General features: G+C 40.3%; 52 protein-coding genes, 3 rRNA genes and 1 riboswitch (1 of these 56 running past the window's edge). Of the genes, 7 read left to right on the top strand and 48 right to left on the bottom strand.

The genetic code is table 11. The features are described 5' to 3' along the window. From F7732_RS13465 to F7732_RS13430, 8 genes are all read right to left on the bottom strand, one after another. Positions 1-369: the start of an ABC transporter permease gene (locus F7732_RS13465; protein WP_151574565.1), read on the bottom strand. The gene continues 648 nt to the left of window position 1, outside the view; 369 of the gene's 1,017 nt are visible here — the first part of the coding sequence; its start codon is at positions 367-369; its stop codon lies beyond the left edge, outside the window. A 19-nt stretch (positions 370-388) separates the two neighbouring features. Next, positions 389-1,414 (bottom strand): siderophore ABC transporter substrate-binding protein, encoded by a 1,026-nt coding sequence (locus F7732_RS13460; RefSeq protein WP_151574564.1) that lies wholly within the window; start codon positions 1,412-1,414, stop codon positions 389-391. Between the two features lie 397 nt (positions 1,415-1,811). Then, positions 1,812-3,182 carry a 23S rRNA (uracil(1939)-C(5))-methyltransferase RlmD gene (gene rlmD / locus F7732_RS13455; protein WP_151574563.1) on the bottom strand — a complete coding sequence of 457 codons (1,371 nt, stop codon included), beginning with the start codon at positions 3,180-3,182 and terminating at the stop codon, positions 1,812-1,814. Between the two features lie 262 nt (positions 3,183-3,444). Next, positions 3,445-4,380 (bottom strand): diacylglycerol kinase, encoded by a 936-nt coding sequence (locus F7732_RS13450; protein WP_066450258.1) that lies wholly within the window; start codon positions 4,378-4,380, stop codon positions 3,445-3,447. A 307-nt stretch (positions 4,381-4,687) separates the two neighbouring features. Next, positions 4,688-5,602: a LiaF transmembrane domain-containing protein gene (locus tag F7732_RS13445; RefSeq protein ID WP_151574562.1), complete on the bottom strand. Its 915-nt coding sequence runs from the start codon at positions 5,600-5,602 to the stop codon at positions 4,688-4,690. Between the two features lie 15 nt (positions 5,603-5,617). Continuing rightward, a complete protein-coding gene (locus tag F7732_RS13440; RefSeq protein ID WP_151574561.1) occupies positions 5,618-6,694 on the bottom strand; it encodes a hypothetical protein in 1,077 nt (358 codons plus the stop codon). Further along, on the bottom strand, positions 6,694-7,176 hold the full coding sequence (locus F7732_RS13435) for an anti-sigma factor (protein ID WP_066450270.1): 483 nt from the start codon (positions 7,174-7,176) through the stop codon (positions 6,694-6,696). Before F7732_RS13435 ends, F7732_RS13440 begins: the two co-directional genes overlap by 1 nt. Then, positions 7,173-7,748 (bottom strand): RNA polymerase sigma factor, encoded by a 576-nt coding sequence (locus F7732_RS13430; protein ID WP_066450271.1) that lies wholly within the window; start codon positions 7,746-7,748, stop codon positions 7,173-7,175. Before F7732_RS13430 ends, F7732_RS13435 begins: the two co-directional genes overlap by 4 nt. 114 nt (positions 7,749-7,862) lie before the next feature. Here F7732_RS13430 and F7732_RS13425 point away from each other — a divergent pair, with 114 nt between their 5' ends. The 3 genes from F7732_RS13425 to F7732_RS13415 are packed head-to-tail and all read left to right on the top strand — an operon-like array spanning position 7,863 to position 10,278. After that, the gene (locus tag F7732_RS13425; RefSeq protein WP_151574560.1) at positions 7,863-8,699 is read left to right on the top strand and encodes a hypothetical protein; all 837 of its coding nucleotides are present in this window, start codon (positions 7,863-7,865) and stop codon (positions 8,697-8,699) included. A gap of 59 nt (positions 8,700-8,758) precedes the next feature. After that, on the top strand, positions 8,759-9,373 hold the full coding sequence (plsY, locus tag F7732_RS13420; RefSeq protein ID WP_151574559.1) for a glycerol-3-phosphate 1-O-acyltransferase PlsY: 615 nt from the start codon (positions 8,759-8,761) through the stop codon (positions 9,371-9,373). 35 nt (positions 9,374-9,408) lie between these two features. Further along, a complete protein-coding gene (locus F7732_RS13415) occupies positions 9,409-10,278 on the top strand; it encodes a GNAT family N-acetyltransferase (RefSeq protein WP_151574558.1) in 870 nt (289 codons plus the stop codon). Positions 10,279-10,316: 38 nt separating this feature from the next. On the opposite strand, the gene F7732_RS13410 is transcribed toward F7732_RS13415, so the two are convergent. The 3 genes from F7732_RS13410 to F7732_RS13400 form a co-directional block, all read right to left on the bottom strand. Further along, a complete protein-coding gene (locus F7732_RS13410) occupies positions 10,317-10,715 on the bottom strand; it encodes a DUF2500 domain-containing protein (protein WP_151574557.1) in 399 nt (132 codons plus the stop codon). A 455-nt stretch (positions 10,716-11,170) separates the two neighbouring features. Continuing rightward, positions 11,171-11,905, bottom strand: a complete 735-nt coding sequence (locus F7732_RS13405; RefSeq protein WP_151574556.1) for a class I SAM-dependent methyltransferase — start codon at positions 11,903-11,905, stop codon at positions 11,171-11,173. 12 nt (positions 11,906-11,917) lie between these two features. Further along, positions 11,918-12,670 (bottom strand): metallophosphoesterase family protein, encoded by a 753-nt coding sequence (locus tag F7732_RS13400; protein WP_151574555.1) that lies wholly within the window; start codon positions 12,668-12,670, stop codon positions 11,918-11,920. 148 nt (positions 12,671-12,818) lie between these two features. Here F7732_RS13400 and F7732_RS13395 point away from each other — a divergent pair, with 148 nt between their 5' ends. Beyond that, positions 12,819-13,751 carry a manganese-dependent inorganic pyrophosphatase gene (locus F7732_RS13395; RefSeq protein ID WP_151574554.1) on the top strand — a complete coding sequence of 311 codons (933 nt, stop codon included), beginning with the start codon at positions 12,819-12,821 and terminating at the stop codon, positions 13,749-13,751. A gap of 129 nt (positions 13,752-13,880) precedes the next feature. Here the strand turns inward: F7732_RS13395 and F7732_RS13390 are convergent, their stop codons facing one another. The 12 genes from F7732_RS13390 to F7732_RS13335 form a co-directional block, all read right to left on the bottom strand. Then, positions 13,881-14,942 carry a saccharopine dehydrogenase NADP-binding domain-containing protein gene (locus F7732_RS13390; protein ID WP_151574553.1) on the bottom strand — a complete coding sequence of 354 codons (1,062 nt, stop codon included), beginning with the start codon at positions 14,940-14,942 and terminating at the stop codon, positions 13,881-13,883. Between the two features lie 181 nt (positions 14,943-15,123). Then, positions 15,124-16,185 carry an NAD(P)H-dependent flavin oxidoreductase gene (locus F7732_RS13385; RefSeq protein ID WP_151574552.1) on the bottom strand — a complete coding sequence of 354 codons (1,062 nt, stop codon included), beginning with the start codon at positions 16,183-16,185 and terminating at the stop codon, positions 15,124-15,126. A 92-nt stretch (positions 16,186-16,277) separates the two neighbouring features. Next, complete coding sequence (locus F7732_RS13380) at positions 16,278-16,829, bottom strand: thioredoxin family protein (protein ID WP_151574551.1); 552 nt, start codon at positions 16,827-16,829, stop codon at positions 16,278-16,280. 78 nt (positions 16,830-16,907) lie between these two features. Further along, the gene (locus tag F7732_RS13375) at positions 16,908-17,615 is read right to left on the bottom strand and encodes an ABC transporter permease (protein WP_151574550.1); all 708 of its coding nucleotides are present in this window, start codon (positions 17,613-17,615) and stop codon (positions 16,908-16,910) included. Then, entirely contained in the window at positions 17,612-18,460 is an 849-nt protein-coding gene (locus F7732_RS13370; protein WP_151574549.1) for an ABC transporter ATP-binding protein, read from the bottom strand. The genes F7732_RS13375 and F7732_RS13370 overlap by 4 nt, the downstream gene beginning before the upstream one ends. Positions 18,461-18,584: 124 nt before the next feature. Beyond that, positions 18,585-19,613: a LytTR family transcriptional regulator DNA-binding domain-containing protein gene (locus F7732_RS13365; protein WP_240056623.1), complete on the bottom strand. Its 1,029-nt coding sequence runs from the start codon at positions 19,611-19,613 to the stop codon at positions 18,585-18,587. 464 nt (positions 19,614-20,077) lie between these two features. After that, entirely contained in the window at positions 20,078-21,505 is a 1,428-nt protein-coding gene (gatB, locus tag F7732_RS13360) for an Asp-tRNA(Asn)/Glu-tRNA(Gln) amidotransferase subunit GatB (RefSeq protein ID WP_151574547.1), read from the bottom strand. Between the two features lie 12 nt (positions 21,506-21,517). After that, a complete protein-coding gene (gatA, locus tag F7732_RS13355; protein ID WP_151574546.1) occupies positions 21,518-22,978 on the bottom strand; it encodes an Asp-tRNA(Asn)/Glu-tRNA(Gln) amidotransferase subunit GatA in 1,461 nt (486 codons plus the stop codon). Between the two features lie 50 nt (positions 22,979-23,028). After that, the gene (gene gatC / locus F7732_RS13350; RefSeq protein ID WP_151574545.1) at positions 23,029-23,325 is read right to left on the bottom strand and encodes an Asp-tRNA(Asn)/Glu-tRNA(Gln) amidotransferase subunit GatC; all 297 of its coding nucleotides are present in this window, start codon (positions 23,323-23,325) and stop codon (positions 23,029-23,031) included. 247 nt (positions 23,326-23,572) lie between these two features. Beyond that, positions 23,573-25,204 (bottom strand): pyridoxal phosphate-dependent decarboxylase family protein, encoded by a 1,632-nt coding sequence (locus F7732_RS13345; protein ID WP_151574888.1) that lies wholly within the window; start codon positions 25,202-25,204, stop codon positions 23,573-23,575. A gap of 70 nt (positions 25,205-25,274) precedes the next feature. Then, on the bottom strand, positions 25,275-26,630 hold the full coding sequence (locus F7732_RS13340; protein WP_151574544.1) for a sodium-dependent transporter: 1,356 nt from the start codon (positions 26,628-26,630) through the stop codon (positions 25,275-25,277). Between the two features lie 452 nt (positions 26,631-27,082). Continuing rightward, the gene (locus tag F7732_RS13335) at positions 27,083-27,520 is read right to left on the bottom strand and encodes a YueI family protein (RefSeq protein ID WP_151574543.1); all 438 of its coding nucleotides are present in this window, start codon (positions 27,518-27,520) and stop codon (positions 27,083-27,085) included. 624 nt (positions 27,521-28,144) lie between these two features. Between F7732_RS13335 and putP the strand changes: the two genes are divergently transcribed. Continuing rightward, complete coding sequence (gene putP / locus F7732_RS13330; RefSeq protein WP_151574542.1) at positions 28,145-29,608, top strand: sodium/proline symporter PutP; 1,464 nt, start codon at positions 28,145-28,147, stop codon at positions 29,606-29,608. 98 nt (positions 29,609-29,706) lie between these two features. Here putP and pruA read toward each other — a convergent pair whose 3' ends face one another. From pruA to F7732_RS13290, 8 genes are all read right to left on the bottom strand, one after another. Further along, the gene (pruA, locus tag F7732_RS13325; RefSeq protein WP_066450322.1) at positions 29,707-31,254 is read right to left on the bottom strand and encodes an L-glutamate gamma-semialdehyde dehydrogenase; all 1,548 of its coding nucleotides are present in this window, start codon (positions 31,252-31,254) and stop codon (positions 29,707-29,709) included. A gap of 155 nt (positions 31,255-31,409) precedes the next feature. Continuing rightward, positions 31,410-32,579: a CamS family sex pheromone protein gene (locus F7732_RS13320; protein WP_151574541.1), complete on the bottom strand. Its 1,170-nt coding sequence runs from the start codon at positions 32,577-32,579 to the stop codon at positions 31,410-31,412. A 13-nt stretch (positions 32,580-32,592) separates the two neighbouring features. Next, positions 32,593-34,599 (bottom strand): NAD-dependent DNA ligase LigA, encoded by a 2,007-nt coding sequence (gene ligA, locus F7732_RS13315; protein WP_151574540.1) that lies wholly within the window; start codon positions 34,597-34,599, stop codon positions 32,593-32,595. Positions 34,600-34,799: 200 nt separating this feature from the next. Beyond that, the gene (gene pcrA / locus F7732_RS13310; RefSeq protein ID WP_151574539.1) at positions 34,800-37,019 is read right to left on the bottom strand and encodes a DNA helicase PcrA; all 2,220 of its coding nucleotides are present in this window, start codon (positions 37,017-37,019) and stop codon (positions 34,800-34,802) included. A 71-nt stretch (positions 37,020-37,090) separates the two neighbouring features. After that, positions 37,091-37,774, bottom strand: a complete 684-nt coding sequence (pcrB, locus tag F7732_RS13305; RefSeq protein ID WP_151574538.1) for a heptaprenylglyceryl phosphate synthase — start codon at positions 37,772-37,774, stop codon at positions 37,091-37,093. Between the two features lie 202 nt (positions 37,775-37,976). Then, a complete protein-coding gene (locus tag F7732_RS13300; protein ID WP_151574537.1) occupies positions 37,977-38,288 on the bottom strand; it encodes a YerC/YecD family TrpR-related protein in 312 nt (103 codons plus the stop codon). Positions 38,289-38,318: 30 nt separating this feature from the next. Beyond that, positions 38,319-39,368, bottom strand: coding sequence for a DUF3048 domain-containing protein (locus F7732_RS13295; RefSeq protein WP_151574536.1), 1,050 nt, complete (start codon positions 39,366-39,368; stop codon positions 38,319-38,321). A 164-nt stretch (positions 39,369-39,532) separates the two neighbouring features. After that, positions 39,533-41,275, bottom strand: coding sequence for an adenine deaminase C-terminal domain-containing protein (locus F7732_RS13290; protein WP_151574535.1), 1,743 nt, complete (start codon positions 41,273-41,275; stop codon positions 39,533-39,535). 186 nt (positions 41,276-41,461) lie between these two features. On the opposite strand from F7732_RS13290, the gene F7732_RS13285 reads away from it, so the two are divergent. Both F7732_RS13285 and F7732_RS23355 read left to right on the top strand, forming a co-directional pair. After that, positions 41,462-41,746, top strand: coding sequence for a YgaP family membrane protein (locus tag F7732_RS13285; protein WP_151574534.1), 285 nt, complete (start codon positions 41,462-41,464; stop codon positions 41,744-41,746). 44 nt (positions 41,747-41,790) lie between these two features. Then, a complete protein-coding gene (locus F7732_RS23355) occupies positions 41,791-41,901 on the top strand; it encodes an EYxxD motif small membrane protein (protein WP_338024103.1) in 111 nt (36 codons plus the stop codon). Here the strand turns inward: F7732_RS23355 and purD are convergent. The 17 genes from purD to F7732_RS13200 all read right to left on the bottom strand — a co-directional run. Further along, positions 41,882-43,153 (bottom strand): phosphoribosylamine--glycine ligase, encoded by a 1,272-nt coding sequence (gene purD, locus F7732_RS13280; protein WP_151574533.1) that lies wholly within the window; start codon positions 43,151-43,153, stop codon positions 41,882-41,884. The genes F7732_RS23355 and purD overlap by 20 nt on opposite strands. A gap of 25 nt (positions 43,154-43,178) precedes the next feature. After that, positions 43,179-44,711 carry a bifunctional phosphoribosylaminoimidazolecarboxamide formyltransferase/IMP cyclohydrolase gene (gene purH / locus F7732_RS13275; protein ID WP_151574532.1) on the bottom strand — a complete coding sequence of 511 codons (1,533 nt, stop codon included), beginning with the start codon at positions 44,709-44,711 and terminating at the stop codon, positions 43,179-43,181. 49 nt (positions 44,712-44,760) lie between these two features. After that, positions 44,761-45,342 carry a phosphoribosylglycinamide formyltransferase gene (gene purN, locus F7732_RS13270; RefSeq protein ID WP_151574531.1) on the bottom strand — a complete coding sequence of 194 codons (582 nt, stop codon included), beginning with the start codon at positions 45,340-45,342 and terminating at the stop codon, positions 44,761-44,763. Between the two features lie 23 nt (positions 45,343-45,365). Next, positions 45,366-46,391: a phosphoribosylformylglycinamidine cyclo-ligase gene (gene purM / locus F7732_RS13265; RefSeq protein ID WP_151574530.1), complete on the bottom strand. Its 1,026-nt coding sequence runs from the start codon at positions 46,389-46,391 to the stop codon at positions 45,366-45,368. A gap of 108 nt (positions 46,392-46,499) precedes the next feature. Beyond that, entirely contained in the window at positions 46,500-47,897 is a 1,398-nt protein-coding gene (purF, locus tag F7732_RS13260; RefSeq protein ID WP_151574529.1) for an amidophosphoribosyltransferase, read from the bottom strand. After that, entirely contained in the window at positions 47,882-50,098 is a 2,217-nt protein-coding gene (gene purL / locus F7732_RS13255; protein WP_151574528.1) for a phosphoribosylformylglycinamidine synthase subunit PurL, read from the bottom strand. The genes purF and purL overlap by 16 nt, the downstream gene beginning before the upstream one ends. Next, positions 50,082-50,768 (bottom strand): phosphoribosylformylglycinamidine synthase subunit PurQ, encoded by a 687-nt coding sequence (purQ, locus tag F7732_RS13250; protein WP_151574527.1) that lies wholly within the window; start codon positions 50,766-50,768, stop codon positions 50,082-50,084. Before purQ ends, purL begins: the two co-directional genes overlap by 17 nt. Then, complete coding sequence (gene purS / locus F7732_RS13245) at positions 50,765-51,019, bottom strand: phosphoribosylformylglycinamidine synthase subunit PurS (RefSeq protein ID WP_066450378.1); 255 nt, start codon at positions 51,017-51,019, stop codon at positions 50,765-50,767. Before purS ends, purQ begins: the two co-directional genes overlap by 4 nt. Next, entirely contained in the window at positions 51,007-51,732 is a 726-nt protein-coding gene (purC, locus tag F7732_RS13240) for a phosphoribosylaminoimidazolesuccinocarboxamide synthase (RefSeq protein ID WP_151574526.1), read from the bottom strand. Before purC ends, purS begins: the two co-directional genes overlap by 13 nt. 139 nt (positions 51,733-51,871) lie before the next feature. Continuing rightward, positions 51,872-53,164: an adenylosuccinate lyase gene (purB, locus tag F7732_RS13235; protein ID WP_151574525.1), complete on the bottom strand. Its 1,293-nt coding sequence runs from the start codon at positions 53,162-53,164 to the stop codon at positions 51,872-51,874. Between the two features lie 4 nt (positions 53,165-53,168). Then, positions 53,169-54,323: a 5-(carboxyamino)imidazole ribonucleotide synthase gene (gene purK / locus F7732_RS13230; protein ID WP_192913030.1), complete on the bottom strand. Its 1,155-nt coding sequence runs from the start codon at positions 54,321-54,323 to the stop codon at positions 53,169-53,171. After that, positions 54,310-54,798 (bottom strand): 5-(carboxyamino)imidazole ribonucleotide mutase, encoded by a 489-nt coding sequence (purE, locus tag F7732_RS13225; RefSeq protein WP_151574523.1) that lies wholly within the window; start codon positions 54,796-54,798, stop codon positions 54,310-54,312. The genes purK and purE overlap by 14 nt, the downstream gene beginning before the upstream one ends. Before the next feature lie 199 nt (positions 54,799-54,997). Continuing rightward, a riboswitch (purine riboswitch) is annotated at positions 54,998-55,099 on the bottom strand. Between the two features lie 126 nt (positions 55,100-55,225). Further along, a complete protein-coding gene (locus F7732_RS13220; protein ID WP_151574522.1) occupies positions 55,226-55,423 on the bottom strand; it encodes an NETI motif-containing protein in 198 nt (65 codons plus the stop codon). Then, positions 55,420-55,944 (bottom strand): DUF2179 domain-containing protein, encoded by a 525-nt coding sequence (locus F7732_RS13215; RefSeq protein ID WP_192913035.1) that lies wholly within the window; start codon positions 55,942-55,944, stop codon positions 55,420-55,422. The genes F7732_RS13220 and F7732_RS13215 overlap by 4 nt, the downstream gene beginning before the upstream one ends. A gap of 865 nt (positions 55,945-56,809) precedes the next feature. After that, positions 56,810-56,924, bottom strand: a 5S ribosomal RNA gene (gene rrf / locus F7732_RS13210). Between the two features lie 312 nt (positions 56,925-57,236). Further along, positions 57,237-57,353, bottom strand: a 5S ribosomal RNA gene (gene rrf, locus F7732_RS13205). Positions 57,354-57,551: 198 nt separating this feature from the next. Then, a 23S ribosomal RNA gene (locus F7732_RS13200) occupies positions 57,552-57,671 on the bottom strand; the annotation flags it as partial.

Genomic DNA, 57,671 nt, shown 5'->3' with positions numbered 1-57,671 from the left:
AAGAACCAAAGATGGACCTGGAACAAATAAATAAACAACTAGAAGCCCCAAGCCTGCCCACTCAATCGTACCTGTTGTGGTAGGTTCAACTAAACGGTTCTGTGTAATAAGCTGCATAACAAGCCCTGCCATTGCCATCGCAGCTCCGGTAAGCATGAGTGCAACTGTTCTTGGCACACGAGTGATAAAAAACATTTCCATCCCGTCTTCTTGTCCGCTTATATCATAGACTCCAGTAAACAGCGAAATGACCCCTAAGCCAAATACAACAATAATGGCTAGTATAAAAGGTTTTGTCCATATTTTATTTTGGTTATACAACCGGGATTGAGAATTTTTCTCAATCCCGGTTATGATATTATTTTGCACTATGTTAAACTCCTTTACACTACTCTGCTAGAGCAGCAGCAATGCTTTCAAACAACTCTATGAAAGTTTGCACTGATTCATTTAAGTAAGTATCCATTGGTGCATAAACAATCTGTCCTTCAGAAACAGCTGTTGTATTTTGAAGAGCAGGTGAATTATCAATTACATCTTGTGCTGGTACTTTATCTGCTTCACCAGAGATTGGCGCATCACGGTCTAGTACGAACAGCCAATCCGGATTGCTTTGTGCAATCGCCTCAACTGAGATTTCATCGCCTTGGTGATCTGTAGTCGTTTCATCAACCTCTAAAGCTGGAGTCCATTCAAAGATATCATATAACGGCCCCCAAACACGTCCAGTATGTGGAGCTGAGAAATTGATAGCACCACCAGAAACGATCACACTCATCACTTTATCACTGCCATTATAAGCAGACTTCGCTTTTTCAATTGCTGTATCAAGATCTGCTGCCAATTGCTCAGCTTCTTCATTTTTATCAAAAATCTTCCCTAATGTAAGAGTTGTTTCTTTAAAACCATTTACTAAATTCTCACCAGGTGCTTCAGCTTCCTCAGAAACGTCAACATTTAAATCAATAACCGCTGCATTAGGCACTAATTTTTTGATATCTTCATAGAATCCTGAAAATCTTTGACCCACAATAACAAGCTCAGGATCTGCAGCTGCTAATATTTCAAGGTTTGGTTCACGGTGATTTCCAATATCCTGTACATTCTCATCCGCTACATATGGGGAATCTTCTAACATTACTGCTTTGGGTACAGCAGCTAACTCAATATCCCAAGCTTCTAATGTTTCAAATGTTCTGTTATCCAAAGCAACTACATTCTTAGGATTGACAGGAACTGTAACCGTTCCATGAGCATCAGTGATTTCAACTGTTTCAGGTTCAGCAGACTCAGCGTCCTCAGTTGTTTCAGGTTCACTTGCCTCAGGCTCACTATTTGCAGTATCTGAACTTGAACAAGCCGCCAGCATCAAGACAAAAATCGCCATAATGATCGTTAATTTAATTTTCCCCATTTCTCATACCTTCTTCCCTATGTATTATAAATTTTATAAAACTAACAAATTATTGAAATGATAAATGGACTATCTATGTTTTATTTTTTGCTGAATGAAATAAGATGTTTAACATAGTGCTCAGCTATATCATAAAACGTTGATAATGATTATCATTTGCAATGTTCTATCAAAGTATATAACAAGATTATTAGATAAATCAACCCTAAATTCGGCTTATTTTCTCAATTACTGTGCTTATTTTTTCAATTAGGGGTTGATGAAGGTTTTTTTGTCCTGGGAGTTATAAGGAATTGAGTGGGATTTGAAAGGAAAAAGAGGGAGGAAAAGGTGGACTGATAATGCAAAAAATCCCGGATTTCTGTTGAGGAAATCTGGGATTTTTTTGCATTGTTACTTATCTTAATTCTATTAACGCTACGCATTCAACATGCGTCGTCTGCGGAAACATATCCACTGGCTGCACTTCCAGCGTTTTGTAACCACCATCCTCAAGAATTCTGAGATCTCTTGCGAGGGTGGCTGGATTGCAGCTGACGTAGACGACTTTGTGGGGTTTCATTTCAATGATGGTTTGAAGCAAGGCTTCATCGCAGCCTTTACGTGGCGGGTCGACGACTAGAACATCCGCTTTAATTCCTTGCTCGTACCATTTCGGGATGACTTCTTCAGCCTTTCCAACAGCAAAATCCGCATTGGTAATGTCATTTAGCTCAGCATTTCGCTTTGCATCTTCAATGGCTTCTTGGACAATTTCGACTCCATAGACCTTCTTCGCTTTTTGTGCCAAGAATAACGAAATCGTTCCGATGCCGCAATATGCATCAATGACCGTTTCATTTCCAGCAAGACCAGCATATTCTAAGGTTTTATCATAGAGTACCTTGGTCTGGTCAGGATTAACTTGATAAAAGCTTAAAGCAGAAATGGCAAATTTCACATCACCGATATAATCGTAGATCACTTCGCTTCCCCAAAGCACCTTCACTTTATCCCCTAAAATCACATTTGTCCGTTTGGAGTTGATATTGTGAACAATGGATTTCACTTTTGGGATGCGTTTGACTATTTCAGCGACAATTTTATTTTTATTGGGGAAATCAGGGGTTCTTGTGATCATGACAACCATCAATTCACCCGTTTCCTTCCCGTAGCGAGCCATAATATGACGCAGATCTCCCTTATGTGTTTCTTCATTGTAAGCCTTCACGCCAAGCTCACTGCAGATCTCTTTCACCATCTGGATTGCTCCATCTACTTCTGGAAGCTGAATTAAGCTCTCATCCGTTTCGATAATTTCATGACTTCGTGGTTTAAAGAATCCCGAGATCAGTTTCCCGTCTTTCTCTCCAACAGGAACCTGCGCTTTATTTCGGTAATGCCATGGATGCTCCATCCCTAGAACTGGATGAACCTTCACATCTTCAAGCTTCCCAATTCGAGTAAGTACTTGACGTACTTGGTTCTCCTTGAATGCAAGCTGACCTTCATAGCTGATATGCTGAAGCTGACAGCCTCCATACTTATGGCTATCCTCCTTAGCAATATCAACTCGAAAATGGCTTCGTTCTAAAAGTTCAGCCAGCCGGCCGATCCCAAAGCCTTTGTTGACTTTAATAACTTTAATATTTGCCTTTTCACCTGGCAGTGCGCCATGAACAAAGATTGGATAACCATCTACCTTAGCGACACCTGCACCGTCATGGGTCAAATCCTCGAATTCTACCTGTATATAATCATTCTTTTGAACTGGAATTGTTTTGCTCATATATGTCTTCCTTTACTCTCTTAATACGTTCTGATTGCTAGCAAAATTGTACCATATAATCAGCCTGAATACGAAACGGATCACAGCATTCCTATAATAACCCAGATGACTTACCAGTTCCTGCTGGCTATTTTAGAATAACCGCCTGCGCTATTTTAAACACTACATCTTGATTTGCATTTATATATTTCCTATTTATACAAGTTCTTTCTACTAAATAAAAAAAGAGCTTTCCCCTACATCTGGAAGCCCTTCTTTCATCTTATTCTTTTCCTTCTTCCAATTCAACTGGCCGGTCTTCTTCGCGAATTTGATCAATTGGAACCAGCACTTCTAAATGCCTGTACAAATTAACAAATTCTGCAGGCAGAAGTCCGCCGAATTCGCCATCAAGGTTCAGCTGTACTTTTTCGGTTGAATGGACTTTAATGCGATTCGCCTGTGTATAAATCACATGAGGATCGTTCACATGCTCGCCTCTTAATGCAAGTGTAGCAATACGAATAAACTCTGCCAGGTTTGTTTTCTTCAAAATGAGAAGTGAAAACAAACCGTCATTGATTGAAGCGTTTGGTGCCAGCTTTTCGAAGCCTCCTACTGAATTAGTAAGGCCAACAAGGAATAGCATAGCTTCTCCTTCAAACAATTTTCCATCATACTCAATGCTCACTTCTGTTGAGCGGATCGAAGGGATCATTTCGATTCCTTTTAGGTAATATGCAAGCTGGCCGATCATCGTTTTGAGCTTGCTTGGGACCTCATAGGTCAGCTCGGTAATTCTTCCGCCGCCGGCAATATTAATGAAATATTTATCATTAATTCTGCCGATATCTACAGGGATGCTATCTCCTTTGGCGATGATGTCAGCAGCTGCTTCAATATCGCGTGGAATATGCAATGCACGTGCAAAATCGTTCGTAGTCCCTGTTGGCAGGATTCCTAGTCTAGGAATAAATTCCTGTTCAGCTATACCGTTGACAACTTCGTTGATGGTTCCATCGCCGCCTGCAGCGACAATCAGATCAAAGCGGCGCTCAACCGCCAGACGAGCTGCTTTTGTTGCATCTCCTTCGCCAGTTGTTGCATGACATGAGGTTTCATATCCTGCATTCTCCAGCTTTTGCAGTACTTCTGCTAAATGTTTTTTAAAAATCTCCCGACCGGAAGTTGGATTGTAAATAATTCTTGCTCTTTTCATGCCCATCATCCTAAAATAATGATTTATTTATCTTGCGTATTCCATCATTTTACATCATAACGAAACTGCTTCTATATAGCAATGTATTTGGAATCAGCACCATTTATTCTATTCATTTTGCTTATATAAAACAAGCTTTCACGTTTAGCCTTTAAGAAAAGCTGCTGATTTGCGAGCCTTTAAAGTAATCTGCCAATCCCAAATGGACTCTAAATTTATTGTTCACATAAATATGATCCAAGTTTCGAAAAAACTGCCAGCCGGCCGCTCTTTTTCTATACGGCATGTCTATTAGAAAGGTTTCAATCTATTTCATCGTATGGAGGCTTACTCGATACCCATTTACGATTTGCAGAGTATGGCTTCCTTCTCCTGTTTTGAAGGAAGCATCGAAAGCGGGTTCAGAGTATGAATCCGCTTTTTCTCTATCAGTGATTGTCCACTTTTGCTCATTTCCACCTAATTCCTGCACACCGTCTGCCAGTAAACTGACATCACTTGCTTCTTCCAGCATAACGTTTAAATCCGAACTTCCGTCCACGGTCCAATCACTCTTTAACAAGCGGGGTTTGACCGTAACAGAACTGCCTTCAGCTTCAACTTCCAGCTGCAGATTTACAGGTACAAGAAGTGTTGCATCCATGCTCGTGTAATGATTAAATGGTCCGTTCGAATATTCAGGCATTCTCTTTATATTAATATAAAGTGTATCTCCTTTTTCATTCAACGAAACATAATCCATCTTTGACATTTCACTATTTGCTAATGTGCTATGCACAGTGCCAAACATTGAAACTTCATTTAAATCTGTTCCTTCAATGGATATTGGATTGCCTCCTGTACTGACAACTACTCTTTTCACGTTTTCTCCTATAGCCTGCTCCACATTTTCAATTTCATAGGTATTTTCTTCGCTATTCATGTACGCGCTGACACTTTGTAAAACACCGCTTGAACTCAGCAGTGCAAAACCAATTCCGCTCATTCCCAAGACAGCCACAAAGAAAATACTAATAAAATCATATTTTAGAAATGGTTTTTCTTTTCGTGAGAATAGTAAAAACAGCAAAATTTCAAGACCAAGAATCACTAGGATGATCGGCCACCATGATATCATGATGTGTTCGATATTAAACCCCATCAGCTGAGATAATAATAAATAAATGCCAAGCAGGAGCAAAGCAGCTCCCATTGAAAAGGTTCCTACTCTCCAAGTCCTCATTCTATTTCCCCCTTTCTATTTAACGGGATCTTCATTTTTCTTCTTTTCTAAGTTGCCGGAAAGCAATTTAATTCCGCCTGCAATTAACACAATGCAGACAACAGCCGTTTGGAAGTATTGGTTGAACACATACCAAATGTTAAAGTCATAAATCATTGGTGCCACGATCGGCAGCAGAATATTGGTAGTCATGTAATAGAGCCCGACAACAACTAGCCCAATGCCAATCCACCTCTGATGATTGATAAAGTAGGAAATAATCGGTACATCTTCAAGTTCCTCTTCTCCATATCGAGAGGCTTTTTGCAGGCCATCAAAGAAGCTATAAAACCAAATGATCGGGATGAGAAAAAGGAATATGCCAAGCCGGAGCACATCCAGGATATAGACAGAAAACAGAAACGCCGCCATCAGCTGAACGCCTCTTTTTTGCAGACCTAAATATAAATGGCCGGCACCAGGGAAGATGGATAAAAAGGTGGCGATTGACTTGCTTTTCTTTCCCTCTTCACGGCGCACTTCAAAGTCTTCTAAAATCGTGCGGTCAATCAGTTCTATTCCTTGCTGTTTTTTGTTCAGCTGCCCGATTGCGTCAAAAAAGCCATAGACCCAAATGACTGGGAACAATAGCAGGAAAATTAAAAACTCACTTCTGCCTGTCAAAAAGGCAACAAATAAAACCATAATGCCAAGCCCCAGAAAGGCAGCAAGCAGTGTTAGCCCCCGGTTCATCAAACCAAGATGAAAATGCCCGACACCAGGGATAAAAGATAACATGATGGTCCTGAAACGCTCATATTCCATTTCAGATGACTTCTGCTCCTGCAGCTGAATAGACGTATTATTTTGAAGCAGCTTAGATGCGGTTATGGCCGTATCGACCAAACTGACAATATATAAAAAGACTCCTGCAATTACGATAAATATGGCAAGACCCACAGCACCGGAACCACTTGCAACCAAAAATAACACGATCGCAATCAGAATAAACTCCGTAAACATATAACCTAATCCCCGCAGTACCTTTCCTAAATACAGCAAGCCTCCGCCAGGGAAAAATCCTAACAAAAATGCGATAATGGGATTTTTCATTATTTGCCTTCCTCCTTATTATTACTCTCAAGAGAATCCATCCAAGCGAAGGTTTTATCCACTAGTCCTTCTGTAACAGAATTCTTTTTCTCTTGGAAATTCGTATTTTGTACACCTTCTGCATATTGGGTAAGCGACTGGAACACACCTGTTGTCATTAATAAAATCGTCATCGCCGCCGCCACAGCATAATGAAAAATCGCCGTTTTGTGCACCGTTTTTTTCTTTTCCGGTTTCTTTTGCTCCGGAAATGGAATAATGATTGCTTGGGATTGGTTTTGAACCTTAGACATGACCATATCTGTAAAATTCAGTTCATCCGCCATAACAGGCAATTCATCCTCTGCTTCCTCGACCGCAATAAGATAAAGATCGAGACATTGGTCGCAGCTGTATAGATGATCCTCAAACATTTCGCGTGTGTCATCATCTACTTCATTTTTCACATATTTCATCCATTCATCTAAAGAATAGTGCTTCATGAAAAATCGTCCTCCTTCCAATGCTTTTTCATCCAGATGCGGGCTCGGTAAAGCTTTGTTTCAATCGTTTTCACCTGCACATTTTGCTCCTTGGCCATTTGCTGATATGTTTTTTCCCGAATATAAAAATCATATATAACATGACGGTAATTGTCAGGAAGCTCGTCAAGCCTTTGCAGTACTAGCTTTCGCCGGGCTCGATTGATCACTTCTGTTTCCACTTGCTCCCTTTGACCTCCGTATAAATCATAGCCTGCAGATTCAATTGAATCTTCCTGCCTTTTGTCCTTCTTTCTTTTTACATCAATTGCATGGTTGACTGCAATTCTTTTTATCCATGTTTTAAAGCCTTGATCCTCATATTGGGAGAGAGAGGTATAAATCTTCATAAACACTTCTTGTGCAGCATCCTCCGCCTCTTTCTCGTCTCTTAATACCGCATAGATGGTCCGGAACACGTCTAGGCGATATTTTTCAACCAGAAGGCGAAACGCATGATCATTGCCGCTTTTTACTTTTTGGATAAGAACTTGGTCGCTAATCTCTCTCTCCCCCCTTCTGTCAGCTTCCACTTTAATAGACGAAGCTACACACACGTATCCCTACAAAAAAATGAAAACTTTTTTAACATTTAATCGTAATACTATGATAAAATGATTCATCCATTTTTATCCAAGGGGGTTCTTATGTATAAAAGGCTTATTACACTGGGATTCATTCTTCTTTTTATCAGCAGCTGTTCACCGCAGGAGATCGCCACACATGAAGAGACAGCTCCACAGGTTGTCTTTAAAATTGAAAACGAAGCGTGTTTGCCAGCCAGTGATGTAGAGACTGTTGAGACTCGTTTACAAAACGCTTATAAAAAGATTACTACTTCTATTAAAACCGATTATAACCACCCAACTGAGATTCATGTCTTTTTAAAAGAAGGAAATCTTGTTTCTTCTGGTTTTAAAAACACGATAAAATTATATGGAAATACGGATACCTACCCAATTGTACATGAACTAAGCCATATACTGCTTGGATATGGGAAGAATTTTGATAGTAGTTCTGGGTTTCTTACACAAGAGGGGATCGCTGAATATTTTGAGCAAAAATACGGCACGAATAACGTCACTCCCCACCATTCCCATATGAGATTTTTAAAGCAATATAATAAAGTCTATCCTCTCACCCTTCTGGCAAGCACGGAAAATAGCTTTGATCTCTTTCGGCCAAATATGTCGTCGGAAGATGCATATAGCATTCAGCACATTGCCTATGTACAAGCAGGTTCCTTTATCAGTTTTTTAATTGAAACATATGGAATGGAAAAATTCGAGAGTATCTACAACGAACAGAATTTAACTGATACAATAGAAACGATCTATGGTAAAAGTTTACTGAAATTGGAAGATGAATGGCTGATGTTTCTTGAGAACCAAATGACGCTGCCAGAGCAGGCACAACATTATTTACAGCAAATGTATGGATCCTTTTTGGAAAATAATGATTTGATCTTTTTTCAGAACAACTAGGCTATAAATTGGGACAACTAGGAATATAATGATGTACAGAATTCTAGAAGGAGGCGTATATGAGTTTACTATTTACACTAGCAGCTTACTTAATTGGCTCCATTCCAACCGCTTTACTCGTAGGGAAGTATTTTTTCCAGATTGATATACGGGAGCATGGTAGCAATAACCCTGGTGCAACCAATTCCATCAGAGTGCTCGGTAAAAAAGCGGGCATCGCTGTGCTGCTGATTGATATTGGAAAAGGAGCACTAGCGGCAGCTTTGCCGATTCTCTTTAATGCTGATATTGAACCGCTATACACCGGCCTTATTGCGGTTGTTGGACATTGCTTTCCTGTTTTTGCAGGTTTCCGGGGAGGCAAAGCGATTGCCACCACTGCCGGCACCTTGCTTGTAGCAGATATTCAAATGTTCTTCATTGCCTATATTTCATTTATTGCAGTCATTTATTTTACTAAATATGTTTACTATGGCTCTCTTTCGGTTGGACTTTCACTATTAATCTATTCTTTTTTCACCCCTGACACGGAACATGTTTTTGTCTTTTCTATATTCTTTTTATTCCTTATCTATCTGCATCGCTCTAATATTCGAAATCACCTTAACAAACAGGAGCCAAAAATCAATGACAAAAGCTTAAAGAACGATCGAATCCCGCCTAGAAAAATTTAGGCGGGTTTTTACAAAGATATAAAGGAGATTTGCATATGACCATTCTGTACAAAAACCCTAGAGATTTGCATGAACTTGCCGCTTTTTTAGAACAGTTGAATAGTACGCCTTCCAATCATATCGGCTTCTGCGGCCAGGAAAAAGAAGAAATTTTCGATACACTTCATGAGCTAAATGCAGAGTCAGCGTTCGTCTGTGCGTATAAAGAACAAAAACTGATTGGTGCCATTGGTTTGGATATTTATGATTCAAACGAAGAAGCAGAGGTATGGGGACCTTTTATCCATGTAGAAGAAGATCGCAGCTGGGAGCACATAGCAGAGGCATTATTTGAAAAACTGGCTGCAATTCACAAACTGCATTTTTTTATAAATATAAAAAATACGAGAGCCATCCGCTGGCTGAATACTAAGCGAGCAGTAAGCAAAGGAACCTATGCCATCTTAAAAATGTCCCGCGATCAAGCAAGATTCGATGATCTCGCTCTTGTTCAGCCCTTTACGCCTAATGATGAAGATGCCTTTTCACAGCTGCATACCTACATATTTCCAAATACATATTATTCTGCAGCGGACATCATTAATAATATAGATCACCACCGGCAGCTGCTGCTGATCAAAGATTCTTTGTCCCTTATTGGTTATGTATATTTTGAAGCAGATCCCAAACATGGTGAAGGCAGTATTGAATACATCGCCATCTCTCCTGCTCACCAGAAAAAAGGTTACGGTACAATGCTGATTCAAACGGCACTACTTCGTCTGTTCAGCTTTCCTTCCATCACTGAGATCACCATATGCGTCAGTGAGGATAACCGTGCTGCTATTAAACTTTATCTTGCTGCAGGATTTAAATTAGAGCATGAGCTAGAGGGGTATCAATTGATACAGGACGAATCCAGCTAAAGTACGGTCACTAAGTCATTCCTTAGTGACCATTATATTTAACTATTCTGTGCTGATCTATTTCTCTCAAAGCTTAAATATCTTGTGCCCTGAAAGTCTAACACGCCACGATCTCCTTCAGACAACAAGCCATATTCTTTACCGGAAAGATGGAATTCAGAACGATCTCCGCTCTCAAACTCAAATGTCACATAATATCTAGTCGATGAGCTGACATGGTGGTGATGATCATGATGATTTGCATGTCTGGATACATCAGTACGTTTTGATTTCACGACTGCCGGTACACTAAGCCTTGGTGACTGTTCATTTTTTCGCCACTGCCCTATCCCGTTAAATATGTTAAATAATAAACCGCCAATAACAATAACAAAAATAATGCCAATAATGATAGGAACAATTTGAAAAACAGAATCTCCTCCGTAGAATGGGTCCATCAAATGATCACTCCTTTACATTCGTATTCATTTATATACGATTATGGATTCAGAATGTTTCAAACACTATAAAGATGTTATCTTTAAATTAAGACAACATCTTTTGCTTGTATCTTTAATCAGTCTTCAAAGTTAATCTGTTATGACATAATAAGCAATGAATCCTGCTATTCCTCCAATACTGAGACCAAATATTCCTCCGATGATCGCCCATGTAACCTTTGCCATAGGTTGATTTTTATTCAATAGTATCCCCACCCGCTTAAGAATGTGTTACCAAAAAAGATATAAAATAATCCACCTTATTAACCAGAAAACCTCTTGAAATAGTACAGAAAAAAAGACTAGCAGCTAAAGCATATTTGATTCAACCGCTATTTGTTCTTTCAGTTCATAATTTCGTTTCTCAACTTTTTGAATGATATTTTCCATTTTAACCACTCTTTTTATAATAGTTATTTTACACAAGAAAATAACAAAAACAGCGGAATCCTCATTCGTCGCTCATACTCAGCTTCTTCATCAAAATTCTCTTTAAGCGGACGGGCTTCACTCATTCCGTTGATCTTAAACCCAGCCTGCTGAAGAATAGAAAAATAGTCTTCCATTGTCCGATGATATTTGACGACATGTGCACCGATCCAAGGTTCAACTCTTTTCCCAGTGTGATAGTAATCATCAACGATCCAATCAGAGCGAGGTCCACCGCTTTGCATACTTTTAGCTGAGCTCGTTAGGAGCGGATGCTGTACACTAAAAATAAACCGTCCTCCCTGCTTTAAGCATGAAAAAATCCGGTTAACTGCACTTTGTAAATCTTCAATATAGTGAAGAGCAAGCTGTGATACAACAAGATCATAGACTTCCGTTTCAAAATCAAAGTCTTCTATGGACGATTGCAAAATTTTGCAGCCAGGATGATTCCCAAGTGACTCTTTAGCTTTCTGGCACATGCTTTCAGATCCATCCACACCTGTATATGTATTCCCCTTATTTTGAAGAAGCATTTCGCCAAGCGAGGCATCCCCGCAGCCTATATCTAGGATTCTTTGATTTTCGATGTTCCCCATCATGTTTAGCAGAGCAGGCAGTTCAATCACTATATTCGGACTCTCTTTGCGATGGCGGCGTTTCATATAATTCTCAAAAAAATCTTTATGTTCATATACAGATGATCCCTTGTATTCCATATTGCTCCCCCCTTACTCTGATTTCGGTCTCCCTCGATATCTGCATTCACGCAGTTCAAGTTCGTATGCCTCTAATCCTGGCAGTCCCATCTCTTTTGCTATCCGCAACTCTTTTTCAATATCATATGGAAGCCGAACAAGCTCTATGGAAAAAGGTGCAGCTTCTTTGGATTGATAGATACCATGCAGGATGCAATAGGCTGCGCCTCTCATATCAAGTGAGTTTCCAACACTTCCTGCATTGAAAAGCATTCGCTGCGGATAGATCGGCTGTATAAGTGCAGCATGAATATCTCCATAGCCGACAACATCAGGAACTGCACCGTCTTCCAGCGGAACAATCCATTCTGTATCAGCAAACATATCCTGCAGTTCCTCGAGTGATGCTCCCATTGGAAATACCCTATGGTAGACGCTCTTAGCGGAGGCGTGAAATAATCTTACATATTTACCGCTCATATAAAAATCATAATGGTACGGCAAACTCCCTAAATACGCCATATCCCCTTCATCAAGCTGATTCTGCTGCCAGATAATCTCAGAGGAGTCAATCGGCTTTCGAATAAAATCATCCCAGTTGCCAAGCACCACAACCTCACATTTTTCACGAATCAGCTCTAATACTTTTTTCGAATTCGGCCCTTTTCCAATTAGATCACCTAAGCATAGGATCGTCTGAATATCTCTTCTTTCAATATCCTTTAAAACCGCTTCAAGTGCCGTAAGATTACCGTGGATATCTGATATTACTGCAATTTTATCCATCGTGATCCCCCTTTTATCCATTTCATTCTCTATGCAGGAAAGCTTTTCCTTTAATTTTAGCATGCTGATTTTGATTATAAAAAATATATGTTAAAATAACGGGTAGGGCAAGTGATGCCTGATTCTTTTAATATTAAGGAGAAGAGTTATGTCAAAAGTTCTTGTATTTGGACACAAAAACCCTGACACAGACACAATTTGTTCAGCGCTTGTATATGCAGAATTAAAAAACAAACTAGGCATGAATGCCGAAGCAATCCGTTTAGGCGAAGTAAACGCAGAAACACAGTATGCTTTAAACTACTTCAACGTAGATGCCCCTCGTCTAGTAACAGCTGTAGCATCTGAAGCAGAGGAAGTCATCCTTGTTGACCATAATGAGTTTCAGCAAAGTGCCAACGATATTAAAGATGTGAAAATCCTTGAAGTTATTGATCATCACCGTATTGCAAACTTTGAGACAAGCGATCCTCTATACTATCGTGCTGAGCCTGTTGGCTGTACTGCAACGATTCTGAAGAAAATCTACAAAGAAAACAGCATTGAAATCACAAAGGAAATGGCCGGTTTAATGCTATCAGCAATTATCTCAGATTCCCTGCTGTTTAAATCTCCAACATGTACAGACCAGGATGTAGCAGCAGCAAAAGAACTTGCTGAGATTGCTGGAGTTAATCCTGAAGCATATGGTCTTGAAATGTTAAAAGCTGGTGCAGACCTAAGCGATAAAACAATCGAAGACCTGCTGACAATTGATGCGAAAGAATTCCAAATGGGCAGCTATAAAACTGAAGTGGCGCAAGTAAACGCTGTTGATGTAAACGACGTCATCAGCCGCCAAGCTGAACTTGAAGAATCCATTTCACTTATTGTCGAATCTAAAAACCTGGACTTATTCCTTCTTGTTGTAACAGACATCTTAAACAATGATTCTGTTGCACTTGCACTCGGAAACCAAAGCCCTGCCGTTGCAGAAGCATTTGGCGTAAGTCTTGTGAACAATAAAGCTGTGTTAAAAGGTGTTGTTTCCCGTAAGAAGCAGATTGTTCCGCCTTTGACGAATGTATTGGCAGCGAAATAATAGTAGAAAAACATCCCGCAAACTAATGCGGGATGTTTTTTGATAGGAGATTATTTATGTACATAGCAATATTTCTGTAATGAGCAGTGTCATTCGGCAAGCGGCAATATCTCATTTTACGAATACAGCTTACATGACAAATTCCTCTATTATTAAATCTGAACTTTTCATAATCGATATTATTTCATCTAAGTTCGTTATTTCAAAAGGACAAACAACCCCTATTACATTCTTATGAAGAGAAATCTTAGCTATTGCTGCTGTAACCATTGCTGTAGTGAAGTAATCAGAGGAAGCAGCTGCTGATATGATTTTCGTTCTCTTCATTCCACCAGCAATGCCTTTCACCTCAACAGTGAGATAAGCAGTTTCATCTTTATTAGGATTATGTTTTACGGTTTTAGACAGCAGCTTTTTATCAGCCTTCTGCATCACTTTAAGAAGGTCCATCTTATTCAGTAAAGAAACAATACTATTAAAAATATTATTATTCCAGGATGTCCAATAATACAGTTGTACATTTATTAACTTATCATGTATCAATCGTATCTCTGAATGATCAATTAATCTTACTCTCTTCCCTTTTGAGTGATTCACAAAATGCATTTTTCTTTTTTTAGTAAATCCAGGTTCAATTTCATTATGAAATGTAACCGGCTGAGAGATGATATTAAGCATATCTACTATTCCAGTTACTCCTACACTAGCGTTCGTATTTTGCAATAATGCCATGTTTACCTCTGTAACTTCTTGAAAATCCATAATCGCTTTTTTAATCATTAAACCTGATAATCCAGGAAAAAAACCAGACATAATGACAGAGCCTATATTATTTCTTATTGCACCCTGATCGAGGTCCATTACTTTCTCAGCAAAGTCATAAAATGGTGTTACATCAATACATATTATTTTATTTTCAATGCATGCCTTTTGAATGGCAGGTATTTTCTGCTTTAAAATAACGACTACAAGATCAACGTCCTTAATCACTTGCTTTACATTGTCAACGTCATCCACATTTAAGTATCTAAATTGAGTGTCACTGTTAAAAGAGTCTGCTAATCTTTTGCCTCGTTCCATTTTATAATCGGTTACGATTAACTTGATTTGATTATCAAATAACCGTTGCAATTCATTGCAGACTAATCTGCCAAGAGCTCCAGATGCCCCAACTACCATAATGTTTTTCATTAGTATGCAGCCTGCTCCCTCTACATTATTATACTAGCACTCCATTATTTACAGGAAACTGTTAACTTAACTATTCCTCTTTTTGATTTGCACTTTGAAAAATTATGAGAATTAGAATGATCCTAGCAGCTGGTAAAAAGATAGCTACTATAATAAGTGGATTCATATATCAACTTCTTAATTAGATAAGATTATTTTTCATGCTTCCAACTATATTCTCCATTAAATTTCCAACCGTCTGCCTCTCTGCCATCTGATAATTCACACCTGCCCATAGAGACATAGACTGGGCATTTCCTTGCTCAGCAGCTTTTTTTCTTAAGTTCCCAGTGAGTGTATTTTGATAGGGAAAGGGCAACACTGGTTTTTTTTCCATTTCAGCGATAAATTGATTATGAATGCCACGTGCCAGCTTGCCTGAAAAAGCTCTCGTTAAAACAGTTTCTTCCTTTCCATTAATTAATATATCTTTATAAGCAGGTGCTGCTCCACTTTCTTCGCATGTTAAAAATGCTGTTCCGAGCTGAACACCTTGAGCACCTGAGCCCAAAACATTCTGAATGGATTCCCCATTCATTATTCCTCCGGCTGCAATAATGGGAATCCGAAGCTTCGGAACAATCTGTGCCACTAAATCATGTACCGGGATTAATTCATCTTGTTCTCCATGAAATGTCCCGCGGTGCCCGCCCGCTTCTTCTCCTTGAATAACAATTGCATCCATTCCACTAGCTTCCAGTCTTAATGCATCTTTAACAGTTGTTGCGGTTCCGATTAATACAGCAGCATTTTTCTTAAGCTCCCGAACGATCTCTTTCCCTGGAATCCCAAATGTAAAGCTAACGATCGGGACTTTTTCCTTAAGAAGTTCTTCAACTTGATTTTCAAACACCCACTTGCTGTTCACTTCCATCTTTCTTCTTAACTGCTCCACATTTAGTTCCGGCTCAAAGGTTTCCAGTTCTGCCGCTGCCAATTTCAGTTCTTCAATGGAAGGAATCGGGAAATTATCCATTACAAATAAATTCACAGCAAATGGTTTGGCTGTCCGTTCTCTAACCCTATTTATCATTAGAGTGATCTCTTCCGGCTGCATATATCCTGCTCCGATCTGACCAAGACCGCCAAATTCAGAAACAGCGCCTACAAGGTGATCTGTCGTCACCCCTCCTGCCATTCCCGCCTGTAAAATGGGATAACGGATTTGGAGAAGTTCTGTCAATTGATTTCTATACCGGCTCATTGGTACAGCTCCTTATAAGAATTATAAAAAAATTAACAAAACATTCAGTTATTTATAACAAGAGAAAAGACCGGGGGAAATCTCCCGCCAGTCTAAACTAACTTTTCTATAATACTGTCGGCCACTGTGTGCCAATGGTTCTCATCTTCTTGGTATGAAGCAGTTAAACGCTTATACATTGCCGCTTGCTCGTCCTTAAAGTCATCAGCCTCAGCATTTGGCAGTTTGCTTCTTTCAGATATAACAAGTTCTTGAAGTTTTGGAGCACGAGGTCCCCAAACAGCCACTTCTTCTCCTTCATTGTTAAGGAATACGAAGATCGGAATGGCTCTTGATGTTCCGTTTGTTAAGTATTGGTCCATTAATTCTAAGTTAGAATCTCGCAATATGAAGCGAACTTCTATGCCGACTTCCTCAGCAATCTTTAGAAGGACTGGATTGTTAAGCATCGCATCTCCACACCAGTCCTCTGTTAGCACGATTACTTTAAGCCCTTTATCTTTAACAGGCTGCAGTTTTTCTTTTTCTTCTGAGGATAAAGTATATTTGCTGTAAATCCCCATCATTTCATCTTTGTTCACGTTCATTCCAGCAAGATACTCTTCTGTTGTAAGTCCCTTATTAAACCACTCTTGTAAAGTCATTCCCTATCGCCCCTTTGTTGATTTCATACCACTATTTTATAAGGGAAAGGGAAGAATTACAAATTGCGTGATTTTTCATTAATCCATCATTCGTTTTTTAAATGTAACGTAGGATAAGATAAATACCGCAGCAATCCATACACATATAACAGCAAGATAACTCCATATATCACCAAAGCCCGCTCCAGTTTGAACTTCTTTCGCTAATTCAATCAATTGAGTATTCGGCATATATTCTGCCGCCTTCAACACAGGGAAGCGCTCTGCTAAGAGAGTTGCGTATGAACCGAAGGTGAAAAGGAAGAAAAATGGCATGATCACGACAGATGCTTCCATCACAGACTTTGTTACTAATCCTAAAATAGTTCCAAGACCGATGTAGAAAAGAGTAGATAAAGCAATCGCAACACCTACAATAACCATATTCTCTGGCTGGTAATCAATGATCATAGCAGAAAATACGATAACAAGAATAGTTGTAACAAATGTCAGCAAGCTTTTACCAGCCAGGATTTCCAATGTACTAGCAGGTGAAAGCATAAGTCCGCGCAATGTATTTTTCTCTTTTTCTTCAGCAATCAAGGAACATTGAATATAGGCTCCAACAAGAGATAATGACATATTAATTACAGTGTAGACCATGTCAACGCCCATATCACCCTGCATGCCATAAAGAAAGGCCATTAATAGCGGAACAATAACGGTAAATGAAACATACATATTTTTACTAACATCTTTATAATCTTTTTGAAAAATAGCTAAAGTACGTTTTAATGAAAAGGTCATGATAGCTTCCTCCCTGTAATTTCTACAAATATATCTCCAAGTGTTGGCTCGTTCGAGTTAACAGAAACAACTTTATTTTCAGACATCAATTGATACATGCGCTGTGCCCCTTTTTCACCTTTTTCCAGCACTTCAATATGCCCATTATCCAGTTCAACAGATATCGTATTATCTGCATATTGTTTGCGGAGCTGCTTAGGCGTCCCGATTAACTGGATTTTTCCTTTATTTAAAAAAGCAACGCGATCACAAAGCAATTCTGCTTCATTCATATCATGAGTTGTTAAGAAAATCGTTGTACCATTTTCCTTCAATTGATCTAGACCCCGGTAAATATGACGTGAATTGACTGGATCAAGAGCTGAAGTTGGTTCATCCAGAAAAAGCAGATCCGGTTTGTGCAAGAATGCTCTTGCTAAAGTCACACGCTGTGTCATCCCTTTTGAGAGCTTCGAAACAACTTTCTTTCTCTCATCCTTTAAATTAACCATTTCTAATACTTCGTCGATTCTGGAATGAGGAACATTGTATAATCCGCAGTATAATTTTAAATTATCGTAGATTGATAATCGTTCATATAATCCGCTGTTATCCGTCAGTACACCGATTCTTCCACGCTGAGCCGGATCCTTCAAAAGATGAGCAGGGCGACCAAACACATATGCTTCCCCATCTGTCTGCGCCATTTGAGCTGTTAAGATTTTAATAGTAGTTGTTTTACCTGAACCACTTGGACCAAGGAAACCAAATGTTTCACCTTTCTTAATTTGAAATGAAACATCCTCAAGTGCTGTTTGATTGGCAAATAATTTTGCTAACGATTGAACCTCAATGATATTTTCCATTGTCATCCTCCTGCATTTGTTTTGCTGACTCCATCATATGGCAGTCCGCAGATTCATGCAGTATATATTCAGTGAAAAGAGCAATTTGGAGGTTGAATAGACCATATAAAGGGTGAATGGAGCATTATTTAAGCCCAAGCATCTCCTTTAATTCTGCCATTTTTGTTTTTGAAAGCGGAATGGATGACTGATCATGCAGGACAAGTGAATAGCTATTTCTTGTCCAGGTAATAACCTCCCGAACTTTTTGAAGGTTAACAATGTAAGAACGATGACAGCGATAAAATCCATAAGGAAGAAGTCTTTGTTCCAATTCATTTAACGTAAACATGCTTTGATACATGTCACCTTTTATGTATAGCTGTGAGCTTCCTTCACTGCTTTCAATATAATCAATCTCAGGCGGATCAAATAGAATGATCTTTTCATTCACTTTAGTTGGTATTTTTTCAAAGCGAACCGGCTGTACAATTGGTTCCTCTTCGACTGCCGCATCTTCCGGTTCCATTTCCTGCGGCATAACGTCCAGCTTATGTAATCCATGTTCATCCAGCCGATAAATCGTGTTTGTAACAGCGAGAGCACTGTCCATATTACTCGTCAGCACAAAAACCGCCTTTTTGTTTTTTTGCAGTTCCTGTACTACCTTCATTAAAACTCGCTTTGTCTCCAGGTCAACATTTTGATCCGCTTCCTCCAATATATAAATATCAGGATTGCTTAGAAGCAACTGAGCATAATGGACTCTTCTTTTTTCTGAGAATGTCAGCTTGCTAATTCGGACATTTCTTTTTGCCTCAAGCTGGGTTAGTTGAAGAATTCCGTCTATCGGCAGTTTAGAATCGAATAGTCTATGATAAAACAACAGACTTTCCTTAACCGTTAGGCGCTCGTAAAGTCCATCATCAATAGACAGTATACCTACTCGCTGATAGTAACTCTTCCCCAGCTGCTGAATACTTTTCCCATCGATAGCTATAGCCTGATCAGGAACGGGTATCTTTCTTCTTAACATTTCAAGAAGAACAGTTCTCACATTTATGCTCGTCATCAGACCAACAATTTCTCCAGATTCAATGGAAAGCTGAAAAGAGGGAAATACAATCGTATGGCCATCATGTTTTTCAATATTGTTAAATGATAAAATTGTCACGTTCCTACCGCCTTTTTCTGCTATATATCTAGTATCTTTGATCATTATACATGAATTTACCATGGGAAAACTTGTCTAATTTTGAGAATAATCATCTTTTCCTGGGAAATAAAAAGAAAACATGTCGAAATATACAGACAAGCTATAGCGAAAACGGCTGCCAATTCATTGGCAGCCGTTTAGGTTAGAAGACAAACGCCCTCCGCTTTTCTTTTGTCTAGCTCCTGGCGCTAGGGACTCGAGGTCTTAAGCCAATCTGTCCTAAAGGTTAAAGGGCAACCTTTATGCCATCTTGTCTTAAGCTTGTCGTCCCTGGGCAAGCGCCATCCGCTTTTCTATTGTCTAGCTCCAGCGGCTAGCCGCTCGAGGTCATAAGTCAATCCGTTCAGAAGGTTAAAAAACAACCTTCCGCCCGGCTCGCCTTATGCTTGTCGCGGCTGGGCAAGCCGCCTGCGCTTTTCTTTTTACCTTTTTTGTATTTCCTGCATTAGTAGCTTGTTCAAAAGCTGTGGGTTTGCTTGTCCCTTCGTTGCCTTCATCATTTGGCCAACAAGGAAGCCTACTGCTTTTTGTTTTCCATTCTTATAGTCCTCAATAGACTGCGGGTTATTGTCCAAAGTATCGGAAATAATCTTCAGCAGCGCAGATTCATCTGAAATTTGTACAAGACCTTTGTCTTTAACGATTTGCTGAGCCGTTCCGCCGTTCTCGACCAGTTCTTTAAATACAGTTTTTGCCATTTTCGAAGAAATTGTTCCATCTTCGATCAGCTTAATCATTCCAGCAAGACCTTCTGGTGAAAGCTTTGTCTCATGTAGTTCTTTTTGTTCTGCGTTTAAATATGCCGAAAGTTCGCCCATCACCCAGTTAGATGCTTGTTTTGCCTCTGCACCCGCTTCTACAGCACCCTCAAAGAAATCTGCCGTTTCCTTTGTAACCGTCAATACAGCAGCATCGTAAACCGGCAGGCCAAATTGCTCAATATAACGCTTTTGTCTGGCATCCGGAAGTTCTGGAATTTCAGCTTTAATTCTTTCCTTCCACTCATCATCAATATGAATGTCCAGAAGATCAGGCTCTGGGAAATAGCGATAATCATCTGATCCTTCTTTTACACGCATCAGCAATGTTGCACCTGTTGATTCATCGAACCTTCTTGTTTCCTGTTCAATTATACCGCCGCCGCTTAAAACCTCTGCCTGGCGCTTTTCTTCAAATTCAAGTCCTCTGCGCACAAAGTTAAATGAATTTAGGTTTTTCAGCTCTGTCTTCGTTCCAAACTCCTCTTGTCCAACAGGACGCAAGGATATATTAGCATCACAGCGGAGAGAGCCTTCTTCCATCTTACAATCAGACACTCCAGTGTATTGAACAATGGATTTTAATTTTTCTAAGTAGGCATATGCTTCATTTGGCGTACGTATATCCGGCTCCGATACGATTTCAATCAGCGGAGTTCCTTGACGGTTATAATCAACTAGGGAGTACCCTTTTCCATGTGTAAGCTTCCCTGCATCCTCTTCTAAGTGAATACGCGTAATGCCAATCTTCTTTTTATAGCCGTCCACTTCAATTTCGACCCAGCCATTCTCCCCAATTGGCTTATCAAACTGAGAGATTTGGTAAGCCTTCGGATTATCTGGATAAAAATAGTTCTTGCGGTCAAATTTCGTGACTGGTGCAATTTCACAGTTTAATGCCATCGCAGCCTTCATGCCATAATCGATTACTTTTTTATTCACAACAGGCAGCACACCTGGATAACCTAAGTCAATGACCGTTGTATTTGTATTTGGATCAGCACCAAAATGGTTTGGGCTTGATGAAAAAATCTTTGAGTCTGTTTTTAACTCAACGTGTACCTCTAGTCCTATGACCGTTTCAAAGTTCATGTCGTTCCCCCCTTACAATACCGGTTTTTGTTTATGATGATCTGTTTCCTGCTCAAACGCATGAGCAACACGATAAATTGTACTCTCATCAAAATGTTTCCCAATAATCTGCAGTCCCAGCGGCAGGCCATCGCTTGATAATCCGCACGGAACTGAAATGCCTGGCACACCTGCAAGATTCACTGGAATGGTTAATATATCATTTGCGTACATCGTTAACGGATCATCCACTTTTTCACCAAGCTTAAAGGCTGGTGTTGGTGTTGTTGGCCCAATAATGACATCATAGTTTTCAAACACTTGTTCAAAGTCTTGTTTAATTAATGTCCGCACCTTTTGTGCCTTTTTATAATAAGCATCATAATAGCCTGAGCTTAATGCAAATGTACCTAACATAATTCTGCGTTTTACTTCGTCTCCAAATCCTTCAGCTCGTGTCTTTTTGTATAGTTCTAACAGATTTTCAGGACTTTCTGTTCGATAGCCATACCGTACTCCGTCAAAACGCGCTAAGTTGGCTGATGCTTCAGAAGACGATAATAGATAATAGGCTGCTAATGCATATTTTGAATGAGGCAGTGAAACCTCTTCCCATGTTGCTCCTAATTTTTCAAGAACACTTAAGGATTTTAAAACAGAAGCACGCACTTCTTCTGTTACACCTTCTCCTAAGTATTCCTTTGGCACAGCTATTCTTAGTCCCTTTACATCCCCAGTTAGAGCTTCCGAGAAGTTTGGCACTTCAATATTGGCTGAAGTAGAATCCATTGGATCAATTCCAGCAATCGCCTGCAGCAAGAAGGCATTGTCCTCGACATTTCTTGTAATCGGACCAATTTGATCAAGGGAAGATGCAAACGCAACAAGTCCAAAGCGAGAAACACGTCCATATGTAGGCTTTAAACCGACCACTCCACAAAAGGATGCCGGCTGTCTAATGGAACCGCCTGTGTCTGATCCCAATGAAAAAAGAACCTCTCCCGCAGCAACCGATGCAGCCGATCCACCAGAAGAACCGCCAGGAACATGGTCAATATTCCATGGGTTGCGTACTGGTTTGAAGCCTGAGTTTTCGTTAGAAGACCCCATTGCAAATTCATCCATATTTAACTTTCCAACCGTCACAGTCTCAGCACTATGTAATTTATTCACAACCGTAGCATCGTAAATTGGATCAAAGTTGTCCAAAATTTTACTTGCGCAAGTTGTTCGCAAGCCTCGAGTGACAATGTTATCTTTGACACCAATTGGCATCCCAAACAGCATGCCTTTGGTTTCTCCTGCTGTAAGCTTGGCATCTAAATCCTTTGCTTTTTTAAGCGCCTTTTCCTCATCTAATGTTAAAAAAGCCTGAACTTTATCGTCTACCTCTGAAATTCTTTTAAAAGAATATGAAACGAGGTCAGAGACGGAAATTTCTTTTCTATGAAGCTTTTCTTGCAATGCTTTTACTCCATCATCAAATAAGCTCATATGTTTCCCTCCAATTCTCTCTATCTTATATCATACTGGTGCATTCCCTTTTAATCTTCAGTCATAATAGGCGGTACTTTAATATAGCCATCCTGATGATCTGGAGCATTTTTTACAACCTCAGTCTGCGGCAAGCCTGGCTTAGCCACATCCTCCCGCATCACGTTTTTCATATCAAGAACATGTGAAGTTGGTTCGACTCCGTCTGTATCAAGCTCATTAAGCTGCTCAGCAAACGTAATCATCGCCTCAAGCTGATTGCGGAAGGATTCTGTTTCTTCTTCCGATAGCTGCAGTCTCGCCAAATTGGCTACATGTTTTACTTGATCTGATGAAATTCTTGTCATTTCTTGCACCTCCAAAACATTCTATTCGTATGTACATTACTATTGATCATATCAAACGTTCACGCGTTAAAGCAATATCCGTCCTTTTTGTACCTAACTATTTTATCATGAAATTCCTGTTTGTTACGGAGTTTTCCTTATGAATGAAGCTTGTCCAGTTACCTGCCAATAACATACTCTCCAAATTCCGCACAAAATCTAAAAAAAGCACATCACCCTCTCAAAAGTGATGTACTCGCGTTCAATCTTATACAAGCATTAAGCTTTTCTGATGTATTTCCATATGTGACTTAAGAAATTCAATATACCGATCAACCTCTTCAACAGTTGAATAAGGAGAAGTTGTATAGAATTTATGAACATAAACAGGAAGTCGCTGTTCTGAATCCTTTGCCGAAATGTAACGCTGCTTTTTTGTGTTTCCGAAGAAAATAACATCTCGATCCAAGCCGATTAATTCTGCAAATTCTTCATTATAATTGTTCACTTCGCGAATCTCTTCCGCTTGACAATGACCCGCTAACTCCTGTCTCCAGTTCGGTGCTTCCGGATAAAACCTAAAAGTTGTGACAGGGGATACTTCATTTGTTACTGCGGCATTTGGAAACTCTGCAAGCAGCCTGTTACGGAAAGCAATGTTGACACTCAAGTAATTGGCAAGCAGCTGCTGATAGCCTTCTATGCCAAAAGCCAGAAGTGATGCATAAATGGCTATTGAACTTCCCATCCGGGAGCATTCTAATGTATAGCTTGTATGATAGCTGCCATATCCGCGATTTCCTACATAAGGGGTTTCAGACGCATCTAAATCCACATACTCCAGCAGGCGTCTATCTTTAATTAAAAATAAACTAGTAATATAAGGGGTCTGTCCTAATTTATGAAAATCAAAGACCATACTATCCGCAAGATTCATATGTTTGAAACGCGTATGATACTCAGACAGGACGCGGAGCACATCATCTTCAAAGTTCAGTGGATTTGCACTAAAGTTATAATCATTAAAGAACGTATACATCCCGCCCATGGCAGAGTCTGCATGCACATAAATAGAATCTAAATCATAAGCAGCTTCAATTTCTGTCAGCAGCTGCTTCATACCATATAAATCATCAATCCCAAACGTATCTGTTGTTCCCAGTGTAGCTAATACATAAACAGGTATTCCGCCCTTTTCAATAACCATTTCCATTTTCTCTTTTAAATCTTCCAGATTCATAGAATGATCGTCATTTACTTTCACCCGAATCATATGATCCACACCGATGCCAGTTGCTTCTGCCGACTTATACAAACTGAAGTGAGACAGTTCCGAGCAAAAACAATAAAGGTTATTAGGGATTCCGTTCTTATTTGACTCTGGGAATCTGCGTGCTACGCTTAAGCGCAGCGAGTTAAATACAGCACCTTGTCCGCCCCAGGTTGTATAGCCTGCGCTTTCGTTTTGATCATAGCCAATCATTTTAGAAAGCATACTTGTGATCCGCACTTCAGCATTCGCAGCTGCCGATCCATCCACATCCCATAAATTATTTCCGTTTAAAAGAACCATTACTAGATTCCCTAATATACTGGCAATGTTAGGAAGCGGTGTTGCGTTTGCCACATAATTGCTATTCAAGAAACGGTGACCTTCGACAAGCTCCATCAATTTATCAATGGTTTCATCCACTGAAACTCCATGTTCCGGCACAAATGAACCTTGAATGATTTTATTGTAATAATCCTCACTATAATCAGGCATCTCACCTAGGGTCAGCTTAGAAGGATCCTTTAATTCATCCATTCTTGTCAGCACTTTACGAAAGTACCCCAACAGTTCATCACGCTGCTGCTGATTGCCATCCGCACTCGGGAATAATTGCTGTAATTGCTCCATTACTGTCATGTTCTTTCATCCTCCGATTTTTCTTATAATTAATAGATTATAAAAAGCAAACACGTTTGTTCTAGAAAATAAAATCAAGCACCCCAAGCACATCTAAAAAAACAACCACGATCGCAGCTGGTGCAGCATATTTTAACAGGAAGTACCATGTATGAAAAAAAGGAAGCGACACGTTTGCTCCTTGCCTCATCTCTCTCATTAAGTCGCTTTTCTTTAATTTTCGTGAGATAAATAAAGACGTAAAAAGTGCTCCAAGCGGCATTAAGACATTGCTCGCCGCATAATCGACTAAGTCAAATACTGTCTTATCAAAAAGCTTTACATCTGCCATAAGACCGTAAGAAAGTGCAGAAGGAATTCCAATGACAAAAATTAGAAGCCCAAACATCCAAGTATATCTTTGCCTTTTCACAAGATCCTTTTTTGCCGTTACTGCAACAGCTATTTCAATCATAGAGAATGCTGAAGTTAAGGCAGCAAACAAGAAAAGGATTAGGAAGGCAATGAAAAAGAACAACCCAAATCCCATCTGGCCAAATACTGCTGGAAGTGCAATAAATACAAGCGGCGGTCCTGCGCTTGGCTCAATGCCAAACGTAAACACTCCGGGAAAGATAGCAAGTCCGGCGAGCAAGCACACAAATAAATTCATCATAATAATAGAAAATGCCGAGCGGGGCAGATTCTGTGTTTTTGGTAAATAGGATGCATATGTCACCATTACAGAAGAACCTAAAGTGATGGTAAAAAAGGCTTGCCCGAGTGCAAATAATATAGATTCAGAGGTTAATTGACCAAAATCAGGAATCAGCAGGAATTTCATTCCCTCTGCCGCACCTTCCAGAGTAAGTGAGCGAACAACAATTATAAGAAATAATACAAACAAAACAGGCATGAGGATTTTACTGACCTTTTCAATGCCCTGTTGCACACCTTTAGCAACCACCACTACTGTTAGAGCAATAAAGATAAACTGTCCAATCAGTGTTGCTGCAGGATCAGAAATAATCCGCTCAAACAATTGCACATATTGATTCATTGATAAGCCATTTAAACCGCCTGTCAAAGCTTCAAACAAGTATAGGATGATCCAGCCGCCAATGACGCTGTAAAACGAAAGCACTAAAATGCCAATTAACACCCCAACTCGTCCTAACAAATGCCACATAGATCCAGGAGCCATCTTTTTATAGATAGAAATGGCATCATCTTGCCCTTTTCTGCCTACTATAAATTCTCCCACAAGCAATGGGTAGCCAATTAATAAGGCAAAAAGTAAAAACACAAGGAAAAACGCTCCGCCTCCTCCTGTTCCCGCAATATAAGGAAATTTCCAAATCGCCCCTAAACCAATTGCAGAACCTGCCGCAGCTAAAATAAAACCTATTTTCGAAGTCCACTGTTCATTCTGCGCCATTCTTTTCTTCCTTCCATTTCACGTAGTTTTACATATGTATAAGCTGTTCACTTCATTATCCACTGATATTCTTCTTAATCAGATCTTAGAAGTAAGTTTCTTTAATCATAGCATAGGATTTATGTATCAATTTTTAGAAATATTTATAACACCGTAGTTCCTTTTACCTATTTTTATTTACAAAAAATAAATGAAAAATTCACCTTATGATATGGGTTTTTCCTTTCTATTTTTTATATTGTTTTCTTATACTTTCTTCTATTATAAGAAGGTGAGTGTGTATATCTCTCTTCGAATTGCCACTTTTGAAGTGTCAAGTGCAGCAACTTCCTTTTTTATTCTCTCACCAGTAGATAGAATATAAATAAAGTCATGCTGCCTGGCCAGCTCGTTAAACATACCACTTATTTTAAAAAATGGCCTAAAAAAAGAAGCGGTATATCCGCCCCTCCTTATTTGCCTCCAAATAACCTGGCAAAAAAACCGGTCTTCTGTTTCTTAGTTTCTGGCTGTATTTGCGGTTTATCATCATCCACAAAAATGCTCTCTTTATCAATGGCATAGTCATAAGCGAGCACTAGACCAATTTCAGAGTTATGTTCTTTATTGGTGACAATAGTATATTCAACCTTATACTTCGAAGCTGATTTGATATACTTTGATAAGTATTCATAATTCATATTTCCATTTAGGTAGAGATGTGCCTGTGAATTTTCCTTCATCGCTTTTTCTGCTTCATGGTTAATTCCGTTTTTTCGAACTTGAGGCTGAGTTAAAGCCAACACAATTCTTTCTCTTAACGTGCCTAAAAACTTCCTGCGCTCATCTGGCTTTGTCTGTTTTTCTCCGTACATGCCTTTTTGCAAATATTCATCCACATGATCGGCCATATTGCACCTCCAGCTTGATTTTACCTATCCCCTTTTTATTTAATCAAACGTTTGATTAATATGTATGTTCGTATATGTTATGAAAATTATAACATATGGTCTGTGTTTTTCATGTACATAGCCTCCTGTCCTCTCTTCTCTCCATGAGATGCTTCTTAACACCATTAATATGTATGATTTAACCCAAATGAGTCAATTCTATTCAACCGTATGCCCATTAAATTTAATTATGCTTGAATGACGTCCTTAATCATTCGGCATATCATGACATTCGCATGGGTGACAGACTTAATATTATTAATTTGATTGTATAGATATGTTTCTTCTTAAAAAGCAGCAAGGAGATTATTAAAATCAATGAATTTTTATACATTTTGACAATGAAGTTAGAATTCTCAAAAAGACAGAATTGTACACCTATGTTATCATTGATAGTGCATTTTCTCAGGTGGAAACAAATTGGTATTCTTGTATTTTTGTCTAAACCTGAATAACTCATAAAACAAGGAGGTTCAACTATGGGGTTAACTGCTGCTACTTGGTTTTGGCTGATTGTGCCGATGCCTTTATTAGTCATCTTATCTGCATTTACCTATTACTTTGAAAAGAGGAGAGAATAAGACAATGGACATTAATATACCTACACTCGTTTCTATTATCATTTATTTAATTGGTATGATTATTATCGGCTATCTGGCCGCACGAAAAACGAAGGATTTAACCGATTATGTGCTCGGCGGAAGAGGACTGGGACCTGGAGTCGCTGCGTTGAGTGCTGGAGCCTCTGATATGAGCAGCTGGCTTATGCTGGGACTTCCAGGCGCCATGTATGTTAGCGGTATGAGTGAGATTTGGCTTCCAATTGGTTTGGCGATTGGTGCATATCTTAATTGGCAGTTTATCGCTAAGCCTTTGCGGGTGTATACGGAAGTTGCCAACAATTCAATTACATTACCTGATTTCTTTGAAAATCGCTTTAAAGATGATTCCAAGATTCTGCGCGTAATCTCAGCAATTGTTATTCTAGTATTTTTCACCTTTTATACTTCCTCAAGTTTGGTTGGAGGAGCTATTTTACTGGAGAATTCTTTTGGCATGGATTATATTGCTGCATTATGGATTGGTGCTTTGGTCATTGTATCTTATACTTTTTTTGGAGGCTTTCTGGCAGCAAGCTGGACGGACTTTATTCAAGGAATTCTCATGTTTCTTGCTCTTATTATCATTCCCATTGTTGTCATTTTTGAACTTGGGGGCTGGAGTGAAACGATTAGTACAATTGGCAGTATAGATCCTTCTTATTTAAATGTGTATTCTGGAACAACGGTTATTGGAGTGGTCTCCTTGCTTGCATGGGGGTTAGGCTATTTTGGCCAGCCGCATATACTTGTGCGTTTTATGGGCATCCGAGCTAAAGAAGATATACCAAAAGCCAGATTCATTGGTATGGGGTGGATGGTGTTATCTTTGTTTGGTGCTATATTTATTGGATTTACCGGAATTGCTTATTTTGCAGATTCTCCGCTTGAAAACTCAGAAACGGTTTTTATTATGTTATCGCAGGTTTTATTTAACCCAGTTGTTGCCGGCTTTTTACTTGCAGCCATTCTCTCAGCAATCATGAGTACTGTTGATTCACAGTTGCTCGTTTCTTCAAGTGCACTTGCAAATGATTTTTACAAAGCCATTTTCAGAAGAAATGCTTCCCAAAAAGACGAGATGATTGTTGGCAGAATCGCTGTTATCGGCATTGCAGTCATTGCGATATTGCTGGGTTATAATCCTGATAGCAAAGTTCTTGAGCTTGTTAGTTATGCATGGGCAGGTTTCGGTGCCGCATTTGGTCCAGTTATAGTACTGAGCCTGTTCTGGAAACGAATGACTCGCAATGGCGCCTTGGCAGGAATCATTACTGGATCTCTAACAGTGATTATTTGGTCGCAGATTGAAGGAGGCATCTTTGAACTCTATGAGCTTGCACCTGGATTCTTACTGGGTGTCCTCGCTATAATTATTTTCAGTCTGATGGGCAGAACCCCCAGTAAACAAATACAGGAGGAGTATAATACCTATAAAGGTAAGCTGTAGTTTGACTGCCGGCTCCTCTTGTTGGAAAGCTTGAATTCTATATCCTAAAAGAAACTCCCTCTGCATAAGTTGCAGAGGGAGTTTCTTGCCTGCTTATATTAGTACATTTCAGATGTAGTCTTAGCTTGCATATGAAGCTGAATATAGTCAGGACCGCCAGCTTTAGAATCTGTACCTGACATGTTGAATCCGCCAAATGGCTGGTATCCAACGATTGCGCCCGTACATCCACGGTTGAAATACAGGTTACCAACGTGGAAATCTTCACGTGCTTTTTGGATGTGCTCACGGTTTTTCGTGATGACTGCTCCTGTTAAGCCGTATTCTGTGTTGTTCGCAATTTCAATAGCGTGATCGAAATCTTTCGCTTTTGTAAAACCAACAACCGGTCCGAAAATTTCTTCTTGCATTAGACGAGCATCAGCTGCAAGATCAGCAAAAATAGTTGGCTTAATGAAGAATCCTTTTGAACTATCTCCTTCTCCGCCAGTCATCAGCTTGCCTTCTTGTTTTCCGATTTCAACATAGCTCATAATTTTATCAAATGCAGCCTGGTCAATCACTGGTCCCATAAAGTGAGTTTGGTCTTCAGGGTTGCCTGCTGTTAGTTCATTTGTTAGTTCAACTGCACGATTTAAAACTTGATCGTAAACATCTTCTACAATAACTGCACGGGAACATGCAGAACATTTTTGACCAGAGAAGCCAAATGCAGATGCAACGATTGATTGAGCAGCTAATTCTAGATCAGCTTCTTTATCAACTACGATTGTATCTTTACCGCCCATTTCAGCGATTACGCGTTTCAGCCAAATTTGTCCATCGTTTAATTTAGAGGCACGCTCATTAATGCGTAAGCCTACATCACGAGATCCTGTGAATGAAATGAAGCGAGTATCCTTATGGTCAACTAAGTAGTCGCCTACTTCAGCACCGCTGCCTGGTACAAAGTTTAATACACCAGCAGGAAGACCTGCTTCTTCCATTACTTCAACAAATTTTGCAGCAACTACTGGAGTTGTAGATGCTGGCTTTAATAGTACTGTATTTCCAGCTACAATAGCCGCTACCGTTGTCCCAGCCATAATTGCAAGCGGGAAATTCCAAGGAGAAATAATAATTCCAACGCCTAATGGAATATAGTCATAACGGTTATATTCATTTGGACGGCTGTTAACAGGTACGCCATCTTTAATACTTAAGATTTGACGAGCATAATACTCAAGGAAGTCAATTGCTTCTGCTGTATCAGCATCTGCTTCATTCCAAGGCTTTCCAGCCTCTTTTGTAAGCAATGCAGAAAACTCATGCTTGCGGCGGCGAATAATCGCAGCTGCTTTAAATAATACATCAGCACGTGTTTCAGGCTTTACTTTTCTCCACGTTTTAAATGCTTCTACTGCACCTTGCATTGCTTTTTCCGCAAGCTCCTGATTAGCTTTAGAAACGCGACCAATTACTTCCTCTTTATTAGACGGATTAATCGATACAATTTTATCTTCAGTTGATACCCGTTCTCCAGCAATTAAAAGATCATAATCTTGACCTAAATAACTTTCAACTGTTTTTAATCCTTGTAAATATGCTTCACGATTTTCTTCATTTTTAAAATCTGTGAAAGGCTCATGCTTGTAAGGTTGTACCATCGTTAACGCCTCCTATGTACTATTGCACTGTATAAGTTTGGAAGGGATGATGCATGTAATATTTTACAGTTCATCCCTAATACAGCAGCTACTTTTATAGAATTTTCTCAATGTTTATTTTAACATGTTTAGATAAAATTCATCAATCTTTGCCTTTAATCATAAATATGAACAAATGGTTCTGTATCATCTGGTTTTCTCACAATCAGCGCTTCTGGGCCATTCACGGAGGTAATATTCACCTGAACAGAAATATATTCTGGAAAATGCTTCATGATTAAACTTGCCGTATACTGCGCAAATCCGATTGATTCTGCTTTTCCATAGAATTGAATGGGAATATCAATATTAAGGTCCTGCAGCTGATCCCCGGCATAAAACGCTTTGCCGATGACTCCGTTAAAGTTTGGAAAATACGCTTCTATATCCTGTTTAAAATTTTTGAAAGCCGTATTGTCATCACGATGATTTGTTTCAGCATCTGATGATGGAAATAGCACATATTTTTCAGCAACATTTTTCCATTCGCCTAACTTGCCGTTTCCTTTTCCAGCTTCCGCATAAGCAATAAAATTCCCTGGTACAACGGAGGTTCTGCTGGCTTGCTCAAATAATGCAATGGTTATAGGCACATCTTTAAGCTCATCCATGCTGCGAAGACGAGTAAGCACTTCGGCCGCCATCTTTTTACCCTCTGCTTCTAAAACACTTCTTTTAATATCTGTTTCGTAAGTTGCTCCGTACTGTTCCTTTTGATAGTAATGGACAGAATTTAAGGCAAGACCAATCACTACCCCGCCAAGTGTAACCGTGTCTCCCTCAGCCTTAATTCGATAATTATGCTCTAAAATATGAGCAAGGTAGATCGGACTCTTTGTATTGCGTTCATCTATATCCCCTTTTTCATCATCAAGAGGATTCAAACCCACATTATCCGCTTCCTCTAAATTACGTTCAGCAAGCTGTGCAGGTGTAAATTTGCGATTGAGCCACGAGCGGACAGTCGCACTATCTAAGAATTGGCCTTCCTGAAAGAAGTAACTGTCAGTGTCAAAACTATTTTGTGCAACACGCATTAAGCCCGTTTCAAATTCGGTCAGGTCATATTTGGTGTTAATGTTATTAACTACAAGCCCCCTTGCCTCACTTGGCTCAAAAGGAAGCAGCGTTTTATAGTATTCATCCGATATTTTATAGTTCGGAATAATCGCCGTTTCATTTGAGTTTTCATCATCCTGAATGACTTCCTCCTGCTTGCTGAAGTTAGGAGCACACCCCGTCAGCACGAGCAAAAGAGAAACAGCCATCATTAATGTTTTCTTCACGATTCTCCACCTCTTACTTGTTTAGTTCCTCAGCCAGTCTCTCCTCATTCCATACCGTGATGCCAAGTTCTTCTGCCTTCTTCAGCTTTGAACCTGCATCCTCACCAGCAATGACAATATCTGTTTTTTTACTAACGCTTCCTGATACATTTCCGCCTAGGGCTTCAATTTTTTGTTTTGCTTCATTTCTGGAAAACAACTCTAATTTCCCTGTTAAAACAATTGTTTTCCCTGCAAATACAGAATCGATATTTTCAGCTGAAACCCGTTTTGGCCCTAAATATTCCATATTGACTCCAGCATTCTTCAGTTCTTGTATCAGTTCAAGAGCTTCTTCCTGCTCAAAATAAGATGCAATAGCATCAGCCATTTTGTCGCCAATTTCGTTAATTTCAATCAGCTGCTCGCGGGAAGCACTGCTTAACTGTTCCATTGAGTGGAAAGTCATTGATAGTGTTTTGGCTGCCTTCGCTCCGACATGCCGTATTCCCAGTCCGAATAAAAGCTTTTCCAGCGAGTTCTTTTTTGATGCTTCAATTGCACTTAATAGATTTTGAACTGATTTTTCACCCATCCTTGCCAGCTGAATAAGCTGCTCAAATGTTAGCTTATACAAGTCAGCAACGTCTTCAATTAACTTTTCTGAAAATAATTGGCTGACCACCTTTTCGCCTAATCCGTCAATGTTCATCGCATTTCTTGAAACAAAGTGGATGAGTCCTTCACGGATTTGAGCTGGACATTTTGGGTTGATGCAGCGAAGAGCCACTTCTCCTTCAAGTCTGACAAGCTCGCTGCCACATTCAGGACAGACAGTAGGCATTTGGAAGTCAACTTCATCACCTGTCCTGCGCTCCGGCAGAACGTTGACAACTTCCGGAATGATATCTCCAGCTTTTTTGACGACCACATGGTCCCCTATCTTAATATCTTTTTCACGGATCAGGTCTTCATTATGAAGGGAAGCACGCTGGACGGTTGTACCAGCTACCCGTACTGGTTCTAATATAGCTGTTGGCGTTAATACACCAGTGCGTCCAATGCTGAGTTCAATGTCTTTTAAGATCGTTATAACTTCCTCAGCTGGAAATTTATAAGCGATTGCCCATCTTGGACTTTTAGCTGTGGTTCCAAGCTGTTCCTGCTGCTCGTATCCATCCACCTTTATTACAATACCATCAATATCGTATGATAATTGAGGTCTCTTTTCTGTCCAATCTGTTACATACTCAATGACCTCTTCAATTGAATCACATTTTTTTCGTTCCTTATTTGTTTTAAATCCAAGTTTTTCGAGATAATCCAATCCCTCACTGTGAGCTGCTATTCCAAGTTCATCAGCATTTGCAAGACCATAAACATAAATATCGAGATTTCTCGAGGCTGCAATTTTGGGATCAAGCTGTCTTAATGAACCTGCAGCCGCATTACGCGGGTTCGCAAAGGCTTCTTCTCCTCTTTCCTCTTTTGCTTGGTTTAAGGCTTCAAATGACTTTCTCGGCATAAATGCCTCGCCGCGAACCTCAATAGAAACCTCTTCCTTTAAGCGAAGCGGGATAGAGCGAATGGTTCGCAGGTTCGCTGTAATGTTTTCACCAATTGTGCCGTCGCCGCGAGTTGCACCGATTGAAAATAAGCCATTTTCATATCGCAATGAAACAGCGAGCCCATCAATTTTCAGTTCACATACATAAGTCACATCATCGCCGGCATTTTGACGGACACGACGGTCAAAATCCCTTAGATCCTGTTCGTTAAACGCATTGCCCAAGCTCAGCATCGACGTTTCATGTTCTACCTTTTCAAACATATCAAGTATTTCTCCGCCGACACGCTGTGTTGGCGAATCTTCTGTTTTCAGCTGCGGAAACTGTTCTTCAAGAGCGGTCAACTCATTCATTAGTCTGTCATATTCTGAATCTGGGACAGATGGTGTATCCAACACATGATATTCGTAGTTATATTGATTGAGGATATTTTGCAGGTCCTTAATTTTTCTTTCAGCTGATTGAATGTCCATTAACCCAGCCCTTTCATAGAAAAGTGCAAGCGCCTTGCTCAGCCCCGGCAAAAACCTCGAGGGGCTAGGCGCTGGAGCTAGACACTGTTCTTATTATTACTTTTTTATCATTCTTAAAGCGCAAGCTCCTTATACAGATCCCGGTCCTTATTGGACTGCTCTGGGCTATACACTGATCAGTTACTGAGGTTGCCTTTCGGTTACCCTTTTTGGATAGGTGCGAATTTTGCAAGCAGCCTTTTAATGCCAACAGGGCTTGGAAAAGCAATGTCGAGCTCTGTGCCTTCACCAGATCCTTTTACGCTGACAACTGTTCCTGTTCCCCATTTGCCATGGACGGCTTTATCGCCAACACTCCATGAAAGGCTGTCTCCACCTGTTGCAGCAGCTGCTGGACGCACAACCGCATTTCTGCGCATGGTCTGTCTTGGTGAATCCTGAAACGGTGATGCTCCTCGTTTTCCTTGCATAGGCGGTTGTATCCCATCCAGTAAATCCTCTGGTATTTCCTTAATAAACCGGGAAGGTGGATTCATATTTGTCCGGCCAAATAATGTTCGCATTTGAGCGTTTGTAATGTAAAGCTCTTGCTCTGCCCGTGTGATTCCTACATAGGCTAATCTTCTTTCTTCTTCCATTTCCGTTTCATCCATTAAGGAACGGCTATGCGGAAATACGCCTTCTTCCATTCCAATTAAAAAGACAACAGGAAATTCAAGCCCTTTCGCAGAGTGCAAGGTCATCAGCACTACTGCATCGCTTTTTTGGCCATCATCATCTAGCTTATCGATATCTGCCACAAGAGCCAAATCTGTCAGAAAAGCAATTAGGGATTTATCCTCTGATGCATCTTCAAAGTTTTTCGTAACAGAAAGGAACTCATCAATATTCTCAAGTCTGCTTTGAGACTCAATCGATTTTTCCGCCTTTAGCATCTCTCGGTAGCCTGATTTTTCAAGTACTTCTTCGACCAGCTCTGTTACAGATAAATATTCTTGCATTTGAAAATAGTTTCTCACAAGATCTCTAAATTCCGCCGCCGCTTTTGTAATCTTCGGGCTTAGTCCAATCAATTCAATTGATTCTAATGCTTCAAACATAGACATATCGTGCATGGTAGCAAAATTAGCAATTTTATCGACCGAACCTGAACCTATGCCGCGCTTTGGCACATTGATGACGCGCTGCAGGCTGATATCATCATCTAGGTTGGCTATTAGGCGCAGATACGCAAGAATGTCTTTAATTTCTTTACGGTCATAGAACTTAATGCCGCCTACTATAGAGTATTCTATATTTGATTTAAGCAGTACTTCCTCCATCACACGAGACTGGGCATTGGTTCTATAAAGAATCGCAAAATCTGTGAGCTTGCGATTGCTGGAGTTCATTAACTCCTTCACTTTTCCAACTACAAATTGAGCTTCCCCTTGTTCACTGTCAGCACGGTAATGAAATAGCTTGTTTCCTTCGTCATTTTCCGTCCATAAGTTTTTCGGTTTGCGATTCATATTTTTCGCAATTACTTCGTTAGCCGCAGCAAGTATCCGCTTTGTCGAACGATAGTTTTGCTCAAGAAGGATGACACTGGCATTTGGATAGTCTTTTTCAAACGAGAGGATATTGGCGATATCTGCTCCTCTCCATCTATAAATAGATTGATCAGAATCCCCAACAACACACAGGTTCTTAAAGCGATTAGCCAAAAACTTTACAAGCATATATTGCGCACGGTTAGTATCCTGATATTCATCCACATGGATATATTGGAATTTGCGCTGATAGTATTCAAGCACTTCAGGAACACGCTGAAAAAGCTGGATGGTAATCATAATAAGATCATCAAAATCCAGTGCCTGGTTTCTGCGAAGACGTTTTTGATAATCTGCATATACATCACTTGTTACTTGCTGAATATAATCACCGGCAGTTTTAGCATATTCCTCTGGCGTAATCAGTTCATTTTTGGCTGAGCTGATTGAACCTAAAAGTGCTCTGGGATCAAACTTTTTCGGATCAATATTGCGTTCTTTTAAAATTGATTTGATAACCGATTGCTGATCTGTTGTGTCTAGAATAGTGAAATTGCGATTGTATCCGATCCGGTCAATATCTCTGCGCAATATTCTTACACACATAGAGTGGAAGGTCGAAATCCAGATATCATCCGCTGCTCCGCCCATCATTTTCTGGATCCGCTCACGCATCTCCCGTGCCGCTTTGTTTGTAAATGTAATCGCCAGAATGTTATAAGGCGAAACACGTTTTTCAACCATTAGATAGGCAATTCGATGTGTTAATACTCTAGTTTTTCCGCTTCCTGCACCTGCCATTATCAGTAGAGGTCCATCCGTCGCCTTAACAGCATTTTGCTGTTCCGTATTTAATCCGTTTAACAGTTTATCAGTTAAATATTGCATTTCTATTCACCACCACAAACGTATGTTCTATTTTCTATATCGTACCTGTTTTTTTTCAGATAAACAAGCTTTTATCTCACTGCTTCAACTGTTTGTAAAGCCGCCTTTAAATCGGTATAAATAATATTGCCAACAACTACAACATCAGCATAGGCAGCCATCTCTTTTGCCTGCTGTGCTGATTGAATTCCGCCTCCATAAAAAAGTGCAGTTGTCTCAAGTGTTTCTTTTACTTCTTTAACGATTGCGGGATCACCATACTTGCCGCTATATTCAAGATAAAAAATAGGCAAATGTAGCATCTTTTCAGCCATCATCGCATAGGCTCTGACATCATCAGCTGTCAAATCTGTATTAGCTGCTGTGACACTTGCCGCTTTACATTCATCATTTAATATGCAGTAGCCCTGCACGAGAATTTCTTCCCAATTCATGATGTCTCCATACTCTTTAACAGCCTCATGATGAAGTCCTGTTATCCATTTTACTTCCGTACTATTTAAAACAGAGGGGATAAAATATAAATCAAAACCTGGTGTGACCGATTCAATCGTTGAGATCTCTAAAATACACGGAACCGTATATCTTCGAACACGAGCCATTAGATCCAGTACATTTTCAAGGGTAATGCCGTCAGTCCCTCCAATAATCAGGGCATCCGTTCCAGATTCACAGATTTTTTCTAAGTCTTCATCAGAAATATATTTATTAGGATCGAGTTTAAAGGCATGGCGCCACTCGTTAATATCATACATACATACTGCCTCCATTCTATCATTCCATCCAACATTATATCATTTGTATATAAGATCAAAAAGTAAAGACCTGTTGATTGTTCAGACTTACTGCCGTGGGATTTACCGTGCAAAACAGGGATTGCGATCAGTATTTACCAGCATTTTACTTGGTAATAAAATAAAAAACTGCAGGTGTTAATCCCTGCAGTTTTGCCCAATTTTACTCTTGTGCTGTTGGACTATCTTCTTTAATCCGTTCCAGTGCCATTTCATAGGCATCATTTCCATAATTTAAGCAGCGCTTTACACGAGAGATGGTAGCTGTGCTTGCGCCTGTTTCTGTTTCAATTTTATGATACGTTTTACCTTCGCGAAGCATACGCGCAACTTCAAGCCTCTGTGCAAGAGACTGAATCTCATTTACAGTGCATAAATCATCAAAAAAACGATAGCATTCATCTAAATCTTTTAAAGATAAGACCGACTTAAAAAGCTGATCGAGTTCTTTTCCTTTTAATTTATTTATTTGCATATATTCAAGCTCCTTTGTTATAAATACTTTCTATGAACCGTAGGATACGGAATCTTCTAAACCGACACTTGCAGGAATGACATTAATCCACGTTTTCCCGGGAATAAGTCCAACTTGCTCTCCATCTGCAACCGGCAGGATCTTACCGTCAATATTTTCCCAATTCACTTCACGCAGTGTTCCTTTTTGAAGCAGATAAGCTCTTCCGCCTGACATTAAATCAATGTTCCGTCTCCCGGCATTATCGACGATTTGATGTTCTGTTTCAACAATAAATATATTATCCAGCAGAACCGGTGAATCCGTTTCATAATCTGCTGTTTGTTCACCATTTGAATAACGCTTATACTTCTCTTGGGCAGCATCATATTCGTAAACCGAATTAAATGTCTCCCTTGAAAAATAAGAAACTTTGACATTAGCAGCTTCGTCTCCGTCCAGCTGCTCTATTTCTTCCTCATTCAAGTACATTAAGGGAGATGGAGCCTTATTCATGTCATAGCCCTGCTCTTGTGCACCCTTTTCGATATTTTCAAAAGAGATATAGGAATTATGCGGCGCTTTTCTAAAGCTGACCCTATTAAAAAGGGTGCCATCATAATAGAGGCCATTCAAACTGTCAATATAGCCGCTATCCATTAATTTTTTTGCTTCAGGACTGTTGCCGTGAGCAACATATAAACTGTCATATCCTTTGGCAAGTTCAATATAATAGTCGCGTGCACTCCGAATCGGTCCAATTTGAGCAGGCTTTTGACTTTGATAAATCGCCAAAAACCTTGTAACCTCTCCTTCTGCAAGCAATTCATATACAATATCCGCTTTATGCAAACCAGACTGCTGACGAGCCAGCGGGTGATTATTAATCATAACGGCCACTGCCCGTCCATTTACTTCTGCTTCTGCCGAGATACCTGTAAGCGGGTAAATAAATTCAGAATCATTTTGCTCTTGAGCCACTTCTTCTGGCTGCTGTTCATTATTCGAATGATCTGTCTCATCAATTTCTGCCTGATCCCCGCTGCATCCTGATAGTAAAAGAATACCTGCAGCAAAAACTGCCATCCATATTTTTGACATCATACACTCCTTACAAGAAAAGAACTGGCATCTCCGGCGCTATCAGCTAGCAGAAGGCAATCCCTGTCTGCTGCTATCCACCTAACTTAACATTTGGCGGACTGTGCTTTTGAGCTAGCCACTGTTCATAAACTTAATGTTTATATCATACTCTCTTTTATATTTTAACGCATTATCGTTGGAAAGAGTACAGTTTTATTCATTACATCATATATGCCTCTTTGTGTCACTCTTATATAAGGAAGATGGGTAGATGAGAAAAATAATAGGGTATAAATTGGATCTGCAAATTGGTATCCTTTATCTTTCAGATAAGCCAGGAGCTTCTTCTCATCCTCGATTAGATCTTCAACTTTTTTATGAGACATTAACCCTTTTAGCTTTAATTGAACTTCCAGCACAATTTCTCCTTGCTCAGAAATAACAATTCCGCCGCCAATTTCCTTCATTCTTAAAAATGCATTCAGCATATCTTCTTTATTTTTTCCGATTACAATAATATCGCCAGTATTTGAAAAAGAGCTTGCCAGCCCATCGAGCTTTGTTGCAAATCCTTTTAGGACTGTGTTAACACGCCATTTGCCATTGCGGTCTACAAGCATAAAGAAACATTCATCATGTGAGTAATCAAGATCATTATTTGAAACATCGATGGCAACATAATAGGGTTTCGTAAGGACTGAATTCTCCATCTTAATGCCAAACGGCATAGAGAATTGCATATCATCCATTGATAACTCCCAATCGATTTCAAGAGGCTCTAACCCAAACTCATCCCAGGCAATCTCTTCATACATGTTCTGATCTTTGCCATCAAGCTTTACCCACTTCCCTTTGGCAAGGACAGATACAGGCGTTGGATTTTTTTCATCCTTGAGGAAGTTGATATTAGCCACACGTCCTGTTGCGATATTGCCATGCAGGTATTGAATATTATAATATTTGGCAATATTAATCGTGCCCATATTATAAGCATCTATAACAGGAACCCCTTTTTCGATAGCAATCCGGATCATTTCGTCAGTAATTCCGCTCTCTGAAAAGGTAGATGATGATCCATCGGTTGTAAAGAAAAATTGATCATAGTGCTGTATTCCAAGCTCATGGATTTCATCGAGAAGCTTTGGCAAATCAGGACGAATAGACGAATATCTTAAAGAAACGGTATAGCCCTGCAATAACCGGTCATATACTTCCTTCCCAGTCATGGCTTCATGATCACAATCCGCACCAAGAAGCATGAGCTTAGCCAATGTTTTTTCAGATGCGCCTGGGAAATGTCCCTCAATTTGTTTTCTCATGCGTTTCGTTTCCTGCATCCAATGAAGCATCATATCGTCGCCATCAAGAAGCTTTGGCCATCCGGTTAACTCGCCCCCCTGCAGTACAGCATCATGCTCAAGCCATGCCTTCACATTGCTATGAGAGAAAAGGTATTCCTCATTTTGCAGCTCTGTTTGCGGATCAAAACGGCACCACCAATACATTGTTGAAGGAATGTTACGCATTTCACGAAGAAATGAAAACGCTTCCTTTTTATTTAACTGCAATGCAAGCATCATGTTGTCATTGATCAATGTTGTCGTTCCGAATTGCGATGCATAACTTGCAAGTGAGTGGGGATTATATAATTGAAACGGATGAGCATGTGGTTCAATATATCCTGGAACAAGGACATATTCCGAGCAGTCAACCACTTGGCAGCCATCTGTTTTTTCAGGCAGTTTGTCGCCAACATAAACAATACGATCTCCATATATCCATATATTTGCATTCACCCATTTTCTCAAAATCTGATTTAAGTAACGGGCATTCTTAAGCAATATAGTTGGTGCAGTCTTTCCATCTAAAATGGAAACATGTTGTCGCAGATGCTTGTTTTTCCAGCGATATCTCTGTTCCAGCACGCTACTCCCTCCTTTTGTATAGTATAAATTTTACAGACTATGTGAAATAGTGAATTTTTATAATGACAAGTAGTTTTTAATTTCAGAAAACCCTTACATCTTTAATTTATCATAACATATTTGCCTTTTTAACGCATTAAAGAATTAGGTTAAAAATGTAAAAATTTTATGAAGGAGCTGTTAACTTTGAAAATAACACCGAATATTGGCATTTTAAGCGCATTGCTTCGGATCACTTGCGGACTGACAATTTTATCCTGGAGTACAGCTAAGCTTGTTAAGTTTCCATGGCGTGATTCCTATTTAGTTGCATCCATGCTTGGTGCTATGAAGGTTGCAGAAGGAATTGTCCGCTATTGCCCAATCGTCGCATTATATGACAAAGGTCAGGAAATGATGCATGAACGAAAAGAAAATCCAGATGAAAATTCTATTCAGCAAATGCTTCCACATAACCCAATAAACGAATAAAAAATTGCCCCCTAATCAGGGGGCATCTATAAGGAGGGTACAAAATGTTCTGGGAGTATCTAACAGATATGTCTTTTGTACTGATTGCTATAATCGGCAGCATTGTTGCCCTGTTATTTGTCTTTATAAGGAATATTAGGAAAAAGCGTGTTTGATCGCTTTATGTCCAATATCATTTCTGTAAAAAATAGCTTCTGAATTTAATTTATCTAATTGGCTATAAACCTTTTCTTGCGCTTCCTTCAAAGTCCCTGCTTTAGCTGCTGCAAGCAGGATGCGTCCGCCATTTGCCGTGAACTCTCCTTGTTCATTGCGTTCAGTTCCGGCATGAAATACGGTGACTGAATCATCCATTGCACCTAAACCATTCAAAACCGCTCCCTTTTCATAATGATCCGGATAGCCTTTAGCCGCAGCAACAACACCAAGCATCATATTATGATCCCACTCTATTGCAGGTTTTTCACCATTTATAACAGCAAGCATAACCTCAGCCAAATCTGATTTCATTCTTGGCAGAACAACCTGTGTTTCCGGATCGCCAAAGCGAGCATTAAATTCGATTACCTTTGGACCCTGTTCTGTTTTGATTAATCCTGCGTATAAAATACCGCAGAAACTCCGTCCTTCTTTAACAAGAGCGGCAGCTGCTGGCTTCAATATCGCTTCAACACCGGCAGAGACAGTTTCGTTTCCAATATGCGGCACAGGTGAATATGCCCCCATACCGCCTGTATTTGGACCTTGATCTCCATCAAAAGCACGTTTATGATCCTGAGCAATTTCAAGCGGAATGACATTCTCTCCATTTACAAATGCCATAAGTGAAAATTCTTCACCCTCCAGGAATTCTTCAATCACAACCGTAGAGGAAGCTTCTCCAAATTTGGCACCTACTAGCATATCCTCGATGGCTGCAAAGGCATCTTCATTTGTCATAGCCACAGTGACGCCTTTGCCGGCAGCAAGTCCATCGGCTTTAATAACAATTGGAGCACCCTTTTTTTCAATGTATTCTTTTGCAGCTGAATAATCCGAGAACACTTCATATTCTGCCGTTGGGATATGATATTTTTTCATTAGCTCTTTCGCAAAGGATTTACTGCCTTCAATTTCTGCAGCTGCTTTTTCTGGTCCAAAAACAGCCAGCCCTTCTTTATTGAAGAGATCAGCCAAACCCGCCAAAAGAGGCACCTCAGGTCCGATTACCGTTAATCCGATTTGGTTTTCCCGTGCAAATTGAAGAAGCTGCTCATGATCTTGCTCGTCTATATTGACGAGCTGTGCAACATCCTCCATGCCTTTATTGCCAGGTGCAGCAAAAACGGTCTCCACACTTTCACTTTCATTCATTTTATAGCAAATGGCATGTTCTCTTCCGCCTCTGCCAATGACTAAAACATTCATTTTCCCAATCCTTCCTTCACAGTGATTAATGTTTGAAATGTCTTACACCTGTGAATACCATCGCAATGCCGTATTCGTCTGCTTTTTTAATCGAATCAGCATCCTTGATCGAGCCGCCCGGCTGAATGATTGCTGTAATCCCAGCTTTCGCAGCCGCCTCAACGGTATCATCCATTGGGAAGAATGCGTCTGATGCAAGCGCAGCTCCTTCTGCTCGCTCACCTGCTTGTTCAAGTGCAATTTTTGCTGCTCCAACACGATTCATCTGACCAGCTCCCACGCCAAGAGTCATTGCATCACTGCTTACAACAATGGCATTGGACTTGACGTGCTTAACGACTTTCCAGCCAAGTTTCAAGGCATTCCATTCTTCCTCTGTTGGCTCACGCTTTGTAGGAATGGAAATCTCCGCATTCTCCAGACTATGACCATCAAAATCCTGAACAAGCAATCCGCCTTCAATAGACGTGTACTTTTGCTCGTTATTTCCATTCGCAAAAGGTATTGTCAATAAACGAATGTTTTTCTTTCCTTGCAAAATCGCTAGCGCTTCTTCTGAAAAAGCAGGAGCAATCACAATCTCTAAGAAAATTTCATGCAGCTTCTGCGCTGTATCACCATCTACCTCTCTATTAAGCGCAATGATTCCGCCGAAAATAGAGATCGGATCAGCTTCAAATGCTTTTGAAAAGGCAGCATATACTGTATCGCCTGTACCAACTCCGCACGGATTCATATGCTTAACCGCCACTGCAGCAGGTTCAGCAAATTCCTTGATGATTTGAATGGCTGCTTCTGCATCATTGATATTGTTATACGAAAGCTCCTTGCCGTGTAATTGCTTTGCATTGGCAATAGAAAATTCAGAACCAAGCGGCTTTCGGTAAAATGCAGCCTTCTGATGCGGGTTTTCGCCATAACGGAGTCCTTGATTCAATTCATACGTTACCGTTAATTTTTCAGGTGCTGCTTCACCTGTTAAATCTGTCATATACTGTGCAATCATGCTATCATACGCTGCTGTGTGGCGGAAAACTTTGGCTGCAAGTGTTCGTTTTGTTTCACTTGTGACTGAACCTTCTTGTTGTAGCTGTGTTAAAACTGTTTCATAATCAGAAGGATCCACAACTACTGTTACATACTCATGATTTTTTGCTGATGCCCGCAGCATTGCCGGTCCGCCAATATCAATATTTTCAATTGCATCCTCTACCGTTACATCCGGCTTAGCAATCGTCTGCTGAAAAGGATACAAATTCACGCAAACAACTTCAATAGGGCTGATTCCATGCTCATCCAGCTGTGCTTTATGCGATGGCTCGCCAAATTTAGCTAATAGACCGCCATGTATCATTGGATTTAGTGTTTTTACACGTCCTTCCAGAATTTCCGGAAAACCAGTGACTTCACTGACACTAATGACAGGAATTCCTTGCTCCTCCAACGCCTTTTTTGTTCCGCCTGTTGATAAAATTTCAAAACCAAGTTCATGCAGGCTTTTCGCAAATTCCGCAATCCCGCTTTTATCTGATACACTAATAAGCGCTCGTTTGTTCATTCGTCTTCCCCCTAAGTCTATTTGCCATCTGTAGGACCGGTTCATTCAATTATTTCACTGACAGTTCATCTTTACATAATGATTGCAGTACTTCTGGATAAAGAATATGTTCCACTCTATGAATCTTTTCTTGAAGAGTTTCCATTGTGTCGGTTTTGGCGACGGGTACTTTTCTTTGCTGGATGATCGGTCCGGTATCCATTCCTTCGTCAACATAATGAACAGTCACACCAGTGAATTCCGCTCCTGCTCTCAAAGCCTGGCCAATCGCATCTTTTCCGGGAAAAGCCGGCAGCAAGGAAGGATGAATATTAATAATTTTTCCTTCAAATTCATGGAGAAGGACGTTTCCAATCAATCTCATATACCCAGCTAATACAATAAGGTCAATGTTTTTTGCTTTCAATTCATGAAGAATTTCTGTTTCATATTCTTCCTTACTGCCATAGTTTTTTGCTTGAAAAACAAAGGCTGGAATTTCATTATGGGCCGCTCTCTCAATGCTGAATGCGTTTGGCTTGTCAGAGACAAACAAATTAATCTGAGCTTCCAGAGAACCTGTCTGAACGGCATCTATAATCGCTTGAAAGTTCGTTCCGCTGCCGGAAGCAAACACTGCAATATTTTTCATTTTTCTCCTCCACGGATTGTTCATTACGTGATGCTGATTCCTTCTTGCTCTGTGACAACACCAATGACAGCTGCCTTTTCTCCCATTTCATTGAAATACTGAACGATCTCCACTGCTATTTCTTTGTTAACAGCAGCAACCATTCCAATTCCCATATTAAAAATATTATACATTTCCTGCTGCTTAAGACCGCCAATCTCCTGCATAAGCTTAAAGACAGCCGGAAGTTCGATTGAATCTTTCTTAATTTCAGCACCTAAACCTGCCGGGAGCATCCGCGGAATATTTTCAATAAAGCCGCCTCCGGTAATATGCGAGAGACCTTTTAGTTCAAACATTTTCATAGCAGCTAAAAGCGGTTTTACATAAATTTTTGTTGGGCGCAGCAGTTCTTCCCCTAAAGTACAGCCCAACTCTTCAACATAATCCTCGAGCTTCATATTGGCTTGTTCAAAAAACAGCTTTCTTACAAGAGAATAGCCGTTGCTGTGAATACCACTTGAAGCCAATCCTATTAATACATCGCCCGCCTGAATGTTCTGTCCTGTAATCAAGTTCGCTTTTTCAGCAGCACCTACAGAAAATCCAGCAAGATCATATTCTTCTTCACTGTACATTCCAGGCATTTCAGCTGTTTCTCCGCCAATAAGAGCACAGCCTGCCTGTTCACAGCCTTCAGCAATCCCTTTTACAATGTTTTCAATCTTCTCAGGCTCTGCTTTGCCGCATGCAATATAGTCTAAGAAATATAGCGGCTCGGCTCCCTGAACGACAATATCGTTCACACACATGGCGACAGCATCAATTCCGATTGTATCATGCTGATTCATCATAAAGGCAAGCATGAGCTTGGTTCCTACCCCATCTGTCCCAGAAACAAGCACAGGCTCTTTTAAATTCAATGAAGACAGATCAAACATACCGCCAAATCCGCCTAGCCCTCCCATAACACCTGGACGAACCGTTCTTTCCACATGCTTTTTCATGCGAGTGACTGCTTCATAGCCTGCTTCAATATTTACTCCAGCTTGCTTATAAGCATTTGCCATGCTTTTCACCTCGTCTGTCAAATTTCAAATTTCCCTTTAAATCAATGAACTTTAACGTAAATAAAACGACTCTCTCTTTTATAAAAAAAGCGGCTAATGTGTGCCGCTTTATACCTTTTCATACGGATGTAATGTGCTTGGATAGATTTCAGTCGGGTATTGTCCTGTGAAGCAGGCTAGACATTGACCGTCTTTTCTGCCGACTGCCTTGACCATTCCTTCTACTGATAGGAAGGTAAGTGTATCTGCACCAATGATTTCTCTAATTTCTTCTACATTATGATTGCCCGCTATCAGTTCTTCCTTTGTGGATGTGTCGATTCCGTAGAAGCAAGGATTTTTAATTGGAGGAGAGCTAATGACAACATGAACCTCTGTAGCACCAGCTTCCTTCAGCATGGCAACAATTCTTCTGCTAGTTGTTCCGCGTACAATCGAGTCATCGACCATCACAACTCGTTTTCCCTCTACAACACCGCGAACTGGAGAAAGCTTCATCTTCACCCCTTGTTCCCTCAGTGATTGAGACGGCTGTATAAACGTACGGCCAACGTATTTATTTTTAATTAAGCCCATTTCATATGGAATCCCTGTAGCTTCTGCATACCCAATCGCAACTGAGATACTTGAATCAGGAACACCTGTGACAACATCCGCTTCAATTGGAACTTCAACGGCCAGCTGCTTGCCAAGGTTTTTACGGGCAGTATGAACGTTGATTCCGTTAATATTGCTGTCCGGACGGGAAAAATAAACATATTCCATCATGCACATCGCGATGTTTGAAGCCATTGCAAACATTTCAGAACGGAAGCCATTATCATCGATAATCAAAAGCTCTCCCGGCAAAACATCTCTTATAAATTCGGCTCCAACGATATCAAACGCACATGTTTCTGAAGCAACGACATAAGCATCGCCAAGCTTACCAAGTGAAAGGGGACGCATTCCGTTTGGATCAAGTGCTACCATCATTTCTGTCTCAGTCATGATCAGAAAAGCATAAGCGCCTTTTACCATGGAAAGAGCATTTTTCACACGATCTTTAAAAGACGAAAAGCCGCCGCGCTTGATTAAATGAGCAAGCACCTCTGTATCAGAGCTTGTTTGAAAAATACTTCCCTGGGCCTCCAGCTGATGCTTCAGAGCAGTAGCATTCGTCAAGTTACCATTATGGCATAATGCTAAGCTTCCGCTTTGTGAGTGAAAGAGAAGCGGCTGAACATTTTCATATCCTCCGCCTCCTGCTGTTGCATATCTAACGTGACCAATAGCTGCTTTTCCATCAAGCTCCTCTATAGCTTCTGAGGTAAAAACTTCTGTTACAAGTCCCTCACCTTTTACTCCTTTAAGCTTTGCACCGTCAGTAACAACGATGCCTGTACCTTCCTGTCCGCGATGCTGCAGACTGTGAAGGCCATAATAGGTAATTTGTGCTGATTCCGGGTGACCCCAAACACCAAAAATGCCACATTCCTCGTTTAGTCCCTTTATTTCAGCAAGCATGGGATTGCCCCTTTCCAAGCTTCTTTAAGAATGGCTGTTTGTTCAGACAGCAGAAGCCCGTTCTCAGAAGATAGTCGTAATTCTGGAACATCAGTTACTTCACCAATCAATACAGCATCTGTTAATGCTTCAAATGCTTCTTGGTTTTCCTTTTTAACGGAAAGCAAGAATCTTGATTGAGACTCTCCAAAAAGAGCTGATACTTCATTTCCTGTGACCTTGATTTTTGCACCAAGCTCTGCTGTGCCGAATAAGCTTTCAGCTGCTGCTACAGCAAGTCCTCCCTCTGCAACATCATGAGCAGATGCCACTAAACCAGCACGAATAGCACCCAATACTTGGCTTTGATGCTTTTCTTCTGTCTCTAAATGGAGCTCTGGTGCTTTTCCAAAAATTTTTCCGTACGTGAGCTTTTGCAATTCACTGCCGCCAAACTCATCCTTTGACTCTCCTAAAAGATAGACAAGATCTCCAGCTGCTTTGAAATGCTGTGTGGTTGTATGTTTAATGTCCTGCACAAGTCCAACCATTCCAATTACTGGCGTTGGATAGATCGCAGTCCCATTTGTTTCGTTGTATAATGAAACATTTCCGCCAATGACCGGTGTATTTAAAGTGCGGCATGCTTCACTTATCCCGTCGGCAGCCTTTTCGATCTGCCAGAAAATCTCTGGTTTTTCGGGATTTCCAAAGTTAAGGTTATCGGTAATTGCCAGCGGTTCTCCGCCTGAGCAAACGATATTGCGTGCTGCTTCGGCAACAGCAATTTTCCCGCCTGTTTCCGGATCAAGATACATATATCTTGAATTGCAGTCTGTTGTCATCGCTAAGCCTTTTTCTGTGCCGCGAATACGGACAACCGCTGCGTCTGAGCCTGGAGCAACAACAGTGCTTGTGCGCACCATATAGTCGTATTGATCGTAAACCCATTCTTTGCTTGCAATTGTCGGCTGCTTCAATAGATTGATTAATGTCTCACGATAGTCTTCCACTGAAGGAATTTGATTCTCCATCGCTTGAAATTCACGGAAATATTCCGGCTCTTTAGAAGGCTTATGATAAACAGGAGCCTCTTCTGCTAAGGCATCTGCAGGCACATCCGCCACAACTTCACCGTTATGAAGCAAACGAAGCATTTTATCATCTGTTACCGTTCCAATAGCTACAGCTTCAAGCTCATATTTTGAAAATAGATCAACAATTTCCTGCTCTCTTCCCTTTTTTACTACGATGAGCATGCGCTCCTGTGATTCAGATAGCATCATTTCATAAGCAGTCATGCCTCTTTCACGCTGCGGCACAAGATCAAGGTTCATTTCAATCCCTGAACCAGCCTTGCTCGCCATTTCTGCTGATGAGCTTGTTAATCCTGCCGCTCCCATGTCCTGAATGCCGACTAATGCATCTGATTGAACCAGCTCTAAACAAGCTTCCAGAAGAAGCTTTTCCATGAATGGATCGCCAACCTGTACAGCAGGTCGTTTTTCTTCTGATTGCTCAGTTAATTCCTCTGAAGCAAAAGTTGCACCATGAATGCCGTCACGTCCTGTCTTCGCTCCAACATACATAACTGTGTTGCCCACTCCATGCGCCTGCCCTTTTTTAATATCCTTATGATCAATGAGACCAACACACATCGCATTAACAAGCGGATTTCCTTCATAAGAGGATTCGAACTGAATTTCGCCTCCAACAGTCGGAATGCCAATACAGTTGCCATATCCGGCAATTCCAGCAACCACTTCTTTAAACAAATACTTCACTCGAGCTGTTTCAAGCTCTCCAAATCGAAGAGAGTTTAATAGAGCAATCGGTCTGGCACCCATTGAGAAAACATCACGGATAATTCCGCCTACACCAGTTGCTGCACCTTGATATGGTTCAATGGCAGAAGGGTGGTTATGGCTTTCGATTTTAAATACAACCGCCTGCTCATCTCCAATGTCTACAATCCCTGCACCTTCACCTGGTCCCTGCAGTACCCTCTCACCGCTTGTAGGGAATTTTTTTAACACTGGTTTACTATTTTTATAGCTGCAATGCTCTGACCACATAACAGAGAAGAGGCCGATTTCGGTGTAATTTGGCAGACGTCCGAGAATCTTTTCAACCATCGCAAATTCTTCATCCGTCAATCCCATTTCTGCATATACCTTTTGCTGTTTTAATTCTTCCGGACTAGGTTCAAGCATTAATGACATGTGCTTCCCTCCAATTTTTTACGATCGATTGAAAAAGTTTCAGACCATCTGCTCCGCCCAAAAGTTCATCTACTGCTCTTTCTGGGTGGGGCATCATTCCAAGAACATTGCCCTTCTTATTCACAATGCCAGCAATGTCTTCCAGGCTGCCATTGGGATTTGTTCCGCTGTATGTGAACACAATTTGCTTGTTTTCTTTTAGCTGAGCTAATGTTTGCTCGTCACAATAATAGTTTCCTTCACCATGCGCAATTGGAATCATGATTTCTTCTTGCTCTTGATAAGAAGATGTAAACATCGTTTCACGATTTTCAACCTTTAGCTGGACTGGGCGGCAAATGAACTTTAGTGTTTCATTCCGTCTCATTGCTCCCGGCAGCAGGCCAGCCTCTAATAATACTTGGAATCCGTTGCAAACGCCTAAGATTGGCTTTCCTGCTTCTGCTGCCTTCACAACCTCTTTCATTACATTGCTGAAGCGTGCAATTGCTCCAGACCGCAGGTAGTCACCATAGGAGAACCCGCCCGGCAGCAAAATACCATCAAACTCATCAAGACTTTCCGTATCATGCCACACATACTCTGCTTCTGCACCAAGCTCATCCTTTATGGCATGAAACATGTCGATATCGCAGTTTGACCCTGGGAAAACAATAACGGCAAACTTCACTGTGCAACAGCCTCCTCAATTTCAAAGCGATAGTCTTCAATCACAACATTAGCAAGCAATCTCTCACACATTTCCTTAACGACTTCTTCAATATTCCGCTCCGTTTTTTCCACAGTCAGCTCCATATACTTCCCAATGCGGACATCTGATACTTCGTTATAATTTAGTGAATGCAGAGAATTCTTTACAACTGAGCCTTGAGGATCTAATACACTCTCTCTTAATGTGATGAAGACTTTTACTTTGTACATGCTGTTTGGCCTCCCAATCTGGCTAAAATAGTTTCATATGCTTCTGTTAAATCTCCTAAATCTCTTCTAAAGACATCTTTATCAAGCTTTTCCTTTGTCTTTTCATCCCAAAGCCTGCAAGTATCTGGAGATATTTCATCTGCAAGGATAATATCTCCGTCTGCATCTTTCCCAAACTCAAGCTTAAAATCAATAAGCACAATGCCTAACTCTTTGAAAAATTGAGATAATACTTTGTTTACCTGCAGTGCTTTTACCTTTAATTCCTCAACTTCTTCAACACTGGCCAATGCTAAAATTTCAATATGATCCTCAGTTAAAATCGGATCTCCAAGATCGTCATCCTTATAATAAAATTCAACGATTGGCCGAGAAAGCAGAAGTCCTTCTTCCATTCCTAATCGCTTGGAGAAGCTTCCTGCGGAGTAATTGCGAACGACTGTTTCAAGAGGGATAATGTCTACTCTTTTCACAAGCTGCTCTGTTGGAGAAATGCGCTTCACAAAATGTGAACCTATGCCAAGCTCTTGAAGCTTTAAAAATAGTAAACTGGTAATTTCATTGTTTAGTCTTCCTTTGCCGGCAATGCTTGCTTTTTTCTCCCCGTTGTAGGCAGTAGCAGAATCTTTATATTCAATCCAGACGATTTCTTTTTCTTCAGTGCTATATATTTTCTTCGCCTTGCCCTCGTATAACAGTGTTCCTTTTTCCATAACAGGAGAGCCCCCTTTAACGAAATAGTAGGAATAATCCAGGTAGTCAGATCCAAATGAATTTTCAGACCTATCATTCAAAAGCTTGCCTATCTAAGATGCGTTCAGTTAGATGATCGCACCTTAGACGGCATCGTCTTTACAGACCTAAACGGTCGAATATTGTATCTACATGTTTGATATGGTAGTTATAGTCAAAACAATCTTCAATTTCCTCTGGAGAAAGTTTCGCTATAATAGTCTCATCCGCTTCAATAAGACTGCGGAAAGGCACTTGCTTCTCCCATGCTTCCATTGCACGCGGCTGCACGGTATCATATGCTTCTTCACGCGGCAGGCCTTTATCAATCAATGCTAACAGAACACGCTGTGAATAAATTAATCCAAGAGTTCGATCCATATTGCGTTTCATGTTTTCAGGGAATACCGTTAAGTTTTTCACGATATTGCCAAAACGGTTTAACATATAGTTTAATGCGATGGTGGCATCAGGAAGAATGATTCTTTCAGCAGAAGAGTGAGAAATATCCCTTTCATGCCAAAGTGAAACATTCTCATAAGCCGTCATCATATAACCGCGAATCACTCTTGCTAAGCCTGTCATATTTTCTGAACCTATTGGGTTGCGCTTATGAGGCATCGCAGAGGAGCCTTTTTGCCCTTTTGCGAAAAACTCTTCCACTTCGCGCGTTTCACTTTTTTGCAGACCGCGCACTTCTGTTGCAAACTTTTCAATGGAAGTTGCGATCAAAGCAATGCTGCTCATATAATGAGCGTGGCGGTCACGCTGTAAAGTTTGTGTAGAGATTGGTGCTGGCTGAATTCCAAGCTTTTCACATACATAGCTTTCAACAAACGGATTGATATTGGCATATGTTCCAACAGCGCCAGAAATTTTCCCGAACTCCACGCCAGCTGCCGCTTCTTTGAAACGATCTAGATTTCTTTTCATTTCTTCGTGCCATAGGGCAAGCTTTAAGCCAAATGTAGTCGGCTCTGCATGCACGCCATGTGTACGGCCCATCATAACTGTGTATTTATGCTCTTGTGCTTTATTTTTCAAAATCTCCACAAAGCGTTCTAAATCTTTTAATAAAATATCATTAGCCTGTTTAATTAAGTATGAAAGCGCGGTATCTACTACATCTGTTGATGTTAAGCCGTAATGCACCCATTTTCTTTCATCGCCCAATGTTTCAGAAACCGCACGTGTAAATGCAACAACATCATGTCTTGTTTCTTCTTCGATTTCTTTAATGCGATCGATATTAAAGGAAGCATTTTCGCGAATCTTTTGAACATCCGCCTTTGGGATGTCACCAAGCTCTGCCCATGCTTCACATGCTAAAATTTCAACCTCCAGCCATGCCTGGAAGCGATTTTGTTCCGTCCAAATGGCTCCCATTTCTGGGCGAGTATAACGTTCAATCATATTTTTATCCTCCGATTCTTTCCTTACTGCAAGACCAGATGCCAGTATGCTCCGCTTCAGCAAGCGCTTCTTCAACATGGTCTCTTAATAATGTAATATGTCCCATTTTTCTTTTAAACTTAGCTTCCTTCTTGCCGTACAGATGCACCTTCCAGTTATAAAGAGCAGGGATTCTTGCAAGCAATGGCTCCTGATGCTCACCTAGGATGTTCACCATGACAGCTGGCTTTAATAAGCTCATGCTTCCCAGGGGCAAATTGCATACAGCCCGAATATGCTGCTCAAATTGTGACGTTTCACATGCTTCAATCGAATAATGGCCGGAATTATGCGGCCTAGGTGCCAACTCATTAATAAATATCTCGTCCTCATCCGTTAAGAACATTTCAACGGCAAGCGTACCAGTCAGATTCAACTTCTCAGCCAGGTGTTCTGCAGCCATTATCGCCTTTTCAGCTGCTTTGCCTGAAATCCTTGCTGGCACAATTGTCTGATGCAGAATATTGTCTTTATGGACATTTTCAGCAACCGGAAGAACTGCCTTTTCTCCTGATGGACTTCTAAAAATGATCACGCTGATTTCTTTATGAAAAGAAATGAATTGCTCCAGTACACACGGACCGTTTTGAAGCAGCTTTGCTGCTTCAGCAATATCGCTTTCATCTTTTAGAACATATTGCCCTTTACCATCATATCCTCCTCTGGCAGTCTTTAAAACGGCCGGAAGACCAAGCTTTTCTATATTATCATAAATGTCGTTTTCTGTTTGTATCACTGCGTATGGAGCAACAGCAGAGCCTGAAGCTGATATGGCCGCTTTTTCCGTAATACGATTTTGAGTAATTTCCAGCAGCTCTTTCCCTTGTGGAACATACGCATGGCTGCAGAGCCAATCAAGTGCTTCTGCACTGATATTTTCAAATTCATATGTGATTACATCACTTACAGCTTCCAGCTCTTTGATGCCCTCAAAACTATCATAAGCGTCGATAATCGTAATATCTGCTACCTGTCCGCATGGCGAATCCTCAGCAGGGTCTAGAACAGCAACTCTATACCCCATTGCCTTTGCCGAGAGAGCCATCATTTTCCCCAGCTGTCCGCCGCCAATAATACCAATTGTTTGTCCCGGTAAAATTACTTTGTTAGACAAGCTCATCACTGCTCTCCAATACTTCTTTCTTTATTCTTTCCCGCCTTTGTTCTAATCTTTGGGCTATTTTTTCATCAAACGCTCCAAGCATTTGCGCTGCCAGTAAACCTGCATTTACAGCACCTGCCTTCCCAATTGCAACTGTTGCAACCGGAACACCGCCTGGCATCTGTACAATGGAAAGTAAAGAATCTAACCCATTTAAAGCCTTTGACTGAACAGGAACCCCAATGACAGGCAAAGTCGTTTTTGCTGCTACCATGCCAGGCAAATGTGCTGCACCGCCCGCTCCTGCAATGATGACCCTTATATTGTTATCCCGAGCCTTTTCAGCATATTCAAACATTAAATCTGGAGTACGATGTGCGGAAACAACCTTCTTTTCATAAGCAATTTCCAATTCTTCTAAAACGTCGCAAGCATGCTGCATTGTTTCCCAATCTGATTTACTGCCCATAATGACTGCTACTCTTGTTCCCATGTCTCTCCTCCAGCAGTGTGACTTTCTATTTTTTTCATTCTATTAATCTCCAAACACTTCTTACATGCTAAACTCTCATGTTGCATAAAAAAAGCCCAGGCAGATGCCTTCTCATGAGAGAAAGTTATCTGCCCAGGCTAAAATAAATGAGGTGCCAATAATTCCATCGACAATTCAAATGTGGAAGCACCAAACGCCGGTCATATTAACTCTCCCTCATAGTCCAGTAATTTACGGTTACCGGGTAGAAACTTCTGGGCCATATTCCCAACATTATACGAGGGTTATTTATTCGTTTATCATCATTAATTAATTACATTCGTTTTCTTTTTGTTTCTGTCACATTTATCTTAACAACTAGAGAAAGAGTATGTCAACGGAAACCTCGAACAATATAAAAAGTCAGACAATTAATGTTCGTGTTTTACTAGTTCATTTGAATTCCTTCAAAGATAATTTGCCGACCAGCAGGTTCATACGTTATGTTACCCCCATCTTTTACTTCTTTAAAAATAGGTTTTTCCGTTCTTTTAACTGCCATATATCCTGCTTTTTTCATTCTTTCAAGGCAATCATCAATACTTTCGTTTTCCAGCACCTCAAATTTCTGTTTTCCTTTACTCATGAAAATAGTTTTCCTTTCTTAACCGACTTCACCCAGAAGCCGCCATGTATCGTTTTTGGTTCATATGCAATAATAAATGCTTTTGGATCAAGCTCTTTAATTGTCTGATAAAGCTTTAATTCATATTTTCTGGGTGTCAAAATCTGGAGCGCCATCCGGTCTCCTTCTAACCCATTTGCAGCCCAGCTTGTTACACCATAGCCCTTTTCACGCAAATCCTTAGGTAAATCACGATCATATTCCTTCGTGATCACGTTTACTGTGATATAGCCAAGCGCTAGCTTCTCTTCAATTTTCATGCCCACAATTACTCCGATCCCGTATCCAACTGCATATGCGATCAGGTTTTGTATTTCATCTACATTGTCTAAAACCAAATCCAAACCGATAACATAAATAATAATTTCGACCATACTTATTAAAGCAGCTAAATACCGCTGACCTTTTAACGTTAATATCATACGGATTGTAAAAAAGGAAACATACACAATGTTAATCACTAAAATGATGGCAACCATCATAAGACTGTTTTCGAGCAACTTAAGCCCTCCTTGTATTTCTTATTCACTTATTCTTATCAATATTTTCTGCATTTTATAAAATTCACCATCTTTATTCAGTTGAATTTTTTTTGCAGAATAGCGCTTGTATCCATGAGGTCTTTCGTTAAGTCCCTATTTTACAGGAGAATATCTGTTTTGCGAAGACAATTTATGTATTCTTTATTATGTTAACCTATTTTTAATGATTCAAACTTGGTGGCTTGCTGTTGAAATAATGGTTAACAGCAGTATTTTAGTTGATGATAAAAACTAGGAAGATCTATCATTATTCCTAATTACTGGTGACCTTTCAGTAAAATGATCAATCTTTATATAACAAAAAGAAGCTAGGATAAAAAGAAATTAATATTTCTAAAATGCGAATATCTGTTTTAGTTATTAAAACAAGTGCGTTCCATTGCGCTGCATACCCTCGCTTTCCGTGGGGAGCAAGCTGAGCCTTCTCGTCGCGCGCTCCTGCGGGGTCTCACCCTTTCCTCTATTGCCCACAGGAGTCGAGTGTCCTCCGCTCCATTTCACTCATGTTAATAAAATATATTAATTATCTAATCATAAATAAAAAAACCGAATGCTTAGAAAGATGACCTTACTTACCATTCACTTTTATAATCTAGATAGAATCTTATTTCCCTGACGGTTTGGTAAAAAGATAAGTTGGCGAACCTACATTTTTAAAAACATACCTTCGAGCGTTTAGGTCCATTCATACAAACCCAATAGCAAGAACCGGCCCTCCAAAGTTTCTTAAAATTAAATAGTCGTCTTCAATTTAGAATTTTAACGACAAAAAAAGCACATCCATAAAGATGTGCTTTTTCATGTTGCCCGGCAACGTCCTACTCTCACAAGGGGACAGCCCCTAACTACCATTGGCGCTGAGAAGCTTAACTTCCGTGTTCGGGAGGGACGGGTATGACCTTCTCGCTATCATCGTTCGGAAATCGATAATCTTCACATCTCTTCGTCATCTCACTCGTCAAGGTCCTCACGTACCAACTACGTACGTTCCGGCCTTTCCTCAATCGATTCCTCGACCTGTTCGCTTCTCGCTTCCCTCACAGTTTGGTAAAAAGATAAATTAAGCAAACTTACATACTTAAGACTTATACCTTGCGGCATTTTAGGCCCTTTCTCCAATTCCAACTACAAGCGCTGCCCCTCCCATGTTTCTCGAAGTTAAACAGTCGTCTTCAATTTAGAATTTTAACGACAAAAAAAAGCACATCCATAAAGATGTGCTTTTTCATGTTGCCCGGCAGCGTCCTACTCTCACAAGGGGACAGCCCCTAACTACCATTGGCGCTGAGAAGCTTAACTTCCGTGTTCGGGATGGGAACGGGTGTGACCTTCTCGCTATCGCCACCGGACTATTTAATTGAAGAAAGATTATTCCTTCAAAACTAGATAATGTTAGAAGAAGAAAACAGTAATGCCATTGTTTTGTCTAGCTTCGGCTCCTAACTTCTCGGCCGTTTCGGTCCATTCCTCCAAATCCAAAGTACAGGATTTGAATGACTGGCCCTCCAACGTCTGTCGAAGTTGAACAGTCGCCTCCGCATTTCATTGTGGTTAAGTCCTCGAACGATTAGTATCAGTCAGCTGCACGTGTCGCCACGCTTCCACCTCTGACCTATCAACCTGATCATCTTTCAGGGTTCTTACTAGCTTGACGCTATGGGAAATCT

The sequence above is a fragment of the Bacillus mesophilum genome (assembly GCF_008923265.1).
Lineage (GTDB): Bacteria > Bacillota > Bacilli > Bacillales > Cytobacillaceae > Cytobacillus > Cytobacillus mesophilum.
Note: the sequence above shows the minus strand (reverse complement) of the source record. Positions and strands in the feature narration are given on the sequence as shown.

Excerpts from the sequence above, each read along its gene's own strand:
- F7732_RS13460 (WP_151574564.1), bottom strand. The coding sequence starts at position 1,414 with ATGGGGAAAATTAAATTAACGATCATTATGGCGATTTTTGTCTTGATG.
- rlmD (WP_151574563.1), bottom strand. The coding sequence starts at position 3,182 with ATGAGCAAAACAATTCCAGTTCAAAAGAATGATTATATACAGGTAGAA.
- F7732_RS13450 (WP_066450258.1), bottom strand. The coding sequence starts at position 4,380 with ATGAAAAGAGCAAGAATTATTTACAATCCAACTTCCGGTCGGGAGATT.
- F7732_RS13445 (WP_151574562.1), bottom strand. The coding sequence starts at position 5,602 with ATGAGGACTTGGAGAGTAGGAACCTTTTCAATGGGAGCTGCTTTGCTC.
- F7732_RS13440 (WP_151574561.1), bottom strand. The coding sequence starts at position 6,694 with ATGAAAAATCCCATTATCGCATTTTTGTTAGGATTTTTCCCTGGCGGA.
- F7732_RS13435 (WP_066450270.1), bottom strand. The coding sequence starts at position 7,176 with ATGAAGCACTATTCTTTAGATGAATGGATGAAATATGTGAAAAATGAA.
- F7732_RS13425 (WP_151574560.1), top strand. The coding sequence starts at position 7,863 with ATGTATAAAAGGCTTATTACACTGGGATTCATTCTTCTTTTTATCAGC.
- plsY (WP_151574559.1), top strand. The coding sequence starts at position 8,759 with ATGAGTTTACTATTTACACTAGCAGCTTACTTAATTGGCTCCATTCCA.
- F7732_RS13415 (WP_151574558.1), top strand. The coding sequence starts at position 9,409 with ATGACCATTCTGTACAAAAACCCTAGAGATTTGCATGAACTTGCCGCT.
- F7732_RS13410 (WP_151574557.1), bottom strand. The coding sequence starts at position 10,715 with ATGGACCCATTCTACGGAGGAGATTCTGTTTTTCAAATTGTTCCTATC.
- F7732_RS13405 (WP_151574556.1), bottom strand. The coding sequence starts at position 11,905 with ATGGAATACAAGGGATCATCTGTATATGAACATAAAGATTTTTTTGAG.
- F7732_RS13400 (WP_151574555.1), bottom strand. The coding sequence starts at position 12,670 with ATGGATAAAATTGCAGTAATATCAGATATCCACGGTAATCTTACGGCA.
- F7732_RS13395 (WP_151574554.1), top strand. The coding sequence starts at position 12,819 with ATGTCAAAAGTTCTTGTATTTGGACACAAAAACCCTGACACAGACACA.
- F7732_RS13390 (WP_151574553.1), bottom strand. The coding sequence starts at position 14,942 with ATGAAAAACATTATGGTAGTTGGGGCATCTGGAGCTCTTGGCAGATTA.
- F7732_RS13385 (WP_151574552.1), bottom strand. The coding sequence starts at position 16,185 with ATGAGCCGGTATAGAAATCAATTGACAGAACTTCTCCAAATCCGTTAT.
- F7732_RS13380 (WP_151574551.1), bottom strand. The coding sequence starts at position 16,829 with ATGACTTTACAAGAGTGGTTTAATAAGGGACTTACAACAGAAGAGTAT.
- F7732_RS13375 (WP_151574550.1), bottom strand. The coding sequence starts at position 17,615 with ATGACCTTTTCATTAAAACGTACTTTAGCTATTTTTCAAAAAGATTAT.
- F7732_RS13370 (WP_151574549.1), bottom strand. The coding sequence starts at position 18,460 with ATGGAAAATATCATTGAGGTTCAATCGTTAGCAAAATTATTTGCCAAT.
- gatB (WP_151574547.1), bottom strand. The coding sequence starts at position 21,505 with ATGAACTTTGAAACGGTCATAGGACTAGAGGTACACGTTGAGTTAAAA.
- gatA (WP_151574546.1), bottom strand. The coding sequence starts at position 22,978 with ATGAGCTTATTTGATGATGGAGTAAAAGCATTGCAAGAAAAGCTTCAT.
- gatC (WP_151574545.1), bottom strand. The coding sequence starts at position 23,325 with ATGACAAGAATTTCATCAGATCAAGTAAAACATGTAGCCAATTTGGCG.
- F7732_RS13345 (WP_151574888.1), bottom strand. The coding sequence starts at position 25,204 with ATGGAGCAATTACAGCAATTATTCCCGAGTGCGGATGGCAATCAGCAG.
- F7732_RS13340 (WP_151574544.1), bottom strand. The coding sequence starts at position 26,630 with ATGGCGCAGAATGAACAGTGGACTTCGAAAATAGGTTTTATTTTAGCT.
- F7732_RS13335 (WP_151574543.1), bottom strand. The coding sequence starts at position 27,520 with ATGGCCGATCATGTGGATGAATATTTGCAAAAAGGCATGTACGGAGAA.
- putP (WP_151574542.1), top strand. The coding sequence starts at position 28,145 with ATGGACATTAATATACCTACACTCGTTTCTATTATCATTTATTTAATT.
- pruA (WP_066450322.1), bottom strand. The coding sequence starts at position 31,254 with ATGGTACAACCTTACAAGCATGAGCCTTTCACAGATTTTAAAAATGAA.
- ligA (WP_151574540.1), bottom strand. The coding sequence starts at position 34,599 with ATGGACATTCAATCAGCTGAAAGAAAAATTAAGGACCTGCAAAATATC.
- pcrA (WP_151574539.1), bottom strand. The coding sequence starts at position 37,019 with ATGCAATATTTAACTGATAAACTGTTAAACGGATTAAATACGGAACAG.
- pcrB (WP_151574538.1), bottom strand. The coding sequence starts at position 37,774 with ATGTATGATATTAACGAGTGGCGCCATGCCTTTAAACTCGATCCTAAT.
- F7732_RS13300 (WP_151574537.1), bottom strand. The coding sequence starts at position 38,288 with ATGCAAATAAATAAATTAAAAGGAAAAGAACTCGATCAGCTTTTTAAG.
- F7732_RS13295 (WP_151574536.1), bottom strand. The coding sequence starts at position 39,368 with ATGTCAAAAATATGGATGGCAGTTTTTGCTGCAGGTATTCTTTTACTA.
- F7732_RS23355 (WP_338024103.1), top strand. The coding sequence starts at position 41,791 with ATGTTCTGGGAGTATCTAACAGATATGTCTTTTGTACTGATTGCTATA.
- purD (WP_151574533.1), bottom strand. The coding sequence starts at position 43,153 with ATGAATGTTTTAGTCATTGGCAGAGGCGGAAGAGAACATGCCATTTGC.
- purH (WP_151574532.1), bottom strand. The coding sequence starts at position 44,711 with ATGAACAAACGAGCGCTTATTAGTGTATCAGATAAAAGCGGGATTGCG.
- purN (WP_151574531.1), bottom strand. The coding sequence starts at position 45,342 with ATGAAAAATATTGCAGTGTTTGCTTCCGGCAGCGGAACGAACTTTCAA.
- purM (WP_151574530.1), bottom strand. The coding sequence starts at position 46,391 with ATGGCAAATGCTTATAAGCAAGCTGGAGTAAATATTGAAGCAGGCTAT.
- purF (WP_151574529.1), bottom strand. The coding sequence starts at position 47,897 with ATGCTTGCTGAAATAAAGGGACTAAACGAGGAATGTGGCATTTTTGGT.
- purL (WP_151574528.1), bottom strand. The coding sequence starts at position 50,098 with ATGTCATTAATGCTTGAACCTAGTCCGGAAGAATTAAAACAGCAAAAG.
- purS (WP_066450378.1), bottom strand. The coding sequence starts at position 51,019 with ATGTACAAAGTAAAAGTCTTCATCACATTAAGAGAGAGTGTATTAGAT.
- purC (WP_151574526.1), bottom strand. The coding sequence starts at position 51,732 with ATGGAAAAAGGAACACTGTTATACGAGGGCAAGGCGAAGAAAATATAT.
- purB (WP_151574525.1), bottom strand. The coding sequence starts at position 53,164 with ATGATTGAACGTTATACTCGCCCAGAAATGGGAGCCATTTGGACGGAA.
- purK (WP_192913030.1), bottom strand. The coding sequence starts at position 54,323 with ATGAGCTTGTCTAACAAAGTAATTTTACCGGGACAAACAATTGGTATT.
- purE (WP_151574523.1), bottom strand. The coding sequence starts at position 54,798 with ATGGGAACAAGAGTAGCAGTCATTATGGGCAGTAAATCAGATTGGGAA.
- F7732_RS13220 (WP_151574522.1), bottom strand. The coding sequence starts at position 55,423 with ATGAGTAAAGGAAAACAGAAATTTGAGGTGCTGGAAAACGAAAGTATT.
- F7732_RS13215 (WP_192913035.1), bottom strand. The coding sequence starts at position 55,944 with ATGATGGTTGCCATCATTTTAGTGATTAACATTGTGTATGTTTCCTTT.